Annotated in this window: 56 protein-coding genes (1 of these 56 running past the window's edge); 32 read left to right on the top strand and 24 right to left on the bottom strand. The window is 55.7% G+C overall.

The window, feature by feature from the left end:
- Positions 1-94: 94 nt before the first annotated feature.
- The 4 genes from aqpZ to CLV58_RS20155 all read right to left on the bottom strand — a co-directional run bounded on the left by aqpZ (position 95) and on the right by CLV58_RS20155 (position 5097).
- Positions 95-802, bottom strand: coding sequence for an aquaporin Z (gene aqpZ, locus CLV58_RS20140; RefSeq protein ID WP_106139636.1), 708 nt, complete (start codon positions 800-802; stop codon positions 95-97).
- A gap of 156 nt (positions 803-958) precedes the next feature.
- Positions 959-1972 carry a hypothetical protein gene (locus tag CLV58_RS20145; RefSeq protein WP_106139637.1) on the bottom strand — a complete coding sequence of 338 codons (1014 nt, stop codon included), beginning with the start codon at positions 1970-1972 and terminating at the stop codon, positions 959-961.
- A gap of 190 nt (positions 1973-2162) precedes the next feature.
- Positions 2163-2579, bottom strand: coding sequence for a YtxH domain-containing protein (locus tag CLV58_RS20150; protein ID WP_170108749.1), 417 nt, complete (start codon positions 2577-2579; stop codon positions 2163-2165).
- A 400-nt stretch (positions 2580-2979) separates the two neighbouring features.
- Positions 2980-5097, bottom strand: a complete 2118-nt coding sequence (locus CLV58_RS20155; RefSeq protein WP_106139639.1) for a S9 family peptidase — start codon at positions 5095-5097, stop codon at positions 2980-2982.
- A 55-nt stretch (positions 5098-5152) separates the two neighbouring features.
- On the opposite strand from CLV58_RS20155, the gene CLV58_RS20160 reads away from it, so the two are divergent.
- From CLV58_RS20160 to CLV58_RS20180, 5 genes are all read left to right on the top strand, one after another.
- Positions 5153-5878: a DUF3431 domain-containing protein gene (locus CLV58_RS20160; protein WP_106139640.1), complete on the top strand. Its 726-nt coding sequence runs from the start codon at positions 5153-5155 to the stop codon at positions 5876-5878.
- Between the two features lie 317 nt (positions 5879-6195).
- On the top strand, positions 6196-7689 hold the full coding sequence (locus tag CLV58_RS20165) for a M20/M25/M40 family metallo-hydrolase (RefSeq protein ID WP_106139641.1): 1494 nt from the start codon (positions 6196-6198) through the stop codon (positions 7687-7689).
- Between the two features lie 81 nt (positions 7690-7770).
- A complete protein-coding gene (locus CLV58_RS20170; RefSeq protein WP_106139642.1) occupies positions 7771-8166 on the top strand; it encodes an FtsL-like putative cell division protein in 396 nt (131 codons plus the stop codon).
- Entirely contained in the window at positions 8153-10330 is a 2178-nt protein-coding gene (locus tag CLV58_RS20175; RefSeq protein WP_106139643.1) for a penicillin-binding protein, read from the top strand. Before CLV58_RS20170 ends, CLV58_RS20175 begins: the two co-directional genes overlap by 14 nt.
- A 21-nt stretch (positions 10331-10351) precedes the next feature.
- Positions 10352-10885 carry a DUF2911 domain-containing protein gene (locus CLV58_RS20180; protein ID WP_106139644.1) on the top strand — a complete coding sequence of 178 codons (534 nt, stop codon included), beginning with the start codon at positions 10352-10354 and terminating at the stop codon, positions 10883-10885.
- Here the strand turns inward: CLV58_RS20180 and CLV58_RS20185 are convergent, their stop codons facing one another.
- Complete coding sequence (locus CLV58_RS20185) at positions 10886-11836, bottom strand: alpha/beta hydrolase (RefSeq protein WP_106139645.1); 951 nt, start codon at positions 11834-11836, stop codon at positions 10886-10888.
- Between the two features lie 366 nt (positions 11837-12202).
- Between CLV58_RS20185 and CLV58_RS20190 the strand changes: the two genes are divergently transcribed.
- Positions 12203-13354: a sigma-54-dependent transcriptional regulator gene (locus CLV58_RS20190; RefSeq protein ID WP_106139646.1), complete on the top strand. Its 1152-nt coding sequence runs from the start codon at positions 12203-12205 to the stop codon at positions 13352-13354.
- 86 nt (positions 13355-13440) lie between these two features.
- Here the strand turns inward: CLV58_RS20190 and CLV58_RS20195 are convergent, their stop codons facing one another.
- Complete coding sequence (locus CLV58_RS20195; RefSeq protein ID WP_245882394.1) at positions 13441-14511, bottom strand: acyl transferase; 1071 nt, start codon at positions 14509-14511, stop codon at positions 13441-13443.
- Positions 14512-14551: 40 nt separating this feature from the next.
- Between CLV58_RS20195 and CLV58_RS20200 the strand changes: the two genes are divergently transcribed.
- The gene (locus CLV58_RS20200; protein ID WP_106139647.1) at positions 14552-15097 is read left to right on the top strand and encodes a hypothetical protein; all 546 of its coding nucleotides are present in this window, start codon (positions 14552-14554) and stop codon (positions 15095-15097) included.
- 116 nt (positions 15098-15213) lie between these two features.
- On the opposite strand, the gene fcl is transcribed toward CLV58_RS20200, so the two are convergent.
- The gene (fcl, locus tag CLV58_RS20205) at positions 15214-16155 is read right to left on the bottom strand and encodes a GDP-L-fucose synthase (protein WP_106139719.1); all 942 of its coding nucleotides are present in this window, start codon (positions 16153-16155) and stop codon (positions 15214-15216) included.
- 116 nt (positions 16156-16271) lie between these two features.
- On the opposite strand from fcl, the gene CLV58_RS20210 reads away from it, so the two are divergent.
- Positions 16272-17255, top strand: a complete 984-nt coding sequence (locus CLV58_RS20210; protein ID WP_245882395.1) for a toxin-antitoxin system YwqK family antitoxin — start codon at positions 16272-16274, stop codon at positions 17253-17255.
- A gap of 209 nt (positions 17256-17464) precedes the next feature.
- Here CLV58_RS20210 and CLV58_RS20215 read toward each other — a convergent pair whose 3' ends face one another.
- The 3 genes from CLV58_RS20215 to CLV58_RS20225 all read right to left on the bottom strand — a co-directional run bounded on the left by CLV58_RS20215 (position 17465) and on the right by CLV58_RS20225 (position 20793).
- Positions 17465-18247 carry a tetratricopeptide repeat protein gene (locus tag CLV58_RS20215; RefSeq protein WP_106139648.1) on the bottom strand — a complete coding sequence of 261 codons (783 nt, stop codon included), beginning with the start codon at positions 18245-18247 and terminating at the stop codon, positions 17465-17467.
- Between the two features lie 183 nt (positions 18248-18430).
- Positions 18431-19822 (bottom strand): DEAD/DEAH box helicase, encoded by a 1392-nt coding sequence (locus CLV58_RS20220; protein WP_106139649.1) that lies wholly within the window; start codon positions 19820-19822, stop codon positions 18431-18433.
- Between the two features lie 86 nt (positions 19823-19908).
- Positions 19909-20793: a fructosamine kinase family protein gene (locus CLV58_RS20225; protein WP_106139650.1), complete on the bottom strand. Its 885-nt coding sequence runs from the start codon at positions 20791-20793 to the stop codon at positions 19909-19911.
- Positions 20794-20868: 75 nt separating this feature from the next.
- Here CLV58_RS20225 and CLV58_RS20230 point away from each other — a divergent pair, with 75 nt between their 5' ends.
- Both CLV58_RS20230 and CLV58_RS20235 read left to right on the top strand, forming a co-directional pair.
- Positions 20869-22065 carry an anhydro-N-acetylmuramic acid kinase gene (locus CLV58_RS20230; RefSeq protein ID WP_106139651.1) on the top strand — a complete coding sequence of 399 codons (1197 nt, stop codon included), beginning with the start codon at positions 20869-20871 and terminating at the stop codon, positions 22063-22065.
- Positions 22066-22201: 136 nt separating this feature from the next.
- Entirely contained in the window at positions 22202-23491 is a 1290-nt protein-coding gene (locus CLV58_RS20235; RefSeq protein WP_106139721.1) for an MFS transporter, read from the top strand.
- A gap of 48 nt (positions 23492-23539) precedes the next feature.
- On the opposite strand, the gene mog is transcribed toward CLV58_RS20235, so the two are convergent.
- The 3 genes from mog to CLV58_RS20250 all read right to left on the bottom strand — a co-directional run bounded on the left by mog (position 23540) and on the right by CLV58_RS20250 (position 27004).
- Entirely contained in the window at positions 23540-24064 is a 525-nt protein-coding gene (gene mog, locus CLV58_RS20240) for a molybdopterin adenylyltransferase (protein WP_106139652.1), read from the bottom strand.
- Between the two features lie 90 nt (positions 24065-24154).
- The gene (locus CLV58_RS20245) at positions 24155-25972 is read right to left on the bottom strand and encodes a glycosyltransferase (RefSeq protein ID WP_106139653.1); all 1818 of its coding nucleotides are present in this window, start codon (positions 25970-25972) and stop codon (positions 24155-24157) included.
- Positions 25973-26023: 51 nt separating this feature from the next.
- Positions 26024-27004 (bottom strand): glycosylasparaginase, encoded by a 981-nt coding sequence (locus tag CLV58_RS20250; RefSeq protein ID WP_106139654.1) that lies wholly within the window; start codon positions 27002-27004, stop codon positions 26024-26026.
- Between the two features lie 80 nt (positions 27005-27084).
- Here CLV58_RS20250 and purU point away from each other — a divergent pair, with 80 nt between their 5' ends.
- Together purU and CLV58_RS20260 are read left to right on the top strand one after the other, a co-directional pair.
- Positions 27085-27939, top strand: coding sequence for a formyltetrahydrofolate deformylase (gene purU, locus CLV58_RS20255; RefSeq protein ID WP_106139655.1), 855 nt, complete (start codon positions 27085-27087; stop codon positions 27937-27939).
- 128 nt (positions 27940-28067) lie between these two features.
- Positions 28068-29732 carry a sodium:solute symporter family transporter gene (locus tag CLV58_RS20260; protein WP_106139656.1) on the top strand — a complete coding sequence of 555 codons (1665 nt, stop codon included), beginning with the start codon at positions 28068-28070 and terminating at the stop codon, positions 29730-29732.
- Here the strand turns inward: CLV58_RS20260 and CLV58_RS20265 are convergent.
- Positions 29720-30457, bottom strand: coding sequence for a copper homeostasis protein CutC (locus tag CLV58_RS20265; protein WP_106139657.1), 738 nt, complete (start codon positions 30455-30457; stop codon positions 29720-29722). The two genes, CLV58_RS20260 and CLV58_RS20265, sit on opposite strands and share 13 nt — an antisense overlap.
- A 277-nt stretch (positions 30458-30734) precedes the next feature.
- Between CLV58_RS20265 and CLV58_RS20270 the strand changes: the two genes are divergently transcribed.
- A complete protein-coding gene (locus CLV58_RS20270) occupies positions 30735-30956 on the top strand; it encodes a DUF2795 domain-containing protein (RefSeq protein WP_009284883.1) in 222 nt (73 codons plus the stop codon).
- A 58-nt stretch (positions 30957-31014) separates the two neighbouring features.
- On the opposite strand, the gene CLV58_RS20275 is transcribed toward CLV58_RS20270, so the two are convergent.
- Both CLV58_RS20275 and gldG read right to left on the bottom strand, forming a co-directional pair.
- Positions 31015-32244 carry an MFS transporter gene (locus tag CLV58_RS20275; protein ID WP_106139658.1) on the bottom strand — a complete coding sequence of 410 codons (1230 nt, stop codon included), beginning with the start codon at positions 32242-32244 and terminating at the stop codon, positions 31015-31017.
- A gap of 52 nt (positions 32245-32296) precedes the next feature.
- A complete protein-coding gene (gene gldG, locus CLV58_RS20280; protein WP_106139659.1) occupies positions 32297-33964 on the bottom strand; it encodes a gliding motility-associated ABC transporter substrate-binding protein GldG in 1668 nt (555 codons plus the stop codon).
- Positions 33965-34189: 225 nt separating this feature from the next.
- Here gldG and CLV58_RS20285 point away from each other — a divergent pair, with 225 nt between their 5' ends.
- From CLV58_RS20285 to CLV58_RS20305, 5 genes are all read left to right on the top strand, one after another.
- Positions 34190-34768, top strand: a complete 579-nt coding sequence (locus CLV58_RS20285) for an RNA polymerase sigma factor (protein ID WP_106139660.1) — start codon at positions 34190-34192, stop codon at positions 34766-34768.
- On the top strand, positions 34749-36248 hold the full coding sequence (locus CLV58_RS20290) for a hypothetical protein (RefSeq protein ID WP_106139661.1): 1500 nt from the start codon (positions 34749-34751) through the stop codon (positions 36246-36248). Before CLV58_RS20285 ends, CLV58_RS20290 begins: the two co-directional genes overlap by 20 nt.
- A gap of 57 nt (positions 36249-36305) precedes the next feature.
- Complete coding sequence (locus tag CLV58_RS20295; RefSeq protein ID WP_106139662.1) at positions 36306-36776, top strand: QcrA and Rieske domain-containing protein; 471 nt, start codon at positions 36306-36308, stop codon at positions 36774-36776.
- A 16-nt stretch (positions 36777-36792) separates the two neighbouring features.
- Entirely contained in the window at positions 36793-37479 is a 687-nt protein-coding gene (locus CLV58_RS20300; RefSeq protein ID WP_106139663.1) for a hypothetical protein, read from the top strand.
- Between the two features lie 88 nt (positions 37480-37567).
- Positions 37568-38098: a YceI family protein gene (locus CLV58_RS20305; protein WP_106139664.1), complete on the top strand. Its 531-nt coding sequence runs from the start codon at positions 37568-37570 to the stop codon at positions 38096-38098.
- A 39-nt stretch (positions 38099-38137) separates the two neighbouring features.
- Here CLV58_RS20305 and CLV58_RS20310 read toward each other — a convergent pair whose 3' ends face one another.
- The 3 genes from CLV58_RS20310 to dnaN form a co-directional block, all read right to left on the bottom strand.
- The gene (locus CLV58_RS20310; protein WP_106139665.1) at positions 38138-39376 is read right to left on the bottom strand and encodes a TCR/Tet family MFS transporter; all 1239 of its coding nucleotides are present in this window, start codon (positions 39374-39376) and stop codon (positions 38138-38140) included.
- Positions 39377-39535: 159 nt separating this feature from the next.
- Positions 39536-39940, bottom strand: coding sequence for a cytidine deaminase (locus CLV58_RS20315; RefSeq protein ID WP_106139666.1), 405 nt, complete (start codon positions 39938-39940; stop codon positions 39536-39538).
- A 167-nt stretch (positions 39941-40107) separates the two neighbouring features.
- Positions 40108-41244 (bottom strand): DNA polymerase III subunit beta, encoded by a 1137-nt coding sequence (gene dnaN / locus CLV58_RS20320; protein ID WP_106139667.1) that lies wholly within the window; start codon positions 41242-41244, stop codon positions 40108-40110.
- A gap of 190 nt (positions 41245-41434) precedes the next feature.
- Here dnaN and CLV58_RS20325 point away from each other — a divergent pair, with 190 nt between their 5' ends.
- From CLV58_RS20325 to CLV58_RS20335, 3 genes are all read left to right on the top strand, one after another.
- Positions 41435-41944, top strand: coding sequence for a DUF2480 family protein (locus CLV58_RS20325; protein ID WP_106139668.1), 510 nt, complete (start codon positions 41435-41437; stop codon positions 41942-41944).
- Between the two features lie 147 nt (positions 41945-42091).
- Positions 42092-43636: a M28 family peptidase gene (locus CLV58_RS20330; RefSeq protein ID WP_106139669.1), complete on the top strand. Its 1545-nt coding sequence runs from the start codon at positions 42092-42094 to the stop codon at positions 43634-43636.
- Positions 43637-43723: 87 nt separating this feature from the next.
- Positions 43724-43951, top strand: coding sequence for a DUF4834 domain-containing protein (locus CLV58_RS20335; RefSeq protein WP_106139670.1), 228 nt, complete (start codon positions 43724-43726; stop codon positions 43949-43951).
- A gap of 65 nt (positions 43952-44016) precedes the next feature.
- Here the strand turns inward: CLV58_RS20335 and CLV58_RS20340 are convergent, their stop codons facing one another.
- Together CLV58_RS20340 and purN are read right to left on the bottom strand one after the other, a co-directional pair.
- Complete coding sequence (locus CLV58_RS20340; RefSeq protein WP_106139671.1) at positions 44017-44409, bottom strand: YbjQ family protein; 393 nt, start codon at positions 44407-44409, stop codon at positions 44017-44019.
- On the bottom strand, positions 44406-44990 hold the full coding sequence (gene purN, locus CLV58_RS20345) for a phosphoribosylglycinamide formyltransferase (RefSeq protein WP_106139672.1): 585 nt from the start codon (positions 44988-44990) through the stop codon (positions 44406-44408). Before purN ends, CLV58_RS20340 begins: the two co-directional genes overlap by 4 nt.
- Before the next feature lie 206 nt (positions 44991-45196).
- Between purN and CLV58_RS20350 the strand changes: the two genes are divergently transcribed.
- From CLV58_RS20350 to CLV58_RS20365, 4 genes are read left to right on the top strand one after another with little or no spacing between them, the layout of a single operon-like run.
- Entirely contained in the window at positions 45197-45823 is a 627-nt protein-coding gene (locus tag CLV58_RS20350; RefSeq protein WP_106139673.1) for an ATP-binding cassette domain-containing protein, read from the top strand.
- Positions 45823-46554, top strand: coding sequence for a peptidylprolyl isomerase (locus CLV58_RS20355; protein ID WP_106139722.1), 732 nt, complete (start codon positions 45823-45825; stop codon positions 46552-46554). The genes CLV58_RS20350 and CLV58_RS20355 overlap by 1 nt, the downstream gene beginning before the upstream one ends.
- A 45-nt stretch (positions 46555-46599) precedes the next feature.
- Positions 46600-47511, top strand: a complete 912-nt coding sequence (locus tag CLV58_RS20360; protein WP_106139674.1) for an SDR family oxidoreductase — start codon at positions 46600-46602, stop codon at positions 47509-47511.
- Entirely contained in the window at positions 47508-47792 is a 285-nt protein-coding gene (locus CLV58_RS20365; protein ID WP_106139675.1) for a DUF167 domain-containing protein, read from the top strand. Before CLV58_RS20360 ends, CLV58_RS20365 begins: the two co-directional genes overlap by 4 nt.
- 254 nt (positions 47793-48046) lie before the next feature.
- On the opposite strand, the gene CLV58_RS20370 is transcribed toward CLV58_RS20365, so the two are convergent.
- The 3 genes from CLV58_RS20370 to CLV58_RS20380 form a co-directional block, all read right to left on the bottom strand.
- The gene (locus tag CLV58_RS20370; RefSeq protein ID WP_106139676.1) at positions 48047-48820 is read right to left on the bottom strand and encodes a polyprenol monophosphomannose synthase; all 774 of its coding nucleotides are present in this window, start codon (positions 48818-48820) and stop codon (positions 48047-48049) included.
- A gap of 77 nt (positions 48821-48897) precedes the next feature.
- A complete protein-coding gene (gene hemG, locus CLV58_RS20375) occupies positions 48898-50244 on the bottom strand; it encodes a protoporphyrinogen oxidase (protein ID WP_106139677.1) in 1347 nt (448 codons plus the stop codon).
- Entirely contained in the window at positions 50241-50612 is a 372-nt protein-coding gene (locus tag CLV58_RS20380; RefSeq protein ID WP_245882396.1) for a DUF4296 domain-containing protein, read from the bottom strand. The genes hemG and CLV58_RS20380 overlap by 4 nt, the downstream gene beginning before the upstream one ends.
- Positions 50613-50707: 95 nt before the next feature.
- Between CLV58_RS20380 and CLV58_RS20385 the strand changes: the two genes are divergently transcribed.
- The 7 genes from CLV58_RS20385 to CLV58_RS20415 form a co-directional block, all read left to right on the top strand.
- Positions 50708-51574, top strand: coding sequence for a DUF58 domain-containing protein (locus CLV58_RS20385; protein WP_106139723.1), 867 nt, complete (start codon positions 50708-50710; stop codon positions 51572-51574).
- Positions 51575-52522, top strand: a complete 948-nt coding sequence (locus CLV58_RS20390; RefSeq protein ID WP_106139679.1) for a hypothetical protein — start codon at positions 51575-51577, stop codon at positions 52520-52522. It begins immediately after the preceding gene.
- 1 nt (position 52523) lies between these two features.
- Positions 52524-53612 carry a VWA domain-containing protein gene (locus tag CLV58_RS20395; RefSeq protein WP_106139680.1) on the top strand — a complete coding sequence of 363 codons (1089 nt, stop codon included), beginning with the start codon at positions 52524-52526 and terminating at the stop codon, positions 53610-53612.
- 171 nt (positions 53613-53783) lie between these two features.
- Positions 53784-54371, top strand: coding sequence for a ribonuclease HII (locus tag CLV58_RS20400; RefSeq protein WP_106139681.1), 588 nt, complete (start codon positions 53784-53786; stop codon positions 54369-54371).
- A gap of 118 nt (positions 54372-54489) precedes the next feature.
- Positions 54490-54924 carry a nucleoside deaminase gene (locus CLV58_RS20405; protein ID WP_106139682.1) on the top strand — a complete coding sequence of 145 codons (435 nt, stop codon included), beginning with the start codon at positions 54490-54492 and terminating at the stop codon, positions 54922-54924.
- 181 nt (positions 54925-55105) lie between these two features.
- Positions 55106-56752 (top strand): GAF domain-containing hybrid sensor histidine kinase/response regulator, encoded by a 1647-nt coding sequence (locus CLV58_RS20410; RefSeq protein WP_106139683.1) that lies wholly within the window; start codon positions 55106-55108, stop codon positions 56750-56752.
- 231 nt (positions 56753-56983) lie between these two features.
- Positions 56984-57671, top strand: partial view of a polyprenyl synthetase family protein gene (locus CLV58_RS20415; RefSeq protein WP_106139684.1) — the 5' portion only. It continues 284 nt past the right edge of the window; the window shows 688 of its 972 coding nt (coding positions 1-688); the start codon lies at positions 56984-56986; its stop codon lies beyond the right edge, outside the window.

Here is a 57671-nt window from a genome sequence, read left to right on the forward strand (position 1 = left end):
CGTAGCCGAAAGCCTGCATGGTGAGCAATATTGTGATGTGAGATACCACAAAATTGCTCAACTCGTCAGGCTTTCCCTATTTTCGGATAGACTCTTAGTCTGGGTCGATCTCCGAAGGGTCGATAAAGGTTTTGTAGAAGATGCCGGCCAGAGCCGCCCCCACGAGTGGTGCCAACCAAAACAACCACAGCTGACTCAGTGCCCACCCACCGACGAAAAGCGCCTGACTGGTACTGCGGGCCGGATTGACCGACGTATTGGTGACGGGGATACTAATCAGGTGAATCAACGTCAGGCCCAGACCAATGGCGATACCGGCCAGCTCGCGGGGCGACTTTTTGTGGGTCGAGCCCAGAATGATCAGGATAAACATAAAGGTCATGACCACTTCGGTCACCAGCGCCGACAGCATCGAATAGCCACCCGGTGAGTGCGCTCCGTACCCGTTGGCCGCAAACGTGCCCAGCTCGAAGCCCGGTTTTCCGCTGGCAATCAGGTAGAGCAGGCCCGCGCCGGTAAGGCCACCGATTACCTGGGCACCCATGTAAGGCAGGACCATCGCACGATCGAAATGGCCCCCGACCGTAAGGCCGACCGTTACGGCGGGGTTAAAATGCCCACCCGAAATGCGCCCCACGGCATAAGCCATGGTCATTACCGTTAAGCCGAAGGCGAGCGACACGCCGACAAAGCCGATACCCAGCTCAGGATAAGCCGCAGCCAGTACGGCGCTGCCGCATCCGCCCAGTACTAACCAAAGCGTGCCGATAAATTCGGCGGCTAATCTTTGACTTGTTGTCATGTGTATGAACGTGCGTGATGTTGGGAATGGGGAGTGGAGACGGGCACAAATGCTGGGGTATCTTCAGCCAGTTACGCCAATTAAAAAGCCGGGTAGCTATTCACGATGAACTAGCTACCCGGCAGTGTATGCAGACGGTGAGCGGCTGGGTAATGACTACTCTTTAGAATCTGTACCCATCTTGGCACCATAGCCCGCTGCTGCGACGCCGATCAGTAGACCAAAGAAGCCAAAGATGGCTGCCTTCGATGCGCCCGATGCCGTGGCGTCGGCGATCTCGCGTGCTTTTACCGAGGCTTCCTGCTTGGTCTGCTCGAATTTGGCAGCAGCCTGTTTGTAGGTGTTGATCCAGTTATCGACGATCTGTTCCGATTCGGCCCGGCTTTTGCCCGTCCGTTTCATTACGACGTTGACCGCGTCGTCCCGATCGACCTGGCTGATCGTTGACTGTCCCTGCTTGAAGAGCCGGTCAAACAGTCCCCCCGCCATGTCGTCGGCAGCCTGTGGATTTTCGGCGGCCTGCCCGGCGGTCGCTTTTGCCTGATCGCCCGCCTGCTTGGCTTTCCGTTCCAGTGCGTCCGGGTTCAGGGCCGGGTTGCCCGTCTGCCGCAAAACCGTGTTGACTTCTTTTTGCAGATCACGCAGGTCGATGTTTTCTACGTCGATGCCGTTTTTAGCCAGTTCACCTTTTACCGCCTGTCCCAGTTCAGGGCCGGCGGCTGAAGCAACCGAACCAGCGGCTGAACCGGCCGTTCTGACAAGACCACCGACCAGCCGACCAGCTCCACCGATCAGGCTACCGATGGTGGTAGTCAGAAAGTAGATGGTAATCAGCGTTACCAGGCTCCAGGTAAGTACACCGTGGATGATACCGTCGAACCGCTGAGGACTACCGGCCAGCCGACCAGCTACCCAACCACCGGCGAACAACGAGAGAAGGCTGCTGATCGCGTACCAGATGGCGCTGCCGATACCCAGACCAGCCGTTGGGTTCTGCTCCGTGACCGGATCGACCGTGCTTAGCCCAATACCCAGCCCCAGCAGCGTTAACAGTAATTGACTGACAATAGCTACCAGAACACCGGCAAAGACGGCACTCCAGGCAATTCGTTTCGTGAAAGCAGCGCGGGTTACTACCGCGTCGTCTGCGTATGTGTGAATACGTTCCATTGTATTTATCAGTGAGAAAACGTTTGGTAATGAAAAGTGAGCGAACTACCAGAATCCGTGATGAGATGAATTTACGACGGTTGTCCGGGCAGTTTTACTCAGAAGTGTAGAACCCGAATCAGGTCATGAATCGGGTTCTTTTCATGATCGTTGAATAAATCAGAACGCGCTGATGCGTGTCGGTCGCTCGTTAGCTGAGCTTGCCCGTATCTCTGAACTTATCGACTGCCGACTTCGCTTCGTCCGCCAACCGACCTGCTTCGTTCATGGCTTTGTGGCCAGCTTCCTCTGCTTTTTCGGCTTCCTTGGCGGCCTTATCAGCGTACGTATTAAACTCGTCTTCTACTTTGTCCGCAGCCAGACCAATGTTCGTCTTGATCGTATTGACCGTATCCTTGGCCTGCGCTTTGGTCTTGTCCCACTGATGTTTAACTTCCTTGGTTTGGTCGCCCACTGATTCTGCGATCTGTTTGCGCAACGCCTTACCCGATCGCGGAGCGAATAGAAAACCAACGGCCAGCCCGGCGACCAGTCCGGTCAGCAAGCCTGACAGATAAGGTTGATCATTGATGTAATCCTGTGGGTACTTACGTTTCTGTAAAAGCATGGTAGTTACTAGTTTGTGTAGTAATACCATTTTGTTGAAAATGCCGTGCCATCAAACTTTGGCTAATTAGTAGCGGCTGATTATCAACGATTTGTCTGTTTGTGTCTGAACAGTAGTTGTATCTACTTGATGGTAAATATACTCAGTGCTGGGGTTGCTGTTCCCCGCTACGCATGGGTAGGGATTGATTATATTTTATGGCTGGCTAAGCTATATAATATACTGATGTATAGGTTGTAAGTGTATGGTATGGCTGACTACAGGACAGCCGTTACCCTGGCTGCTAGAGGTCTTGTTTCGCAGTTTTGTCTTGGGTGACTATGTATTTATACTCGGTGCGTAAACAAAGAAGGCTCACCTGCGTTTGCCGGTGAGCCTTTTATACTACGGTAATCGACTACTACTGCTGAATACCAACCAGGTTCAGCATAAAGGCGTATTCCAGGGCGATTTCCTTCAGCGCCTGAAAGCGACCCGAGGCCCCGCCGTGACCCGCTTCCATGTTGGTGTGTAACAGAAGTTGGTTCGTTCCGGTCGTCATTGTCCGTAGCTTGGCGACCCACTTGGCGGGTTCCCAGTATTGTACCTGTGAGTCGTGCAGACCGGTCGTGACGAGCAGGTTCGGATAAGCCTGCTTCGTAACGTTGTCGTACGGCGAATACGACAGCATGTAGTCGTAATACGGTTTGTTCTTGGGGTTACCCCACTCTTCGAATTCGCCCGTCGTCAGCGGAATCGACTCATCGAGCATGGTCGTCACTACGTCGACGAACGGTACAGCGGCAACGACGCCCCGGTAGAGTTGCGGAGCCTGGTTGATGACCGCGCCCATCAGCAATCCACCCGCGCTGCCGCCCATGGCAAACAGCTTATCGGCGGATGTGTATTTGGTATCGATCAGGTACTTCGACACGTCGACAAAGTCGTTGAACGTGTTTTTCTTCTTCAGCATCTTGCCATCTTCGTACCACCGACGACCCATTTCCTGACCACCCCGGATGTGGGCGATGGCGAAGATGAAGCCCCGGTCGAGCAGGCTCAGGCGCGTCGAGCTGAAACCCGGATCGGTCGAGTAGCCGTACGACCCGTAAGCGTATTGCAGCAACGGAGCCGAGCCGTCTTTCTTTGTGCCTTTACGGTAGACCATAGACACCGGAACCTGCACCCCATCGCGCGATTTGACATAGATACGCTCCGACGCGTAGTTGTTCTTGTCGAAGCCGCCCAGCACTTCCTGTTGTTTGAGCAGCGTTTTGACCTTCGTATCCATGTTGTAATCGAAGGTCGACGACGGGGTCGTCAGCGAGGAGTAGCCAAAACGCAGGACGTTGGTGTTGAAATCGGGATTGTAGCCGATTCCAGCTACGTATGCCGGCTCGCCGAAGTCCAGGTATTCGTCGGCCTTTGTCTTCTGATTAATAACGCGGATATTGGTCAGACCTGCTTTACGTTCGCCCAGCACGAGGTGATTCACGAACACATCCATATTGCCGAGATACACGTCGGGGCGGTGTGGGATGACTTCTTTCCACGCAGCCATGTCCGCCGTTTTACCTTCGGGTACTTCCATCAGCCGGAAGTTTTCCGCTTTCCAGTTGGTGCGGACGTAGAACTTGTTCTGGTAGTGGACAATGTCGTACTCGTGGCCTTTCTGCCGGGGCAGGAACGTCTTGAAAGCCGCGTTTGGCTGACTTGCTTCCAACAACTGGTATTCCGTAGCTACACCGTTATGGTCGGATACGATTTCGACGTATTTCTTCGACTTCGAGCGGTGCAGGCCCATGTAGAACTGGTTGTCTTTCTCCTCGTACACCAGTACGTCGGCTTTCGGATCGGTACCGAGCACATGCCGGTAAACCTGATAGCCCAGCAGCGTCTGCGGGTCTTTTTTAACGTAAAACAGCGTCTTGTTATCAGCGGCCCACGCTACCGAGCCTCCTTCCGTATTCGCAATCGCTTCGGGATAGATCGTACCGGTTTTCAGGTTTTTTACCCGCAGCGTGTAGAGCCGGCGGCTGACGGTGTCTTCCGAGAAAATCGCCAGTTCTTCATTGTCCGAGATTTCGTAGCCGCCCAGCTGATAGTAGTTGTGTCCTTCGGCCATGGCGTTACCGTCGAACAGGATTTCTTCGGTACCCTGCATTGACCCCTTTCGGCGGCAGTAAATCGGGTATTCGCCCCCTGTTATGTAGCGGGAGTAGTAGAAAAAGTTGCCTTCCTTGTACGGAACCGATTCGTCCTGCTCTTTGATCCGACCCTTCAGCTCGGTAAACAGCTTATCCTGCAAGGTTTTGACCGGAGCCAGCATCTGATCGACGTATGCGTTTTCATCGTTGAGGTACTTGATGACCTCCGGGTTTTCGCGCTCGTTGAGGTAATAGTAATTGTCGACGCGGGTATGTCCGTTGGTAACGAGTTCCTTGGGCTTGACGGCCGCTTTCGGCGGCACGGGGGTTTGGGCTTGAGTCATGCTATGCAGCGTGAGCGTGGTGATGAGTGTAAAACAGAGGTGTTTCATCGAACGGTTCGATTATAGGCAGGTAAAAATACGGCTTTGCTGCATCTTTGCTGGTATGAATCAACCCGAACTGGTCGTTGCCCGTTACCAGGAGAATCTGAACTGGCTCTACAACCTGCCCGTCCAGCGAACGCCCGATGGCTGGTCGGCGGGGGTAACGATTACCGTTTACGACAAAAGCCCCGACCGGTCGGCGGGGGCGCGGGCCGTGACGCTGCCCAACATAGGCCGGGAAGCGCACACGTATTTGCAGCACATGGTGAATCAGTACGACCAGTTGGCCGAGTGGACGATTTTCTGTCAGGGCAAACCGTTCGATCATGCCTTCGATTTCAAGAAAACACTACGGTCGTACATCGAGCATACCGATCCGCTGATTGACCCCGCCGGTCGGCCGTTTCACTGGTTGGGTCACCTGATCGATACCGACGATAAGCAGGGGCAACGGCTGTTTCAACCCTGGAGCAAAAACGAAGATGGGCGTGGCCTCGACCTGCTTGGCTTCCACCGCGCGCTGTTTGGTACCGATGGTCCTGATCTGTACACCTTCGTGCTGGGGGCGCAGTTTGCCGTTCACCGTGACCTGATCCGGCAGCGCCCCATCGACTTTTACCGGCACGCGCTCGATGTATCCGTCTCATTTCCCGATGCGGCTCATTGCTATGAGCGAAGCTGGGACCGCGTCTTCGGCATCGTCGGTATCGACCCCGTCTGGCTGGCCGGTCGACAGACGGTTTACCTGAAACCAATCAAGCGATTAGATTATCCCCCCGCCCCCTGAAAGGCAGGGCTGTTAAGTTCTTGATTTGATACTATCAGGAACCAAATTTCCTTCGCTCCACCTACCCCCCGGCCCCCTAAAGGGGGAGCGGTTTATTCGCGGATTTCTCCCCCTTCAGGGGGCTGGGGGGTAGGTGGACTAGAACTTAACAACCTTGCCCTTAAGGGAGACTAGTTTAGTTGCGGAATCATCTCCATTCAGGGGGTGGGGGGGATTCCAGTAACACAGCAGAGAATTTGCGTCGGGTTTCAACCCGGCGACACCGAATCGCTTCCCGCTTTTCGCTATCTTTAGCCAGCTCAACATAACAGCCTCTTATGACACCAACGCGCTACCTGTCTTTCTCCCGGCTTGTGCTGCTCTCCCTCGGAACGGCCGGTCTTTTCGCCTTACGTTCGTTCGACGGGGCGCCACTCGACAAAACATTTGCCCGTATCAATACCGAGGTACTGGAGAATAGTCGGGCCTATGAAACGCTGTCCGATGCCTCACGACGCATTGGCCACCGGCTAACGGGTAGCGATAACGGAGCCAAAGCCGAAACCTACGCGCATGATCTGTTGCAATCGTATGGGTTCAAAGATGTACAGTACGAACCGTTCGAAGTAGAAGCCTGGAGCCGCGATACGGTTACACTGTCGGTCGTGCCGAATCGCAGCGATAATTTCCGCGAACTGAAAGTGGTCTCGCTGGCGCATTCGCCGGTAAAGGCGAAGGTAGAAGGGGAAATAATCGACGTTGGTAATGGGCTGGAAGGTGATTTTGCCGAGCTGAAACAACAAATAAAAGGCAAGGTCGTACTGGTCAATATTGGGCTGGCAGCACCCACGAAAGGGGCACGTAACCTGCACCGGTCGGAAAAAACCGCCCTCGCTATTCAGCACGGGGCCATCGGCGTCATTATGGTGAATCTGGTGCCGGGTAACGTGCTGTTGACGGGAACGGCGTCGGTGACGGGAAAGCTGATTCCGGTCCCGTCGGTCTGTATTTCGCTGGAAAGTGGACAGGCCCTGCGAAGCTGGATGGCCGAAGAACCCAGTCGGCTGCATGCGCAGATCAACATGACCAACAAGAGTCAGAAGATCCGGGCGCGGAATGTCATCGCGACACTGAAAGGTACCGACTTGCCCAACGAAAAAATCATCGTCGGCGGTCACCTCGATTCGTGGGATCTGGCAACGGGCGCAATCGACAACGGCATCGGTTCGTTTGCCGTTATGGACATTGCCCGTACGTTTAAAGCCCTGAAGCTGAAACCGAAACGTACCATTCAGTTCGTGCTGTTCATGGGGGAAGAACAGGGGCTGCTGGGCTCGCGGGCTATGGTGGCCAACCTGAAACGGCGGAAAGAGCTTGACCAACTGCGTTATGTGCTGAACCTCGACATGACCAACGACCCGAAAGGACTGAACGCGTTCGGCCGAAGCGACATGACCGCCATGCTGACCGAACTGGGAGAAACCATGAAGCGGACCGATCCGGCTTTCGCCAACCAGCTAAGCAATCAGGCCGGGCTGCACTCCGATCATCAGCCGTTTATGCTTGAAGGGGTACCCATCGTGGGCATGAACGGTCACCTCGACCGCAGTGTACTCGACTGCTACCATGCCGACTGCGACCGGCTCAATCTGGTCAATGCCGAGCAGTTGAAAAATACGGTGCGTTACTCGACCATGCTGCTCTATGCCCTCGCCAACGCCGAAACAATCCCGACCAGGCGGCAGACGGATACGCAGACGCGTGATTATCTGGTGACGCAGGGACTGCGGACACCGTTACAGATTGCCAACGAATGGCGCTGGAAAGAATAAGTGCATGTTGCCCGACCGGTTGCCAAAACGGGTCAGGTCTTTATAAATTAGGCCCCCGTTAGCCAGTTCTTCTGCATTGTCATGGCAAAAAATACGTTTGAACGACCGCCGAAGAAGCAACCCGGTGGTCGGAGAAGAGGAGGCCAGTCGCAGTTTTCGGCTTCGCTGGACCGCTTTACCCAATGGCTCGTCGGCGAAGATAATTCGTGGGCGTCGAACAACTTCTGGCGCATCGTCTGGGTGAGTCTGCTCATTGGCGTGTACATTTATTGCAACCTGCGCGCCGAAAGTCTGGTGCGCCGGCTCCAGTCGGCCCGGCTGCTGCTCGACGAAAAACGGTCGCAGGCTACCGTACTGCGGGCTGATTTCGACAAAAGTGGCCGTCAGTCGGAGATTATGAAACGCGTTTCTGAACTTGGCCTGACGAGTGGCGTAACCCCTCCCCATAAAATCATTATCGACCGTGGCGAACCATAAAGAACAGATTATCGGGCGCGCCAAACACGTGTCGTACCTCGTGTTTGCGCTGGCCTTCTGCATTGTCGGGCGGTTGATCTACGTGCAGTATTTCGATACCTATCAGGGCCGCAGCTGGGCGAGCTGGCAGGAGAAAGATTTTCCGACCATCACGATACCGGCGATGCGGGGCAACATCTACGCCGTCGACGGGAGCCTGATGGCAACGTCGCTGCCTTCCTACGAAGTGGGGCTGGACCCTACAGTTGCCAAAGAAGATTACTTTCGGTCCAAAGCCGATTCACTGGGGCTGCTGTTGTCGCGCATTTACGGCGACCGATCCCCGCGCGACTATACCGAACTGGTGCGCGATGCCCGTCGGAAAAAGCGGCAGTATGTACTGCTCAGTAATCGGTACGTAACCTTCGCCGAACGGCAGGAAATGCTGAAGTGGCCGTTCTTCCGGTCGAGCGGGAAAGTGTCGGCGCGGGGCGGGGTACTACGGGCGCATTACGAACGCTACCATCCGTTCGGTACGATGGCGGAACGGACCATCGGTAATCTCGATCCCGAAACCCACCGGGGGCAGCGTGGGCTGGAAGCCAGTTTCCAAACGGCACTGGCCGGGCGCGATGCCGTCGGGGAAGCCGAAAAGCTATCGGGGGGTGTCTACAAACCCGTTGTCGACGGACCGGATATGAAGCCCGAACCCGGTATGGATCTTCACACGACGATCGACGTCAACTATCAGGACATGGCCGAATCGGCATTACGGACGACGCTGGAAAAATATCAGGCGGCTAAAGGGTGCGTCGTGGTGATGGAAGTCAATACCGGCGAAATCCGGGCGATGGCGAACCTGAGCCGGGTCGATGGGAAAAACGGTCCCCGCTATATCGAAACGTTCAACCACGCGTTGGCGGGCGGCACCGATCCCGGTTCGACTTTCAAGCTGGCGACGATGATGGCGATGCTGGAACGGAAAGTCGTGTCGCTGAATCAGTCCGTTGCGACAGGCGATGGCATTGCCAAGTGGGGTACGCGTACCATCCGCGACGCCCACCGCGTTGGTTTTGGTACGATTACGGCGCGACAGGTGTTCGAGAAATCGTCGAACGTGGGTGTTCACCTACTCATGCGCAATTATTTCTACCGCCATCCCGACGACTTCTGTCGGTTGCTGCGTCAGTTTCATCTGGATAAAAAAACGGGTATTCACATGCTCGGTGAAGCGCAGCCGCTGCTGCCGAACCCGCAGATGAAAGGCTGGAGCGGTCAGTCGGCACCGTCGCTGGCGCTTGGCTACGAGATGCGGCAGACACCACTGCAAATGCTGACGCTGTACAATGCCATTGCGAACGATGGCTACTGGGTACGGCCCATGCTGGTGCGGCAGGTCAAACTGGCCGATGAAGTTAAGGTAGACAATAAGCCCTACGTATCGTCGGAACGGATTTGCTCGCTGTCGACGGTTCGTCAGGTGCAAAGCCTGCTGCGGGGGGTTGTCGAAAACGGAACGGCGAAAAAGATCGCGAGTCCGTACTACGCGATTGCCGGGAAAACCGGTACGGCCCAGAAAATCATCAATGGGAAATATCAGGTCGGTAAATACAGCGTTTCGTTCATTGGGTACTTCCCGGCTAATAAACCCAAATACAGCATGGTCGCGATGGTCGACAGCCCGCAGGGTGACAATATCGACCTGCTCTACGCCGGAGCCGTGGCCGCTCCGGTATTTAAGGAGGTTGCCGACCGGATCATGGCGTACGACGTGCAGATTCAGAAACCCGTGCGTGCCAAAAATCAGGTCGACGGTCCGGCCCTGATGGCCGGTTATGCCGACGATTTACACACCATCGATTCGGTGTTGGGTGTCAAGCAGCGTGTAGGTATCGAAGGCTGGGTCGAAGCCAGCAAAAAAGGGCACTGGGTCGAGCGGAGCACCCGTGCCGATCAAGTGCCCGACGTACGGGGGCTTAGTCTGCGCGATGCCTTGTTCCTGCTCGAAAACCGGGGTCTGCGGGTTGCCATACAGGGCCGGGGTAAAGTCACCGAACAATCGGTCGAGCCGGGTACAGTCATCAAACAAACCCCCGGCCGGCAGATCAGCCTGACGCTCAAAGAACCTGTGCTGGCGTCGAAAGCCGACAGTACGACCACCGCCACCAAACGGCATTCAACCTAACTCCCTCACGCGCGTAATTCCATGAAACGAATCCTGATTATCATCGGCGTCATCGCCGTCGTCCTGCTGGCGGGCTATCTGACCCTGCGTGGCATCACCAAGTCGAAAAGTCCCGAAGCTGTCGCCCAGGTCAACCAAAACGGCCTGTCGATCCGCGTCGACTATTGCCAACCGTATAAAAAAGGGCGGAAGATTTTCGGTGGTCTGGTTCCCTACGGACAGGTATGGCGAACGGGTGCCAACGAAGCGACGGTGATCGACTTCGATCAGGATGTATTCGTAGCTGGTCAACCGCTTGCCGAAGGTAAGTACTCGCTCTGGACCATCCCGTCGCAGGGGGGCTGGATTGCGATTTTCAACCGTGAAACCGGGCAGTGGGGCACAAATTACGATCAGACCAAAGATGCACTGCGCGTGCCGGTGCCGGTACGTACCCGGTCGCGGGTAGCCGAGCAGTTCTACATCAGCTTCGTGCCCGACAACGAAGGAACCGACATGGTGCTGGCCTGGGATAAAACCGAAGCCGTCGTGCCGATTCGTAAGCGGGACAAGTAATCAGCGGTGAAACTCCGTTGCGAAAAAGCGGAGTACGTCGGGCAAGCTGCTGCGCCAGTACGCCCAGTTGTGTGCGCCATTGCGAACGCGGTACTCGTGCGGAATCTGCCGTTTGGTCAGGGCAATGTGTAACACCGCGTTGCCTTCGCTAAGGGCATCATCGTCGCCACAGTCGATGTACCAGCGTACCTTCTGCAAATCAGCAACGGGAGCCGATTGGGCCAGCGTGATCGGACTGTTCCGTTTCCAGGTCAGTGTCAGCCGGTCGTTGCCATTGACGGGGCCACTCATGACGGGCCCCAGCGTCTGGTTGTAGCGCTCGGCTGGCATGGCGGCTATCATTTCGTCGGTGCGGGCGGCCGCACTCAGAGCCGCACAGGAACCGAACAGATTCGGGTGATGCATCGCCAGAACCAGCGAGCCAAAGCCCCCCATCGACAGACCTGAGATCGCCCGAAATTCACGCTGGGTACGTGTTCGAAACGTCGAGTCGATGTGCGGGATCAGTTCCTGCACGAACATATCCTCGTAACGGACCTGCTGACGAAAGTCGTTGATGAAATAACTGGTGCCACCGTTGGGCATCACCACGATGCAGGGGGCCAGTTCGCCCGACCGAACGCCCTCATCGATCGTACGGTCGGCCTCACCAAACTGCACCCAGCTCGTTTCGTTGTCACCGTAGCCGTGCAGCAGATACACGACGGGGTAGCGTCGGTTCGAGGTATAATAGTCGGGCGGCAGATAAATCGAGTAGCGCACCGCCTGATTCATGATCGAACTGCGCACGACCATACCTTCCAGCAGCCGGGCCTGTGGGGCTGCTACGACTGGCACGGGCGTATTGGTCGTAGCCGGATTGGTAAGCTGCGCCCGTCGGCGCGATTGGGCTGATGTCGGTCGTAGCGTGACGGCCAGCAGAAGACAGAGAAGCAAGCGGGCAGTAGGCATAGCGTAGGAAGATAGAAAGCAACGGAATGGGTATGTACTCGTTGCCGACAGGTCGGGTTGGTTACGAGGTCGTAAGCGCAGTACAGCCTGCTGGTTACGGGTTTGTTCAGGAGATAAACGCCCGGATGTCGTAAAATGCTTATCGCCTGAATGCTTTTTTCGTAGCTTTCAGTAGCTGAAGCCGGACAACTGGCAACCCGATTCAGGAGAATAGCGTCTGTCAGACACTAAGCGATACGTCCTTTTTCTGATTAGTGAACAAATTCAGTGGGAACGAAAACAAAATTTGCGGTTTGCATCTTGTCAATCCGTATTAAATATGCCTACTTTCGGGCAAGCTAATCCAAATGACAATCAGTATGATTTATGGCTAAACTGCTCATCGTTGACGACGAAAAAGCTATCCGGTCAGCTTTGCGTGACATTCTGGAATACGAAGGCTACGAAATTGACGAAGCCCGCGACGGAGAAGAGGGGTTGGGAATGTTACAACGCACGCAGTACGATGTAGCACTTTGTGACATTGCCATGCCGAAACTGAACGGGCTGGAGATGCTTCAAAAGGCGCGTGAAAGCAGCAAAGGCACCCAATTTGTGATGATATCGGCCTACGGCAACGTGGAAAATGCGGTCGAAGCGACGAAAAGTGGAGCCTTCGATTTCATTACCAAGCCACCTGATCTGAACCGGCTGCTGATTACCATTCGCAATGCCATCGAGCGGGCCAAGCTCGAACAGGAGACCAAGACGCTCAAGAAACGGATCTACAAACTCAACGAGATTGTGGGTGAGTCCGACCCGATCCGGCGTGTTAAAGAAACCATCAACCGCGTTGCGGCTACCGAAGCGCGCGTCCTGATTACGGGGCCCAACGGGTCGGGTAAAGAGATGGTTGCCAAGCAGATTCACGAAAAAGGCAGCCGTTCGGCTATGTCGCTCGTGGAGGTTAACTGTGCGGCTATTCCCAGCGAGCTGATCGAAAGCGAACTCTTCGGCCACGAGAAAGGAGCCTTCACCGGAGCTGCGGCCCGACGTGTGGGTAAGTTCGAACAGGCCGACGGCGGTACGCTCTTTCTCGATGAGATCGGGGACATGAGCCTGTCGGCACAGGCCAAAGTACTGCGCGCCCTACAGGAAAACAAAATTACCCGCGTCGGGGGCGACAAAGAAATCAAGGTAAACGTACGGGTAATCGCGGCTACGAATAAGGACTTACGGCAGGAGATCGCCAACGGTAACTTCCGTGAGGACTTGTTTCACCGGTTAAGCGTTATTGTCATTCACGTACCACCCCTCGCCGATCGTCGGGGTGATATTCCATTACTGACCGACAAATTTTTACAGGACATCGCTACCGAGTACGGCGCGACGGCCAAGGACCTCACATCCGACGCGATGACGTATCTGCAATCGTTGCCGTGGACGGGGAATGTTCGCGAGCTACGCAACGTTGTCGAGCGGCTTGTGATTATGTGTGGCGACGAAATCAACCTCGAAGACGTACGCGCGTATGCGTAATTGAATGAACGAGTGACGGAATGATTGAATGAGTCTATGCGCCAGCCCACTCAATCATTCTATCATTCCATCACTCATTCATTCAACTACTCAATCATTAAATTACATCCCCTGATGTCGGAATTGTCGAAACGGCCGATGACGCGGAAACTGCCGTCTGTACCGACGTATTGACCGAGGTCCTGCGTCTCGATAAAGGAGCAGGAGTCGAGGTTGGCGAGGTCGATGACGTTGATGCCTCCCGATCGGGTATGGCCGTCCGGGTATATTGCAAAGGGGTCGTTGATGTCGCGCAGCAGGATTTGCAGCGTTGGGCTGGGTCGAAAAACGCCCTCCCCTGTTGAGTAAGCCTGGGAGAGCAATTCGGTCATGCCGTACTCCGAATGAATACGCGGGATGTGCAACCGGTCGGTCAGCAGTTGGTGTACCTCATCGCGCAGTAGTTCTTTCCGACGTCCTTTCATACCGCCCGTTTCCATAACAATCAGATTCGGATTGTGGCGCAGGAACGACAGATCGACGCCGGATTCCGCCCAGTCGAGCAGGCCAAACGTGACCCCGATCAGGAGTACGCGCGGGGCGTCGGGTTGCTCGCTCAACTGCTTCAGCCGCGCGGTCAATTCGCTGTGATCGTTCAGAAAAAAGCCCGATAGCGGGTGGGCGGAACGGCTCATAAATTGGCGAACCATATACACCAGCGACGAGTTATTTCGTTCAAGATACGACGGTAACAGTGCCAGAATCGCCAGCTGATCGAGAGGCCCGTAGGTCTCCTCGAAAATGCGGATACTGACAGCGTCATACAGCGCCGGGTCGGCAACATAGTGTCGGCTGGTTTGGTCGCCGGTCGTACCGCTACTGGCAAACGTCAGCAGCGAATCTGTCGGGTCCGGAATCGCCTGTGCGCTCGCTAAAACAGGTTGCGTTTTAAAGAAGCCAATGGGCATGAACGGAATCTGACGCAGACTGGTAACGGTCTCGGACCGAACGTTCAGCAGGCCGAGGTAGCGGCTGTAGACCGGATTATACACGGCCTGATACCGGAACACGTCCAGCGCCAATGTATCAAAAGAGGCCGTGTCGACGTGTATGATGCGCGAACGGAGGGCCTGCCGCCGGGCCGTAACATCGATAGAAAGCGGAAACGGAAACGACAAAATAACGGATACGTTTATATTGCAACACGAGTACAACAGTATGCGCCGGAAACAAATTCAACCGTACGTGCTCACGATAGGCATGGCTTTGCTGATGATGGGCTGTTTCAACGAGCCCAATTATTCCAATACGCCCGCTATCGACTTCCGTAGTATCTTCCCGTATGAGATTGCGGCCGGTTCCGGCGTCGGACAGTCCCGGCGCGACTCAATCGTAATTACGGTTGGGTTTAAGGATGGTGACGGCGATCTGGGGGTTTCGCTGCCCGTGTCGAAAGCCGATTCTGCCTTGTACACCAGTAACGGCGGTTGGGGGAATTACCGAATTCGTACGTTCCGGCTCGTGCGGGGGCAGTATCAGGAAGTAATCATTCCGGTTAACACTACGCTGTACTTCCCCGACCTGACGGCGAACAAGCCGAAAGGCCCCATCGAAGGAACGCTGGATTTCAGCACGATTTTTCAGTATGGTACCAGTTATCAGCTTTACCCGGTCAAGTTCCAGATTCAGATTCGCGATCGCGCACTGAACGTTTCCAATACGATCGAAACCGATACGATTTCGGTACCATTCCCCCGAAACTAAAGCGATTACGCATACAGAAGCCGGGCCTGCGCCGAACGGATAGTACATCCATTCGGCGCAGGCCTGGCTTCTGTTAGTGGTTGGTAAAACAGTAGGCGCTACAAACCAGTGTTATGCTATTCTACGTACAGGACTTCGTTGGCCAGGAAATCCTGGTAGGTACGTTCGATACCGTCGCCGAGGTCGGTAGTGTGTTTCCAGCCCATTGCGTGCAGGCGCGACACGTCCATCAGTTTGCGGGGTGTACCGTCGGGCTTGCTGCTGTCCCAGCGTAATTCGCCCTCATAGCCGACCGCTTTCTGCACCATTTCAGCCAGCTCACGAATCGTGACGTCTTCACCCGTACCGATGTTAACGAACTGCTCACCATCGTACGAATTCATCAGGTAAACACAGGCATCGGCCAGATCGTCGGCGTGCAGGAACTCGCGCCGGGGCGATCCCGTACCCCATACTTCAACGGTTGGCTGATCGTTGATCTTCGCTTCGTGGAATTTGCGAATCAGCGCGGGTAGTACGTGCGAACCTTGCAGGTTGTAATTATCGTTAGGACCGTACAGGTTCGTCGGCATGGCCGAGATGAAATTGGCCCCGTACTGACTCCGGTAGGCTTCGCAAAGTTTGATCCCGGCAATCTTGGCGATGGCGTACGGCTCGTTGGTCGGTTCCAGAAAACCGCTGAGCAGGTATTCTTCCTTGAGTGGCTGCTCGGCCATTTTCGGGTAGATACACGATGAACCGAGGAACAGTAGTTTCGTGACACCCGATTTATAGGCACTATGGATGATGTTGGCTTCGATCATCAGGTTATCGTACAGAAACTCGGCACGATAGATGTTATTGGCCAGGATGCCACCTACTTTAGCGGCTGCCAGGAAAACGTAGTCGGGGCGCTCGGTGTCAAAAAACGAAGCGACGGCTTCCTGATTCCGAAGGTCCAGCTCTGATGATGTACGGGTAATTATAGTTTCATGGCCGTCGGCTTCCAGCTTACGAACGATGGCCGAACCAACCATGCCCCGATGACCGGCAACATAGATGCGCGCTTGTTTTTCCACAGCAGTTGTATTCTTATCTACACCGAATCCGTCGGCAAGGCGGTTGAACAAAATAATCGTGCTCCGGGGAGCGTTGCAAAATTAATAAACTTACTGTACTAATTGCCGCTGTAACCATGACCTCACTGGCACATAACTACTTACTGGTCGGCGTTTTACTAGGATTTACATTAACGGGTAAGGCGCAGACGACCGAACCCGCTTCGCTGACCACAGCCGCCAAACCCGTACTGGAGTCGTCTGGCACAACATCCATGCCCGCGTCGCTGACCACGCTGGGGCTGCCCAGTATGTCGTCGCTGAAAGAGCAAAAAGATGCGTACGTGGCCAGCGTAGCCGACCTGGGGTTGAAGCTGAAGCAGCTGAAAAAAATAAAGGAGAACCGGAAGTCGAAAGCCAAACTGTCGAAAACCGAATACGAAGGCCTTTCGATGATTAAAGCGTACACGAAAATCGGTAGTGGCGACCGGACCATCGTCGAAGAGTTTCACGTGCTCAAAGACAATAATGCTGCTAAGCCAGCGACGTTCGTCCGCGACGTGTACCGCTACTACCAGCGGACGGGACGGGTGTCGAGCGCGGTGGTGAAAGATGAAGGAAGCGGCTTACTGCTGCATGGTCCCTATAAGCGTTTCCAGAACGGCGACCTGATCGAAGAAGGAAATTACTATGCCGGGATGAAAGACGGACGCTGGGAACGCTACGATCCGCACTTCATGCTGATCGATAAAACCCACTGGCAACGGGGTGTCCCGGCTGGATCGATCGTGTCATTCTACGATTCGACGCGTACCAAAATCAGGGAAATCGTACCGATGGAATATGGCAAGGTAAAAGGTACGTACATGGCTTTTTACGAAAATGGGCTGCTGGCGGAAGAAGGCAAGTACGACAACGGCATCAAGATTGGCCGTTGGACGGAGTTTTACCCGATTAGCCCCAGTGGTCGCCGGATGCGCAAGAAAGTAATGCAATACGGTACCGATCAGTGGGATACGAATTTTGAACCCTATGTTATCTCGGAGTGGGATGAAAAGGGGAAAGCTACCTACGAACGCGGTAAAGAGAAAGTCGTTGAGGAGGAAGAAGCCAGCAATTAGTCTTGCAGCGTCGGGTTGAAGCCCGGCGCGATCGAAACAGATACAGGCACCTGGTTTCAACCCGGTGCTTTTTTTTGGGTCAGTGTACGTTAGGTACTACTTGCCAGACTATCACTGTAGTAAACGGCAACGCCGGATCGAAACCCGGCGTTGCATGAGATTGCCTATATGCACTCAACCCCGTGGTACCATTGCAAACCGTAAGCTGGCTACTTAAATACCCCCTTGGGGTCCGGACGTTTGGCGATCAGGTCGCTCAGAAAGCTCAGATCGAGTATCGACATGTCGAGCTGACGCGCTTGATGGAAATAATCCCAGGCCTTGTCGTAATCGGCTTTCAGGTAGCTGACCAGCGACAGCTTCTGGAAGGAAGCCGCGTGAGCCGGGTCCTGCGTGACGATACGCTGAAGTTGCTGTTCGGCGTCGTCAAGCGTAGGGCGGTGATGATCCTTCTGAAACTGCTTGATTTCGACCGTTGCCAGGTCGCCCATCAGTTCAACGTTTGTTCCGGCTGCATCGATGCCTTTGCGAAGCAGACGAACCGCTTCGGGTAAATTTTCTTTCTGGTACGATACGACACCCAGCCCCCAGTACGCATCGGCATTGCGGTCGTTGAGGAGCCATGCCAGATTGAAGCGGTGAGCTGCCGTGTCGAGCTGCCCGTCGGAAATGTAATCCCAGCCACGAGCCGCAAAAAATTCGCTGGCTTCGGTGCGGCTGGTGAAGTTCTGATCGCAGTCGTTCAGAAAATGAATTTCACGGTCGATCTGCTCGGCTGTTTTGGGGCGCTCACCAAACAACGGCATGATGCTAAGCGTCTCGATATCGATCGATTCCGAGCGGGTGTTATCTAATGTCGTACTAGTATGGCTGGCAACGTGGGCTGTGACCGGACGGGCCGACGACATCAACTGTCGTGGCTGGGCTGCAACCACCAGGGGCAGCAGGGCCAGAATCAGACTCCAGTGTCCCCGATTCCTACGAACATTCATACGGACAGTCAAGCAACGGATTGTCTGGTTAGAACGATACTCGTGTACTGGTTAGTACATTCGGTTTATGATTAGACGCGGTAGCTACGGTGGCACTGCTGCTGAAGCAATCGGCATGCCGGAAAGCCGGACCGGGTGCGTCAGCGAACGGGGTATAAGTATAGCCGATTTTTCATCGCCATCCTAACGCTTGCCACCCCGCGAACTGTTCCGTTTGGGGCCGGCTGATCGCGGTCCACCGGGCCGGGCGCTCTTGGGTCGACTGGCTGCGTTTTTGGCCGCTTTAACTTTTGCCTGCTGCGTGGCCCGGCCTGCTGCGGTATTCTTAAATTTTTTCTCGTGGAAAGCACCCAGGAAATTCGGGTCTTCTTTCCGGCGCTGTTCGTCAACTTCCCGGAGCATAGCCTGCTGCTCATCGAATGGAGTTTCGGTAATCTCTACCCCCGCAGGCATAGGCTGACGCGGTACGGTCATCCGAATAATGCGTTCGATTTTTTCGACGTGATAGTTCTCCGACAGTGTAACAAACGTAATCGCCTGTCCCGTTCGGTTGGCCCGCCCGGTCCGGCCGATTCGGTGCACATAGTCTTCGTAAATCAGCGGCACGTCGAAGTTGATAACGTGGCTGACCTCAGCTACGTCGATACCCCGCGCGGCTACGTCGGTCGCTACCAGTATCCGCACGTTGCCCTCTTTGAAGGCTTCCATCGAATTGATACGGGTATTCTGCCCTTTGTTGGCGTGAATCACCCGCACCTGACCGGGGTCGAACACCTTACGAGTCAAGAACTTGTAAATGTTCTCGGCCGAGGTTTTGGTCCGGGCAAACACGATGACGCGCTGAAAATCATCCTGCGTCAGCAGATGCTCAAGCAGATTGACTTTCGTGCGGAAGTTGGGAACGTCGTAGATCACCTGATCGACCATGTCGGCCGTCGATGCCTGCGGGGTCACTTCGATCTTTACCGGCGCTTCCAGAAATTCGGCCGACAGGCGTTCCACGCGACCGCCGAACGTAGCAGAGAACAGGAGGTTTTGCCGCTTTGTCGGAATGATTTCCAGGATGGACCGGATCTGGGGCATAAAACCCATGTCCATCATCTTGTCGGCTTCGTCGAGTACCAGCGTGCGAATGTCTTTCGTAATCAGTTCACCGGCCCGGTAAAGGTCCATAAACCGGCCCGGTGTCGCTACGACCAGATCGACGCCCTGCTGCAAGGTTTCGATCTGCGTTTTGGGCCCCAGCCCACCGTACGCAACCAGGTGCCGCAGGTCGGTATATTTGGCCAGGTCGGTAACGGACTTACTGATCTGAATGGCGAGTTCGCGGGTAGGGGCCAGAATGAGCGCCCGTGGGTTTTTACCCTGCGCGTATTTGATTTTCATCAGCAGCGGCAACAGGTAGGCCGCTGTCTTGCCCGTTCCGGTCTGCGCAATGCCCAGCACGTCGTGGTTGCCCAGACTGATCGGGATGGTTTTTTGCTGAATCGGTGTCGGTTCGGTATAACCCAGATCGGCAACGGCGTTGAGCAACTGCCGGTTTAACTCAAATTGGTCGAAAGACGTAATATCCATAGCGGAAGGGGTGGGGACGACCGACTGTTTGTGCCAGTCGGGTTTCTACTGTGCGACCCCATAAGCAAAGCTAACCCCATTTACCCCTAAAACGGTTTCAATATGCGCTCGACGCCACTCACATAGCCCGACCCGAACAGGTTGACATGCACCAGTAACGGATACAGATTATAGATTGGAACGCGCTCATCGAAACCGGCTTCAAGGGGGAACGCTTCGTTGTAGGCGTCGTAAAAGCGGGAGTCAAAGCCGCCGAACAAGCGCGTATGGGCCAGATCGGCTTCCCGAAAACCGTAGTAGACTGCCGGGTCGATCAGGGCGGGCGCGCCGTCTTCGGTGATCATGACATTGCCCGACCACAAGTCGCCGTGCAGTAGCGCGGGCCGTTCCGCCGGGAGTAAATCCGGCAGACGGTCGCGCAGGCGCAACAGGGCCTCGTACGTAGCTTTCGACAGTAACTCGTTGTAAAACGCCAGGCCCGCCTGCGGTAGCAGCCGTTGCTCGAAAAAGAAAGTGAAGCCGTTGGCGACGGGCTGATTATTCTGGGGGAGTGAACCGATGTAGTTATTGAACGACAAGCCAAACGTGGGCTGCGTGTGCGAGTGAATTTCGGCCAGCGACTGTCCCAGCAGGTCCCAGTAGTCGTCGGTCAGTTTACCGGAGTCGATATAACTCAGCACCAGGTACGATTTATCCTGGTAGCAGCCGTAGCCAATTACCTCAGGAATAACCGCCGTGTCGGTTTGCCGGAGTAAATTCAGGCCTTTGGCCTCCGTTTCGAACATGTTGATCGCCTGATCGGTATGGTTCCATTTGACGAAAAACACGCCTTCCGACGAAAAGACCTGTGCCGCCGTGTTTATATCGCCACCCGCTAAAAACTGCGTTTCGATGACCTCGACCGAATGGCCGAGGGCTGAAAACAGAACGCTTTCAAAAAACGAGAACTGCTCGTCACCCCAGAAATCCATATACTGTACATTCACCGGAAGCGACGTAGCCCCGGTCTGTTACTCGATTACTTACTTTTGCAAATTACCCCGCTTATGAACCCGCACCTGCAACGCCTGTACGAACTGGCACAAGCACCGACCCGGCGCATCGTGGGCCTGATGTCGGGTACGTCACTCGACGGCCTCGACATTGCGTTGTGCCGCGTTTCCGGTAGTGGTCCGGCCACCCAGGTAACGCTCGACGCTTTTACCACCATACCGTATGATGAGCCGATAAAAGCACATATCCGAACGATCTTCGCTAAAGACCAAATCGAATTCGAGACGCTTTGTTTGCTGAACCCCTACATCGGCCGGCTCCATGGGCAGCTTATTCTGGATAGTTTACGCAACTGGAATATCGCACCGGCTGACGTCGACCTGATCGCCAGTCATGGACAAACCGTGTACCACGCGCCGAAGCGACAGCATGGCCGTCCGGAATTTCCGAATGCGACACTACAAATCGGCGACGGCGACCACGTTGCCGTTACCACCGGCATCATCACGCTGAGCGACTTCCGGCAGAAACACATCGCTGCCGGTGGGGAAGGGGCTCCGTTGGCCGTCTATGGCGACTACTTCATGTTTTCGCAGGCGGGTGAAAACCGGATTCTGCTTAACATGGGGGGGATCGCCAATTTTACGTATCTCCCCGCCGACGAAGACGCCAGCGCCGTATTTACGACCGATACCGGACCGGGTAACACGCTACTCGATGCCTGCGCCCGGCAGTTTCTGGGTCAACCGTTCGACGCCGATGGTCAACTGGCGATGAACGGTCAGGTAAATAGGCCGTTACTGAACGCCCTGAAGAACAATCCGTTTTTCGACGCGCCTTTTCCAAAAACGACGGGCCCGGAAGTGTTCGGCGACGAGTATGTTCAGTCGGCTATCCAGCGCAGTCAGGCCGAGACAATTTCGCCGGCTGATCGTATGGCAACCCTCGTTCAGTTCAGTGCCGACACCATCACGGAAGCCATCCGGCGGGTGCTGCGGCCGGGTGAGCCGTACGTGGTTTACATGAGCGGAGGAGGTATGCACAACCCCGCCCTGACCCGGGCCATTCAGGCGCAACTACCCCAATGCCGATTTGGCCGTACTGATGCGTTAGGAATCAGTGGTGACGCCAAAGAAGCGGTTCTGTTTGCCGTGCTGGCTAATGAATGCGTTATGGGCAGTACTACTTCGTTTGGGAGTCGCGAAGGCGTACCCACCGTCAGTATGGGCAAGATCAGTCTGCCTGTCTGACTGTGCCTACTGCCATCAGGACCGGGCTGGCGCTGTACGACCGGCGTTGATACGTTCTACAAAATCTTTCTTGTGTTTTGCCGGGTAAACCACGGATTAGCCTAGTATTGGGAACAGAATGATTTTCCCGCAACGCATGAGCGATCGTAACGGAGCCATCTCGGCCACTACACTCAAATCAATTATTGGCGGTTCGATCGGTAATCTGGTCGAGTGGTACGATTGGTACGCTTACTCCGCATTTGCCCTGTATTTTTCCAGCTCGTTTTTTCCGCAGGACAATCCCACGGCGCAACTGCTGAATACGGCCGGCATATTCGCGCTGGGCTTTCTGATGCGCCCGCTGGGTGGCTGGCTATTCGGGCGAATCGCCGATAAGGTTGGCCGTAAGCAAAGCATGACCCTGTCGGTGCTGTTGATGTCGCTGGGGTCGCTGCTGATTGCGCTCACGCCGACCTACAAGACAATTGGTATTCTGGCACCAGTGCTGTTGCTGGTCGCGCGGCTGTTGCAGGGGCTTAGCGTTGGGGGTGAATACGGTGTGTCGGCGACCTACCTGAGCGAGATGGCCAGCCGGAATCGGCGGGGCTTCTACTCCAGTTTTCAATACGTCACGCTGATTGGTGGTCAGCTGATTGCGCTGGCTATCCAGCTCATTCTTCAAAAGCTGCTGCTAACGGAGGAGCAACTGCACGAATGGGGCTGGCGTATCCCGTTTGTCATTGGCGCTATACTCTCCGTTGTGGCGCTCTACCTGCGCCAGAACCTGCACGAAACAACCGCGTTTACGGCACAGCAGGCAAAAGGAGAAGCCCGGAAAGGAACGATACGGGAACTACTGAAGCATCCACGGGCCGTAGCGACGGTGGTTGGCCTCACCCTCGGCGGTACGTTGGCGTTCTACACCTACACCACGTACATGCAGAAGTTTCTGGTCAATACCGTTCACCTCTCGAAGAGCGAATCGACCTTGATCTCGTTTGTCAGTCTACTATTTTTCGCGCTGCTACAACCCGTTTTCGGTGCGCTTTCTGATCGCATTGGCCGGCGTCCGCTGCTGATCGGTTTTGGGGTGTTGGGCACGTTAGGCACCGTACCCCTGCTGACGCTGCTAAGCCACACGACCAATTTATACGGCGCTTTTTTTCTGCTGTTGATTGCGCTCATCATCGTCAGCGGCTACACAAGCATCAACGCTGTCGTTAAGGCTGAATTGTTTCCGGCGGAAATCCGGGCGCTTGGCGTCGGCTTACCCTATGCACTTACGGTTGCGCTATTCGGGGGGACCGCTGAATACGTGGCACTTTGGCTCAAAAATCAGGGCCACGAGACTTACTTCTACTGGTACATTACCGGTTGCATCTTTCTCTCGCTGCTGGTATATCTATTCATGAAAGATACCCGGAAACACTCGCAGATAGATTGACGTCCTGTCGACGAATGGGCGTCTACAAGTCGGGGCCAAAGGGCATCGTCAGCTCTTTGGACGAAACACCTTCATCTTCGCTTCATCCGTTGTGAGGAAGGGGCCGCCGATCAGGTCGATGCAGTAGGGGATGGCGGGGAATACAACCGACAGGCATTGTCCGATAGCGGTTGGCTTACCGGGTAGGTTCAGTAGTAACGTCTGGTTGCGGATACCCGCCGTCTGCCGGGAGAGGATGGCTGTCGGCACGTACTTCAAACTTTCCTGGCGCATCAGTTCACCAAAACCGGGGAGCATTTTCTGGCAAACGGCTTCGGTTGCTTCCGGGGTGACGTCGCGGAGCGCGGGGCCGGTACCTCCCGTCGTCACGACAAGGCAACAACCTTCCGTATCGGCCAGCTCGATCATCGTCGCTTCCAGCTGATCCTGCTCATCGGGGATAATGCGATAAACGGGCTCCCAGTCGCCGATAAGCCAGTCGGTCAGGTACGAAACGACGGCCTTGCCGGGAATGTCTTCATACACCCCGGCGCTGGCCCGGTCCGAAACGTTAATTATGCCAATGCGAATCATTTGGTCGGTAGTCGGTTTACGGTTTACAGTAGTCGGTTTACGGTCGTGCGGTAGCCACTGAAAACCGTAAACCGACTACTGTAAACGTCTCTACGGTTTTCTCCGCTTCAGCGCGAGGTCGTGGGCGGTGTCGTAGTAGGAACGGAGACTGTGCCAGTCGAAAATCTCGGCGATGTTTTCGACGCGGTTCCGTTGCTGAATCCGGTCGCGCTGACTCAGGCGGACAAATCGGTACAGCATGTCGGCAAGCTGATCGGCTGCTTCGTTGAACGAGTTGGTCCGCCGGTTGACGACGTAGATACCCCGGTTTTCGTAATCACGCATGATCTGCATGATAAAATCACCGAAGCCCGACTGATCGCTCGTCACGGTCGGGATGCCCCGGACCACGCATTCGAGCGGAGTATAGCCCCACGGTTCGTAGTAGCTCGGGAAAACGCCCAGGTGACAACCCCGTACGAACTGACTATAGTCGAGACCGAACAGCGGATTGGTCGATGCAATGAAGTCGGGGTGATAAACGATCTTGACCCGGTCCGCTTCGTTGTTGATCAGGTTAGCCCGTCGGATGAAGCGCGTCATGTCGTCTTCCTGCACCAGATTGTGCGTTACGAAAGGCGGCAAGGTCTTCGTTTTCCAGCTTTGAATGGTCCGACGGAGTCGTAGGCGCCAGTACTCGTCGATAAACGAGTTCAGATCGGGAATCTTGGCGTCGCTCTGTGAAGCCGACGCCAGGAAAAGCCGTTCGCCTATCTGCTTCTCGATGCTTTCGCAGGTCTCGTGAATTTCGTCGAGCAGCGCCCGCGAATGCAGTACGTCGGGGTTGATCGAGGTGTACGGCTGTCGCGTTACGAGGAACATGACCACCGTCATATCCATCTCCTCCTGCTGCATCCGGTAGTTAAGCCGGGCGAGGGCTTCCAGCGTCAGGTCGTAGCCTTTGTTGGAGAACTCGAACCGGCCCGACGTGAAGAAGTACAGCGTTTTGTCGAGGTCGAACGAATAACTCTGGAAGAAGTGACCCATGATAAACTCATGAATCTTATCCTTGTAGCGAACGTGCAGGTTCTGAAACTCGTGTGTCGCGGCAAAGCGCGTTACGTTGAGCCCATTGGGTAATACCAGATCGGGGTTTCTACCCAGAAAAACCTCACACTCCCGCGCCGTTACGTCGCTGACGGTCGTGAACACATGCGCCTGTTGAGCCGCCAGCCGTTCGATCGTCGCCTGCGTTTCGATACCGTAATGCTGGGCTTCGCGGAGCCAGTCGAAAAACGGGAGCTTGCCGTAGAAGCCCGCTTCGTTTTGGGCCAGATACCGACCCAGCATGGTGGCGTGGGTAGTGAATACCGTCGCTACCCGGACATTGTCCCGGCGCAGGTCGGGCAGGCCCGTGCTTGCCATCCACTCGTGGAAGTGAGCGACGAAGTCGACCCGGCGGGCGTGGTTTTCAGCCAGGATGGTGATGAATTGCCGGACCATCTCGCCGAACACGATCGTCTGGTTAACCAGGTCCTCGACGTTGAGTGTGGGTAACTGGTGATCGCGCCAAAGCTGCCCCTTGACCTGGTTGAGCTGATCGGTCGTCATGCTGAAGATATCGAACAGCACCACACGCGGTCGTCCCGTGATCAGCCAGTAACCGTACTCGACCCGATAGCCCAGCTGCCGCATCTTGCTGACGGTTTGTCCGATTTCAGTTTCGTCGGAATCCGTAATCGGCTCGAATTCGGCGGCTGCCCGCTGCGGGAAGTACGGCCCCAACGCAACGTAATTATCATCCCACTTTTCGACCATCGCCGGTACTTTTGACCGGATGACCGTATAAATACCGCCGACCTGATTACACACTTCCCAGGCTACTTCCAGCAGTAGTTTGCGCTTTGAGGTTGAAAAGATGGATTCCAAGGCTAGTTCAGTCGTTTAAAAAGCCGGGTGATAGGTTGACACCGGCTACGTTTACTTCTTCAGATAGGAACGGGCGTCTGTCACTTGTGTTTGCCCATTTTGCGTCAATGTATAATTAAATCCGGGTTGAATGCTATACGCGCCCGTTTCTCCCTGCTTATTTACGGCAATAAAGCCAACCTGTATGTCTTTATAATCCTGCTTCTTGACAATCCGTAGTGCCGCTTCTTCGCAGGCCTGCTGCGGTGTCCGTCCCTGCCGCATCAATTCGACAACCAGAAACGAGCCGCAGGTGCGCATAACCAGTTCCCCCAGCCCCGTTGCGCAGGCCCCACCGATCTCATTATCAACGAACAAACCCGCGCCGATAATGGGCGAGTCGCCAACCCGACCGTTCATCTTGAACGCCAGTCCGCTCGTGGTGCAGGCCCCCGAAATATTACCGGCTTTGTCGATGGCCAGCATCCCGATGGTGTCGTGTCGCTCGATGTTGATAACGGGTTTGTACTTCGCCGTCTTCAGCCAGTTCTGCCAGGCAGCCTTGGCCGCAGGCGTTAACAGGTTTTCTTTCTTGAAGCCGTTGGCCAGCGCAAATTTTTGCGCGCCTTCACCACTCAGCATGACGTGGGGCGTTTTTTCCATCACGGCCCGGGCTACCGAGATCGCGTGCATGATGTTTTCCAGGTACGTCACCGAACCGGCATTGCCATGCTCATCCATGATGCAGGCATCCAGCGTGACACGGCCGTCGCGGTCGGGCAGGCCACCGTAACCGACACTTGTATCGTTGGGATCGGCTTCGGGAACGCGTACACCCGCTTCGACGATGTCGATGGCGCGTTTGCCCTGCTCCAGTACGGCCTGTGCGGCTGCGTGAGCCTTGGGTTGTTTCCAGGTTGAAATAACCAATGGACCCGGTTGTGCTGTCGGTCCGGGCGTCGTTGTCGGTTGCGGTTGGGTCGAGCGGAAGGCCAGCGAAGGGAAAAGACCGATCAGCGGACCTAAACCTAAAAAGCGTCGTCTGTTTACCATGAAGTAAGGGTTACGGCCCAAAATAAAGGAATTAACAAGTGGCATTCACTACTTTTGGCCGACTTTCTTACTGGTCTGTCATGGCGGAATTGGATAAGCATATTTTACTAATGGATGGCCCGGATGCGAAGGGCCTGATTCACCATGTGACGGGCGTTCTGTTTCGGCACGGGCTCAATGTGATTCACAACGACGAATACGTCAGCCCGACGGGTCGGTTTTTTATGCGGACCGAGTTTGAAGGGGCATTCGACAGCAAAGCCTTGTTACAAGATCTGAACGAAACCCTGTCGACGCAGACCGATGCGCAGGGAATCACGTTCCGACTCAATCCCAAGCGCCGGAAGAATATTGTGGTGATGGTTACCAAAGAGCACCATTGCCTGGCCGAGTTGCTGATCCGCTACGCCTTTGACGAACTGGATGCCGATATTCTGGCCGTGGTCAGCAACTACAATTCGTTGCAGGGGCTGGTCAGCAAGTTTGGTATCCCGTTTCATTACGTATCGCACGAAGGCAAGAGCCGAGAGGAGCACGAAGAGGCTATTCTGCGAACGCTGGCGATCTATGAACCCGAGTACCTGGTGCTGGCCAAGTACATGCGCGTGCTGACGCCCGAGTTCGTGCGGCACTACCCCAACCGGATTATCAACATTCACCATTCGTTTCTGCCGGCCTTTGTCGGGGCTAATCCCTACCGGCAGGCGTATGAACGGGGCGTCAAGATTATCGGGGCAACGGCGCATTTCGTCAACAACGACCTGGACGAAGGGCCGATCATCGCGCAGGATGTCAAGGAAGTAAACCACCGGCAACTGGCGGGGGACATGGCGATGGAAGGGCGCGACGTCGAGAAAATTGTCCTGTCACAAGCGCTCAAACTAGTCTTCAACGACCGCGTCTTTATCGCTGGCAATCGGGCCATTGTTCTCTAATTTCAACCGATTGCATTGCAGTCTGAGCAAATAATCCGTCGAAATTTCACCAAATTCTTATCTTTCGACTCGGAATACGTCAACTCGTATAAAAATCAGTTTATAGCTACCTGCCTCTCAAACCCGCCATGCAAAAGCTTCAGGCACTGGATTACATTGTTTTCTTTTTCTACTTCATTATTGTTGCCTCGTACGGTGTCTGGATTTACCGGCGGAAACAAACGGAAAAAATGTCGACGACCGACTTTTTTCTGGCCGAAGGATCACTAACCTGGTGGGCCATCGGCTCATCGCTGATCGCGTCTAACATCTCAGCCGAGCAGTTTATCGGTGCATCGGGCGATGGATTCGCCATGGGATTGGCCATTGCAACCTACGAATGGATGGCAGCGGCTACGCTGATTGTGGTAGCGGTATTTTTTATGCCGATCTACCTCAAGAACCGCATCTTCACCATGCCGCAGTTCCTGACGCAGCGCTACAACAACACGGTGTCGATGATTATGGCCATTTTCTGGCTGTTCCTCTACGTGCTGGTGAATCTGACGTCGATTCTGTTTCTGGGCGCACTCGCCGTGTCGACCATCTCCGGTATCAACTTCACGCTGTGTATGATCGGGCTGGCCGTATTCGCGGTCATCATCACCATCGGCGGGATGAAAGTAATCGGCTTCACCGATGTGATTCAGGTGTTTTTCCTGATTCTGGGTGGTCTGGCAACGACTTATCTGGCGATCGATCTGGTATCGGCACAGAGCGGAACGTCGGGCGTTTCCAACGGGCTGGACATCATGCTGACGCAGTCGGCGGATCACTTCCAGATGATTTTCCCGAAAGGGCACCCCTTCTACGCGTCGCTGCCCGGCCTGACAGTGCTGATCGGCGGTATGTGGATCGTTAACCTGAACTACTGGGGTTGTAATCAGTACATTACGCAGCGGGCGCTGGGAGCTGATCTGAAGACAGCCAGGCAAGGCATTCTGTTTGCCGCCCTGCTGAAATTACTCATGCCGATCATCGTCGTTTTGCCGGGTATCGCGGCTTACACGCTGTACCAGAAAGGTTTGTTCCAGAAGGAGATGCTCGACGCGGCTGGTGAAGTCAACAAAGACCACGCCTATCCCGTGCTGCTGAACCTGCTGCCAACGGGTCTGAAAGGCTTGTCGTTTGCCGCCCTGACCGCTGCCGTCGTAGCCTCGCTGGCGGGTAAGGCCAACTCAATCTCGACCATCTTCACGCTCGACATCTACAAAAAATACATTGCTCCTGAAGCCGACGACTACAAACTGGTCAACATCGGTCGGATCACGATCGTCGTGGCCATGATTCTGGCGATTCTGATTTCGCCGTTTATGGGTATCGATAAAAAAGGCGGCTTCCAGTTTATTCAGGAAATGACCGGGCTGGTCTCGCCGGGCGTATTTGCCGCCTTTATCATGGGCTTCTTCTGGAAACGGACCAACTCGGCGGGCGCTCTGTTTGCTATCGTGGGTGGCTTCCTGCTGTCGCTGTTCTTCAAATACGTACTGCCGGGTGCCGTCGACCTGTCATTCCTGGCTCCGCTGGGCTTCGCCGTACAGGGTGCCGACGGCGTGTATACTATCCCGTTCCTCGACACGATGGGCTTCGTATTCCTGATCTGCGTAGCCGTTATGTTCGTACTGGGTATGCAAAAGCCGAGCACGAGAGGGCTGGAAATCGATTCCAGCATGTTCAAAGTTGCACCTAGCTTTGCCATTGGCGCAACGATGGTACTGCTGGTCGTGGCTGGTCTGTACGCTTATTTCTGGTAGTGGGCTAACGCTACCACGGGCGCAATGGCGTCGGCACTGGCTTCGATACGTTCGTATTCGCCCAGCACTGCCGACGCCATTGACAATTCCTGGCGACGGTATTCCATCGGACTGGCCTGCGACGACTTACCGCTCAGGTGCAGCGCATCGACACCGGCATTCAGCAATGCCTGCGCATTCCGAATCGATACGCCGACGCCGGCCATAATCTCGATACGTCCGGCGGCCTGCTCGACCAACTGCTGCAACACGGGGACTCCTGACTCAGCCGATGTCGCCTGACCGGATGTCAGAATACGGGCACAGCCGGTGCGAATAATCGCTTCGAGCGCTTCGGCCGGATCGCGGCTCATGTCGAACGCACGGTGAAAGGTGACAGGCAGCGGTTGCGCCAGGTCGACCAGCGTCTTTGTCGTTTCCTCGTCGACCGTGCCATCAGCCCGGAGCAGACCCAGCACGATGCCATCAGCTCCCACGTTTTTAGCGGCTTCAATGTCGGCCCGCATCACCGCGATTTCGGTATCGGAGTACAAAAAATCGCCCCCACGCGGCCGAATCATAACATATAGCGACAAATTCAGGTGACGGCGGGCTTCGGTAATGAGTCCAATGCTGGGTGTGGTACCGCCTTCGCTTAGGCTACCGCACAGCTCAACCCGGTCGGCACCGGCGGTTTGGGCGGTCAGGCACGATTGCAGGGAGTAGGCGCATACTTCGATCGTCATGGTCGTACGGAGTCGGGGGAAAACGTTGATCCCGACGGCGCAAAACTACGGCAGTCTGCTGGCACGAATGATGTATATTGGCCGAAGAAAAACAGGAACCGATTATAAATTGTGACCGACAGACGAAACAATGCGGATTACCGTTGGTTAATCGGCTAACTGCCTACACAGGTAATTTGGTGAATATTCTGCTGAACAGAGGCCTATCAGGATAATCACTTTTTTATAGTTTTGCACCCTCATTGAAAAAAACAGTCACGCCTTACCAAAATACACTATGTACTGGACTCTCGAACTTGCTTCTTATCTTGAAGATGCCCCCTGGCCAGCCACAAAAGACGAACTGATTGATTACTCGATTCGCTCCGGTGCGCCACTGGAAGTCGTAGAAAATTTACAGGAACTCGAGGACGATGGCCAGCCCTATGAAAGCATCGAAGAAATCTGGCCGGACTATCCGACAAAAGATGACTTCTTCTTTAACGAAGACGAATACTGACGGTATCGCTTCGACGCTAATCGGGGTCATTCCAACGCTGGAATGACCCCGATTTTCTTTATTCCTCACTGTAGTCCAGGTCGCGCCCAAACGTTTCGGGAAGCTTTAGCAGTGACAAAAACGCCAGGCTAAAACAAACCAGCCCGATGACGCCACCGGCAGCCAGCGTGCCGATGGCTGGTTTCATCGCCTGGAATGCGGGGATGCTCAACAGGGTTGTGGCCCGCACGTTGTTGGCGACGGATGTGGTTGCCGTTGCCCGGAGATTGGTGCCAAAGCTCTCGGCCGTAACGGTCAGGAACAGGGCAATGTAGCCGATGCCAAAGCCCATGCCGACACAGAGTGCGTAAAACACGTTGGTCGAGGAAATTCCGCCGAACAGATAAAGCAGCACAAATACCAGCGTCAGCCCCATCATCAGGCCAATAGCCTTGCGTCGCGACCGAAGCAACTGACTGAATGGTCCACTCAACAAATCACCAGCAACCATTCCGACGTAGGTAAACATCACGCTCCGGCCCGGCTGAATCGCGTCGGGTAAGTCGAGGGCTTTACCGAATTCGTTACCAAACGTGGCCAGAATACCGATCACGAAATAGGTGGGCAGCGAAATACCCATGCACCAGATATAGCGCATCAGCCGATCACGGTTCTGAAACAGCGCCCAGAAATTACCCCGTTTCACGTTTGTCTGCTGCGCCTGTCGATACAGAACCGATTCCAGCACCGTTACGCGGAGCAGCAGTAGTCCCAGCCCCAATCCGCCACCGATAAAGTAAGTCGTGCGCCAGTCGAACAGCGATACGGTGAAGTAAGCCACCACGGCTCCGAACAACCCGACGCCCGCCACCAGCGACGAGCCATAGCCGCGTAGCTGTCGGGGCAGGATTTCACTCACCAGCGTGATACCCGCGCCCAACTCGCCCGCCAGTCCCAGCCCGGCAATGAATCGGAGCACCGCGTACAGACCGGGATCATGCACAAAGCCGCAGGCAATATTCGCCAGTGAGTAGGTGATGATCGAGCCGAACAGTACCGACAGCCGCCCGCGCTTGTCGCCCAGTACACCCCACAGGATGCCGCCGAGTAGCAGACCTGCCTGCTGAATGTTCAGGATTCGGCCTCCTTCCAGCGAAATAGCCGCTTCCGACAGCCCCATGTCTTTCAGACTTGGTACCCGGACGATATTGAATAGCAACAGATCATACACGTCGACAAAATAGCCGAGGGCGGCCACGATGACGGGCAGCGAAAAGAGGGGACGAAATGAAGTAGAGCCGGACGACATAGCAGGGTAGGTTCAGGAATACGAAGAACGTCCCCGCCGTCGTAAAAGGCAACTACCGCGCGTAACGGCTTCGGCGCAGGGCCTGCCAGCCAACGCCAACCAGCCCGATCAGCAGCAGTGGTCCCAGCAGGTTGAGTGCCTGCCAGCCGGTACGATCTGTGTCGAGCCGAATCTTGTCGAGGGGGCGTAGCGTCACCGTCCGGGCGCGGGAGGCAATTACACCGTCCGGATCGACCAGATAATCGATGGCGTTCATGGCGAAATCCTTGTTGGCGTAGGTCGTGCGGGTGAACCGGTCGAAACCCAGCGGATACGGTTGATTTTGCCGGTAATTGACGTCGTTGATGACCAGATCCCCGTCGGAGCAGATCAACACGCGCGAGGGAACGCCTTCGGCCACGAAGCCAGCCGCCCGTGGGTCGCCGGGCAAAATCTGATTGGCGTAGAGCGAGGTAAACTTGCCCTCCAGCAGACAGGCAATCAGCTTAGAGCCGCCGGTATAGGTTTTCGGGTCGGGTTGTTTGCGGGCTTCCGTGTACGAAATCAGCACGGGTGCTTTCAGATCCTGCGTATAGGGCGACGTGAGCAGCAGCGGTATTTTCTGGATACCCCGCGACTGCACTGTATCGAGCGAGCTGGTGAATCGGGCCAGTACTACATCGAGGTTACGTACGATGGGGTTGCCCGAATTGCCGAAGTTGTTGAGCAGGGGATAGAACCGCCACGGCAACAACTGAATGTTGGGCTTGTCGCCCATGTTACCCACGTTGAGCGGAATGGGCGCGCAGTACATATCCTTCACGACATCGCGGTTGATGCGGACGCCCCAGCGGAAGAACAGGTTGTCGAGGTTCAGGTTCAGCGGCTGCGCGTAAGTGCCTTCGTTGCTGACCGAATCGACGCGTTGACCATCCACGAAAAACAACGCCCGCCCGCCCTTAATGACGTATTGATCGATCTTGAAAATGTCGTCGTCGGAAAATGGCTTGTCGGGTTTTGGAACGAGCAGCGCATCGATGCCCGTAATCGGACCGGGTTTGCTCATGTCGACAAAAAACAGGTCGTATTTTTCCTGCACCGATGCCAGTAGGTCGGCGAAGCGGGAGGGCGGTACCTGTGTGTTTCCGTACAGCAACCCTACGCGCCGGCGATTCTCCGCCGTTTGGGTCAGCTTCTGAATCGCCGATGCCAGTTGAAATTCCACCCCTTCGTACGACTGGTTCAACTGCTCTTCTTTCGACGCCGTTTTGTTACCCTTTAGCAATAGCACGGGAATTTCCTTGCCGGCATAGGATACGATAGCGCCGGGGAAAATTAGCTTCTCGGTTCGCTTACCGCCTTCGTTGGCAACCAGATTTGTCGGTAATAAACCCCGTTGCTGGAGTCGGTCGATCAGTTTGCCTTTTTCGTCGGCGTTGGTAATCGCGTCCGGATCGATGAATCGGTAAGTGAGGGTGGTACCGGTCTGTGCGTGAAACTCATCAAGCGTCTCGCGCACAGCGTTTTCCAGTCGTTTGAAGGCCGGTGGCAGGTCGCCTGTCAGGTACACGTCGATATGCACGTCGCCGGGTAACGTTTCCAGCATGGTGCGTGTGGCGTCCGAAAGCGTGTATCGCTTTTCCTGCGTCAGATCGATTCGAAAAAAAACAAAGGCCGACAGAACGTTGACGGCAATCAGCGCGAGTACAAAAGCAAGGGTGCGCAGCGAAGCAGCTTTCATGGTCTACAGTAAACGTACAGGACGGCCTAATCTGTCTATGCCCACAGCCTGCAATGAGTGTCCGACGGGTTGTGATACCGCGTCAGTTACAGGCAAGTTTACGGCAAAAGGGTTAAAAACAGGTTTATACACTTATTTTTTGCGCCCGACGCAACCCTCACCTGTGGTCTGTACGTACAGTGGTTAAAAGCGACTTAAACCGGTTCAGCCCATTGCGTCGATACGATGGCTAACGCGCCCCATAGTGCTGCCCTGCCCGATCTGCTGGCCGGTTGTCTCCGCAACCACCGACAGAGCCAGGAATTGCTGTACCGGCAGTTCTACGGATTTGCCATGAGCGTGTGCCTACGGTACGCACCCACCCGCGACAGTGCGCTGGAGGTGCTCAACGACGGATTTTTGAAGGTGTTTACCCGGCTCGATCAGTACGATCCGGCGCAACCGTTTACAGGCTGGCTTCGACGGATTATGATAAATACGGCTATCGATCAGTACCGGCAGGACGTTCGCCACGTGCAATCGAATGATATCGAACAGGCTGACCAATTGAGCGTTGCGCCTGAGCCGGATGCTTACACGCAACTGGCCCATGACGAGTTACTGGCGCTGGTGCAACGGCTGTCGCCCGCTTATCGACTGGTTTTTAACCTGTACGTTGTCGACGGCTACACGCATGATGAGATTGCCCAGAAACTGAGTATATCGGCGGGAGCGTCGAAATCGAATCTGGCCCGCGCCCGTGAGAAACTGCGGACGTTACTGAAACACCACCACCCGGATGAGTATGCAAGAGTTACCCGATGACCAATTGGACGGACTCTTCAGAAAATCGCTGGAAGAGTCTGCACCACCCTACGACCCGGTTGCGTGGCCGATGATGGCTGAGAAACTGGCCGTTCATGACCGGCAGCAGTTCTGGTACCGCTGGCTGCGCCGTGTCTTACCCGTTGCTGTACTGCTGGTGCTGCCCGTCAGCTTATGGTTGCTGACGCACGACAGGTCGTCTGTCGGGCAGAACGACAAGGCGCAGCCAATACAAGTGATTGCTGGTAGCCCAGCTACGCAATCAAACGCGCGCCCGTCAGGTAGATCGGTTGCCAGTGGAAGTGCTGTAGCGGACGAAATCGAATCGGCTGCACCAGGGACATACGAACAGGGGCAGTCAGTCGATCGACGGATGACTGATATCGTGCCGACGGTTAAACGTAAACGACTACAACCACCAGCGCCAGCATTGGCCGTGGGTTCATCGGAGCCTACCGATTCGGAGCAACCGGGAGAAGTTGTGTTAGTAGACGGTGTATTGTCAGAGCAGCCCGGATCGATAACACGAACGCCACTGGTATCTGCCAGCCGAACGACGCGAACGGTCCGGGCAAAACGAATGCGCGTAGGTAAGCCGTTAGCAGCCGGTTTACTCACTCCTGAACCCGGTTCACCAATGCGCGTTAGCCGAACACCGATGGGAAGCAAGTCAGAAGCCAACGGCATGGCTAGCGTTGTTGACCGGCAGGCTACGGCTGTAGAAGAGAGCCCGACCGACCGGTTTCAACTCGTCATCGAGCCGCTGCGGAGTTTGTCGTTCACAACCGCTGGTCAGTTGCCAACGATTGACCGGCCAATGGTAGCGCCCGTAGCCGACGTGCAACCTGCGCAGCTACCAGCAGTCGACCGGGATCGAACGACCGGGTTGAGTTTGCGGGCGATGGTATCACCTGACCTAAGCTCTGTTGGCCTGGCCAATTTTTCCCGGCCCGGTACGAACGTTGGCCTACTGCTGGAGTATCAGGTTCAGCGGTGGCACATGCAGGCCGGTGTGCTGCGTAGCGTCAAAGTATACCAGGCCAACGAGTCGGCGTATGAATATTCGGCTGTACGACAGTGGGCTGTGGTACCGAACAGTATCGACGGTCGGTGTAACATGCTGGACATACCGATCAATCTGCGGTATGACGTCGCGCTGATCCCTCGTCAGCGTGCGCTGCCACCCAGCCGTTGGTTCGTCAGTGCCGGTGCAACGACGTACTACATGCTGCGGGAAGACTACAGCTACAAATACGATAATCCGGCTGACCCCAAGATCAAGTACCGCGACTGGACGACGGAGACCGGACGGTATGGTTTTAGTCAACTGAATCTATCCGGTGGGTACGAACGAGCCGTCACGCAGCGTTTGTTCTGGCAGGTAGAGCCATTTTTAAAAGCCCCGCTGAAAGGTGTCGGCTATTACAAAGTCAATCTCCTGAGTACCGGCGTTTTTTTCTCGCTACGCTACCGACTGTAGTCGTCCGATTCGATTACCACCACTTTTTTTATAAAACAGCACATAAGCCAAAACCAGATGGAAACGCAAAAGACAGAACAACTGAATCGGGGTGAATTTCTTCGCTCGCTGGGTATGAGTAGTGCCGCGCTGATGGCCTTCTACTGCATGGGGACGCTGACGTCCTGCTCGAAAGGCAGTTCTGATCCAACACCATCGACGGGTACGGGTACGGGTACCGGAACCGGTACGCTTGATCTGACGGCATCGGGCAACAGCGCACTGAAAACCGAAGGGGGCTATGTTTACAATGGCAGCATGATTGTGGCCCGCGTGAAAGGAGGAAGCTATGTAGCTTTGTCGAAAGCCTGCACCCACCAGGGAACAAACGTACAGTACCGGCTGTCGCAGAATGACTTCTACTGCCCAAACCATGGCTCGGAGTTCAGCACTACCGGTGCCGTTGAGGTTGGCCCGGCTGGTACGCCCCTTACGGTGTACAAAACCACGCTCAGCAGCGACGGCAACACGCTTACCATCACGACCTAATCCTGACAACAACCTGATGCGATTCTTTCTGTTCGTTTGGCTAACCTGCCTGGCCGTTTGTTCCGCACGGGCGCAGGACTCGACTACCGTTCGGCCGGTGGCTTCGGCTGATACGGTTCCGGCTGTCGATCAGTCGGCGACCGACCTGCTGGCTGGCCTGTCCGATTCGACCACTACCGAACCGTTGCTGCCCCGTAAGATGATCTTTACGCAACGGATATTCTGGGGACCGAAAGGGCTGTTACGTACGATGAACCTTGCCCCACTAACGCCGGAAGGTCGGGCCAAAGAGCTAAAAATCCGGCGGACGATGCTTGTCGCGCACCAGATTGGCGGGTTTGTCACGCTGGCGGGATTCGTGGCGCAGGGCATTCTGGGTGGTAAACTGTACAATGCGAAAGGGCAGGAGTACGTCGACCTGAAGCGCTGGCACGAACGGACGGCCGGGATCATCAACGTAACGTACGGTACGACGCTGGCCTTATCGCTGACAACCCCACCGCCGATCGTGGGTGCTCGTCGCGGCTTCACGACCATCAAGTTGCATAAGTACCTGGCCGTGCTGCACCTGACGGGGATGATCGCCACTAACGTGCTGGCCGGTATGATCGATCAGCATCCCGACCTGAAGCCCATTCACCGGGCGGCTGCTTACACGACTTTCGGGGCCTACGCGGTCTCCATCGCTGCCCTGACGTTTTAACTACGGTATACGGTTTTCGGTGATTGGTTTACGGTAATACCGCCCTGAAACGCTCACCGAGAACCGTATACCGAAAACCGTATACCTTATGAAATTCCTGCTCGTACTCCTTTGCCTCGCCATGCCGATGGCAAAGCGAAAAATCATGGCCGACAAAAGTACGTCGACAGTGACCTACTCGGCCAAACACCCGCTGCACAAGTGGGATGGCGTCAGCCACGACGTGAACTGCGCCATGATCTACAACGACGAAACGAAGCTACCGGAAAGCGTAGCGGTATCGATCAAAGTAGCGTCGTTCGACAGTGACAACAACAACCGGGATTCACACGCGATGGAAGTGCTCGACGGGATTAAATACCCGAACGTTACGTTCGTCAGCTCCGACATCAAGCCGGGTTCCGACGGTCAGTTGGTGGCGAAAGGAACGCTTACGTTCCACGGAATCGCCAAGGCTATCACGGTCCCGGTTACGCGAAAGGAGGCCGGTAACACGATGACGCTGACCGGCGAGTTTCCGGTTAGCCTGACTGACTACAAAATTGAGCGCCCATCGTTGATGGGTATGAAAACGGAAGATGATCTGTTGCTGAAAATCAACGCTGTATTCAAACTGTAATAATTGTTAGACCTGACAGGTTTTGGAAACCTGTCAGGTCTATTGCTGCACGGCTGGCTCAGCTTTCTTGCTGGTGCGGGCAAAGTTCCGGCGGGCCAGGGCGGCACTGATTAGAATCAGTACTGCACCCAGGGCAAACGGCGCACCGGGGAAGTACGTGGGAGCTGCCGAGCCGGTGAAATAAGCGAACAGGTTGGTCATAATCAGTGGCCCAACAATCGATGTCACGCTGGTTAGGCTGGTCAGCGCACCTTGTATCTCCCCCTGTTCGCTGGGCAGTACCTGGTTGGAAATGACGCCCTGCACCGACGGTCCGGCAATGCCTCCCAACGCGTAGACGCCCAGAAACGCGAACATCATCCAGCTTTGCGATGCGAAGGCAAATAGTACAAAGCCCAGCGCACTAAACAGCAGTCCGACGTAAATCGAACGCTCCTGACCAAGCTTCGGAATAATCACGCGGCTGAGACCGCCCTGCACAATGGCGAACGACAGGCCGATGGCTGCCAGCGACAGTCCTACCGTCTTCTGATCCCAGTTGAATTTTTTTATCGTGTAATACGTCCAGGTGCCCTGCACGGCAAAGCCGGCGATGTAAATCAGTACCAGCGACGCAACCAGTCCCAGGATAACCGGGTAGCGGGTCAGGTTTAGCAATGAGCCGATGGGGTTAGCCCGCTTCCAGTTGAACGGTCGCCGGTTCTCGGGGGCTAGCGATTCAGGCAGGACAAACAGGCCATAGACGAAATTGAGCAGTGTCAGGCCCGCCGACACGAAGAAGGGGATGCGTGGACCGTATTGCCCCAGAAAACCGCCCAGGGCTGGCCCCAGAATGAAGCCCACACCGAATGCTGCTCCGACCAGACCGAAGTTTTGCGCCCGCTTCCCCGGGGTACTGATGTCGGCGATGTAGGCGTTCGCTGTCGTGAAGCTGGCTCCCGTGATGCCCGCTAGTATTCGTCCAACGAACAGCCATTCAATCGTCGGAGCAAACCCCTGAAACAGGTAGTCGATACCGAAGCCAAACAGCGAGAAGAGTAATACGGGCCGCCGTCCATAGCGGTCACTCAATCCGCCAAGGACCGGCGAGAAGATAAACTGCATGAGCGCATAAGCAGCCCCCAAAAAACCACCGTATCGAGCGGCCTGACTAATAGTGCCATGAATAAGCTGTTCGATCAGCGTTGGGAAAATCGGGATGATGATACCGATGCCCGTAACGTCGAGCAGCAGGGTGATGAAGATAAACGCCAGTGCCGGAGCCGTACGTTTGGGCATGGGGGGAGGAGTTAGGAAGTTGTAAGGTCGTAAAGTTATACGTTGTAGCGTTGCTACCGACAGACGGACTGACGCGTCAGCACGCTACGACGCCATAACAACTAGCCAAATGCGATGCTGGTGACGTAGCCGGGGTTCAGACAGGCTCTGGCAGTAGGCCTACGATAACGCATTACGCCAGTAATATGGCTGTAGTTCACCTAATCGTTTAGCTACCCACTGCGTCGGATCGTGGCTAGCTGGAACGCCGACCATAACATCGGGTCCATACAGGAAAAGCCGTTCCTGACACACGCCACAGGGCGTTAAAATGATAAAACGACCTGGCGATTCCCGGTACATGCAGACACTACTGACAATGGGTTCATTCAGCGTATACGCCTGACATAAACAACCCGTTTCATGGCACAGAGATACCGTATCGTTCAGGGTGTCGGGAGCTGTGCTGATAAGAAGCTTACCTGTTGCGGTATACATACCGGCGGCACCCTCCGGCTGATTACCGGGAAAACGTGTATCGATGAAGTGGATAACTGCATCTATCAAACGTTGATCAATACCCATGTTCAAAGAGTTTGCAAGGGTGGCTAGTATCGGGGCATGAAAAAAGCCCCAGTCTGGCTTCGGTCTGACCAGACTGGGACTGATTCTTTCGAGGGCTTCAAGCCATCTCAGTGCGTGGATTTGCCTGCCCTGATGAGTTACTCCTCAGAGCCCGGTTCCGTCACTTTTTACGCGTAGGTATTCAGCATGACGGGCATAACCAGCATCAGAATGTCTTCGTTTTCTTCCTTGTCGGCCGGAATCAGCAGACCCGCGCGGTTAGGCGCTGACAGCTCAAGCGAAATCATCCGGGCGCTGATGTTACTCAGCATTTCAGCCATCAGCTTCGCGTTGAAGCCGATTTCCATCGCGTCGCCGTCGTAATCACAGAGTAGCTTCTCGTTGGCTTCGTTCGAATAATCGAGGTCTTCAGCCGAAATCGTCAACGAGTTGGCTTTCAGCGACAGCCGAATCTGATGCGTAGTCCGGTTGGCGTAGATCATGATCCGCTTCAGCGAGTTCAGCAGATCCGTCCGGCCGATGGTCATCACGTTCGGATTGTTCGTCGGTATGGCGTTTTCGTAATCGGGGAAGCGCTCGTCGATCAGGCGACAGATCAGCTGCGTGGTCGGGCGACCATTACCGCCGAAGGTAAACGATGCATTGGCCTGACTGAACTCCGCCGTAACGGGAACCCCTTCCGGCAACGACGCTTTCAGCAGTTGCAGGGCCTTGCGAGGCACGATGATCGAACTGCTGGCTGGCGTACCGAGGTCGGTCCGGCGGTAGCGAATCAGCCGGTGGCCGTCGGTGGCGACGAAGGTGGTATTGTCGCTGCTCAGTTGCAGGAATACCCCCGTCATGGCCGGGCGCAGATCGTCGGTACTGGTGGCGAATACCGTGTTGTTGATGGCGCTCAGCAGGACGTCCGAGGTCATTTCAACCGACTGCGTTTTGGTCACTGTCGGCAGTTTGGGGAAGTCGATCGGATTTTCACCCGACAGCTTGTAACGGCCGTTGTCGGTCAGGATTTCAGTGCCGAATGTGTCCGTATCGATATTGATCGTAACGGGCTGTTCGGGCAGGCTACGCAGCGTATCGAGCAGCAGCTTGGCCGGAATGGCAATCGAGCCGTTTTCGCTGGCTTCGACTTCAATCTGCGTGGTCATGGTCGTTTGCAGATCCGACGCCGTAATCGTCAGCGTACCCGCATCGATACGAAACAGGAAATTTTCAAGGATCGGCACAATCGGGTTGGTTGCCACGACGCCGTTGATATTCTGAAGGTTCTTTAGCAGTACCGACGAGGAGACGATAAATTTCATAGGCCGAATTAGTTGGCTGATTGCTACTTTATATAAAACAAAAGTAGCAAAAAAAACTGAGCCTGTGGTGTCTTGTCAGCCGGAAAGAAACCAATCGACAGACTGCCCTTGTTGACGGAGAAAGTGGCTTCCTCAACCGGCAGGAAGCGCTCATGCCAGCCGTTGGAATCAGCGGTTTATCTGAATCTGTATGGAAACCGAAATCATAAACCGCGTCGCTACCAGCGGCCTTGTCTCGCTCGATCTGGAGGAACTGTACCATCCCGGCGAACGGGTGCTTTACGACCTGAAAGACAATTTATACATGGGGCTGATGCTGCGGGAAAAAGACTTTCGCGCGTTTCTGAAAGAGCACGACTGGCGTCAGTATGCAGGTAAGAACGTCGCAATCACCTGCACGGAAGACGCCATCGTACCGACGTGGGCGTATATGCTCCTGACGCTGCACCTGCAACCCCATGCCAACACGATTGTCTTTGGCGCACTGACCGACCTGGAAGAAAAGCTTTACTTCGACGCCATCGCCCGCATCGACCCCGAGCAGTACCGCGATGCGCGTGTGGTGGTGAAAGGCTGTAGCAAGGTGCCTGTACCGATAGCGGCCTACGTCGAACTGACCCGTGTGCTGAAGCCCGTCGTGCAGAGCCTGCTGTTCGGCGAACCCTGTAGCACCGTACCGCTCTACAAACGGCCGAAATAGAATTGTAAAAAAAGCTATAGAGTTGTAGGGTTATAAAGTTGTAAAGTTGCTGGCGCATGTGGCAATCGGCCGGATGGACTGACGCGTCAGCAACTTTACATCCCTACGACTTTATAACTTTACAACCCTACAACTCCAAAACTCCGAATGAATTATCTTCTTACGGCGGCATTGGCTACGTTGACGGTAGCTGGCGCGTGGGCGCAGCCGCAACCAAAAACGACCAAACCCCGCACTAAAATCGGCACCACCGTACTGCCATTACCCGGTCGGCCTGAACCCGCTGTCACAAAGGGTGAAATCGAGGCACAGATGCGCTTTCTGGCATCCGATGAGCTGATGGGCCGACGCACGGGTGAACCCGGCAATGCCGTAGCTGCCCGATACATTGCCGAACAGTACCGCATGCTGGGCCTGAAACCGGCTGGCGATCAGGGCGATTACCTACAGCGGTTTTCGCTCGATAAAATCGGGGCTGCTCAGTCGGCGACGCTGCTGATCGGTACCGATACGCTACGGCTGGGCAAAGAACTCGTCGTCATGGCGGGTGGACCTGCTACCGTATCCGGCGGTATCGTCTACGCTGGTTATGGCCTGACCGACGGTGAGGAGGGCTACAAGGGGCAGGATGTGAAAGGCAAGATTGTCGTGGTGCAGGGTGGTTCGCCGGATGCTAAAAGCCCGCGTGAAATTTTTCGGGCGGCTAACGAAAAGCGGAAACTGGCTACGCAGAAAGGGGCCGCTGCCTTGCTGGAACTGTACAGCGAATCGATTCCGTGGGGCTTCGTTAATCAGTATTTTAGTCGTGAGCAGGTGAATTTACCCGTTGCCGAAACCAGCGAAGCACCGGTCACGCACCTGTGGATCAACAACGCCAACAACAAGTATAAGCAGCTCAAGGAAAACGGGCAGGCGGTGACGCTGAAAACGTCGGGCCGGTCGCAGCTATCCGTGTCGACGGCGAACGTAGCCGGTATCATCGAAGGCACCGACCCCGCGCTGAAAAACGAATACGTCATCCTGTCGGCGCACTTCGACCATGTGGGCGTTGGGAAGCAGGGGGGCAGCCCGTACCAGCCTAGCGATAGCATTTTCAACGGCGCGCGGGACAATGCGTTCGGAACGGTATCGATTCTGGCGGCTGCTAAAGCGTTGAGTCAGCAACGGCCCAAACGATCGGTGCTGGTGCTGGCCCTGACGGGTGAAGAAGTTGGGTTGCTGGGAAGCACCTACTACGCCGATCATCCGCTGGTACCGCTGAAGCAAACTATATTCGACCTGAACACCGATGGAGCTGGTTATAACGACACGACGCTGGTATCGGTCATCGGTCTGGAACGGACTGGGGCAAAAGCGGAAATAGAAGCCGCTGCCAAAGCTGCCGGTCTCAGTGTATTCGCTGAACCGGCTCCTGAGCAGGGTTTGTTCGACCGGTCTGATAATGTCGCGTTTGCCGCCAAAGGTATTCCGGCCCCAACCTTCTCACCGGGTTTCAAAGCCTTCGACGAAGCGATCGGCAAATATTATCACCAGGCCATCGACAACCCGGAATCGCTGGACATGAACTACGTTTACCGGTTTTGCGAAGCCTACGCCCACGCGGCCCGTCTGATCGCTAACCGCACTACCCGGCCACAGTGGTCGGCGGGCGATAAGTATGAAGCCGCTGGAAAAGCCTTGTACGGGAAATAAGCGGGGGCCTGTGAATAGGCAGGCTCTTGACACCAACAAACTAATCCGGGAAACCCTGCGTTTATACCCTATCAACACGATTCGATCATGCTGCTCAAATATCTGTTCATCATCACGCTTATCATTTTGTTTGTTCCCCCTGTCCGCCGGTTTGTTTTTTACCTGCTGGTCGGTCGGCAACTGGTGAAGCAACAGCGGCAGGCGAACGGATTTGAGCGCCGTCAGGAGGGTGAGATTCGGGTAGACAATAAGCCACCGAAAGGCGATGCGCCATTCAAAGGGGGCGACTATGTCGACTATGAGGAAGTAAAGTAAGTAGCCCTACTGGGGACACATCCATAAAAAGCGACGGGCAGCTACTGATAGCTGCCCGTCGCTTTTTAGTTGCCGCTCGGTTCTTCGTTCCGGTAGCGAACGGCTAACCCGCGCATGCTGTAGCCGTTATCGGTCGCGCTGGTGTAATAGGTGTATTTGACGCCGACCAAGGCGTTGGCTCCCAGTTTCTTCGCCTGTAGTGTCAGCCGGGCCAGCAGCAGTTCTTTCTCCTGCATATCGTTGCCGCGTTTCAGCAGCCGCTTGTTGACCAGTTGACCAGCCCGCACCGGTGTTTCCTCGCTAACTTCCAGATCGCGGATCGGCTCGAACGGTCGTTCGGGGCGCTGGTTTTCGTAAAACACGTCGACGGGGAAGTTCGGCTTGTTTTTGAGGTAGAGCCGGGCGGGGAAGCAGCCCGACAGGCAGGCGGTCAGTAACAGCAGGTAGCCGATTTTCATGGGTGTCGAGGAGGTAAGGTAGCGAGAACTTCGGCTACGACGCGTGGATAATGATCGTGTTCCAGGGCCTGTACCTTTCGGGCTACGTCGTCGGGTGTATCGGTCGGCGTAACCGGGCAATGGGCCTGAAAAATAGGAGCGCCTTCGTCGTAGTGTTCGTTGACGAAGTGAATCGTGATGCCGGATTCGGTTTCCTGAGCGGCCACGACGGCTTCGTGCACAAAATGCCCGTACATACCCTTACCACCGAATTTGGGCAGTAGCGCCGGGTGAATGTTGACGATCCGGTCCGGAAACGCCTGCACGAGTCCGGCGGGCATCAACCACATGAATCCGGCCAGTACGATCAGGTCGATCCTCTGTTGCTGAAGCAGGTGCGTGATGCGGTCGGTCTGGTAGAACGTTGTCCGGTCGAACAGGAGTACCGGAATATGAAGCCGTCGTGCCCGGTCGATAACGCCCGCTTTCGGATTGTTCGACACAATCAGTTCAATCGACACGTCGGTTGAACTGGCAAAATAGTCCGCAATCTTCTCGGCGTTAGACCCCGAACCTGAGGCAAAAATGGCAATGCGTTTCACTGGAAAAAGGGGTTATTGACAGGATTACAGGATTAGCAGGATTTCAGTATTACAAGTGGTTCCGATGGTATCATAGCAATGGACCCGATACGACTACGATGAGTTGTCTGATAATCCTGTCAATCCCGTAATCCTGTCGAAAAAACTCTGACGGGGGCAAATTACAACTTTTGCCTATTTTTGTCCGTAGTCAACCCAAGCGGCCGATGCTGGCAACCAACCAACTTACGTTTGCGTACACCCCCGATAAGCAGTTCGCGTTTCCCGACGTGCGCTGCGCCAACCGCGAAGCCCTGCTGATTCTGGGCCGGTCGGGAACGGGGAAAACGACCTTTCTGCACCTGTTGGCCCTGTTGCTGACACCCAAAAGCGGTTCGGTGACCATCGACAACACCGATCTGACCACGCTTAGCCCCGCACAGACGGCGGCTTTCCGCGCCCGGCACCTGGGAATCGTTTACCAGAAGCCGCACTTCGTCAGCTCCCTGTCCGTGCTCGACAATCTGCTCATGGCCAACTACCTGGCCGGTAAGCCACAGGATAAAAATCGGGCGAAAGAACTGGCGGGTCAACTGGGGTTCAGCGAACACCTGAACAAGAAAACGAATCAGATGAGTCAGGGTGAGCAGCAGCGCGTCAGCATTGCCCGCGCCATGATGAATCAGCCTGACGTGATTCTGGCCGACGAACCGACGTCCAGCCTCGACGACGACAATACCGACCGGGTGGTCCGGTTACTGCGCGAACAATCGGAACAGATCGGGGCCAGCCTGATTGTCGTAACGCACGATCAGCGGCTGAAAGATGTGTTCCCTAATCGGGTTGCACTATGATGCCAGGACCACCGTATCGCTTCCGCGCGTTTTTGCTGTTGCTCATCTGCCTGATTCCGCTGGTAACCACTGCGCAAAACCGGAAAAAGAAAGATTACGTTGTATCGGTCACGACCGACTACGGCCCAATGACCCTGGTGCTCTACGATCAGACACCGAAGCACAAGGATAACTTTATCAAGCTGGTCGATCAGAAGTTCTACGACGGCCTGCTTTTTCACCGCATCATCGAATCGTTCATGATTCAGGGGGGCGACCCTGAGTCGCGTACGGCCGTGGCTGGCGCTGCACTGGGGAACGGCGATGTCGGCTACACAGTACCGGCCGAGTTCGTACCCACGCTGTTCCACAAGAAAGGTGCGCTGGGGGCGGCCCGCGACAACAATCCGGCAAAAGCCTCAAGCGGTTGTCAGTTTTACATCGTTCAGGGACGCGTCTGGGACGAGGCCGGTTTACAGAAGCAGATTGACCGGATCAAAAGCATGAACGGGCATGTGCCGACACCTGAGCAGCAACAAGTGTACAAGACGCTGGGCGGTAGTCCGCACCTCGATGGTAACTACACGGTTTTCGGACAGGTTATCGACGGCCTGGCGGTAGTCGATAGCATCGCCAAACAAGCCCGCGACGAGCGCAATCGACCCCAAAAAGATATCCACATGCGGATGACGGGAAAATGGGTCAAAAAGAAAAAAATTAGCAAGCAATACGGATACGCTTATCCGCAATAAGTCGGAAGCGGCTCAATCACCAACGCAACCGCCTACCAGCACACAATGAAAAAACGGATTCTTTTAACCGGCTCGAATGGGCTACTCGGTCAGAAATTGGTCGATCTGCTAACGCAAACGACTGACGTAGAGCTTATTGCTACTGCTCGGGGTGACAATCGCCTGCCGTACGCTGAGGGCTACTCATATCAGCCGATGGATATTACCGACCGGCAACAGGTGATGAACGTCATTTGTTCGACCCGCCCGGACGTAGTTATCCACACTGCGGCCATGACGGATGTGGATAAGTGTGAATTGCAGAAAGACGACTGCTGGGCACAGAACGTGACCGCCACCGAATCGCTGGTCGAAGCCTGCCGCGAAACGGGCGCTTTTCTGGTCCATGTCTCGACCGATTTTATCTTCGACGGTACGGCTGGCCCCTACGACGAAACAGCTGAAGGTAACCCGATTAGCTTCTACGGCTGGAGTAAACTGGCGGCCGAGAGTGTCGTGCGGCACTCGGGTATCAGCTGGGCTATCGCCCGCACGGTGCTGGTCTACGGTATCGCGCACGACATGAGCCGCAGCAACATCATTCTGTGGGTGAAGAAGTCGCTCGAAGACGGAAAAAATATCAAGGTCGTGACCGATCAGTGGCGGAGCCCGACGCTGGCCGAAGACCTGGCGAAGGGTTGCTACCTGATCGCCGATCAGCGGGCCGAGGGTATCTTCAACATTTCCGGTAAGGAAGTGCTGACGCCCTATGAGATGGCCATCAAAACGGCTGACTATTTCGGACTCGACAAATCGCTGATTGCCCAGGCCGATGGATCGACGTTCAAACAGACCGCCCGTCGGCCCCCGCGTACAGGCTTCGTACTCGACAAGGCCCGGACGGTACTTGGCTACGATCCCCACAGCTTCGAAGAAGGCATTGCCGTACTGGCCAGCCAACTACAACAGCCCGCGTGACGATTTCCGTAAAAGCGAAGCCCGGCAGCAAAGTCGATCTGTTTGCGATCGATGCTGCCGGGCAACTAACGGTCAAACTCAAAGCCCCGGCGCAGGAGGGGCGGGCCAATGCCTACCTGACCGAACTGTTCGCGCGTGAGCTGGGTATTCCCAAGTCTGCCGTAACCATCGTCGCTGGATTCACTAATCCGCACAAGCGGCTGGACATTGCTGTGTCAGAAGCCGACTACGCGCGGTTTCTGGACCGAGTAAAGACGGTTTCCGCTTCAGGTGGTTCGTAGACAGTCCGAGTTTTGCCCGTCAGCTTGGCCGTTTCGACCAGTAGCGAACTTGCCGTGGGTGCGTGATCGGTATGGCAGCGGCAGCAAATCCGGTTATCCTCCTGAATGCAGATCAGGACACCAGTACACGCCGGGCAGGTGAGCGGAGATAACTCACCCACGTCCAGAATCTCCGTCTTGAAGGCTGTTGTGTAGGACGGATCAGAACAAAAAAGCGCCTTCGTTACGGGCGCTTCTTCACAGGATAGTCTGTATTACAGAACGTCGACCGGTTCGGCGACAGTGACACTTGGCTTTCGAGGGACGTAGTGGCGAAAAAAGCTGCTTATCTTCATCTGAATCACGCCAAAAACGGCTTCTTTGAAAATGCGCGACGACATCTTGGACACGCCCTTCGTCCGATCGGTGAAGATAATCGGTACTTCGACCAGCCGGAAGCCGTACTTCCAGCAGGTAAACTTCATCTCGATCTGAAACGCGTAACCAACGAATTTTATGGGGTTATGCAGGATGATTTCCAACACCTCGCGCCGGTAGCAGATAAAGCCCGCCGTGGGGTCCATGATGCTCATTCCGGTGATGAACCGCACGTATACGCCGGCAAAGTACGACATCAGTACCCGACCCATCGGCCAGTTGACGACATTGACGCCCCGAATGTACCGCGATCCAACGGCTACGTCGGCTCCCCCTTCCGCGCAGGCCCGGTAGAGGTTGACCAGATCGTCGGGGTTATGGGAGAAGTCGGCGTCCATCTCGAACAGGTAGTTGTAGCCCCGCGAGAGTGCCCATTTGAACCCGTCGATGTAGGCGGTTCCCAGGCCCAGTTTGCCCCGCCGTTCGAGCATGTACAGCCGCCCCGCAAATTCGTCCTGCAAGTCGCGAACCCGCTGCGCCGTCCCGTCGGGCGAGCCGTCGTCGACGATGAGTAGATCGAACGGCACGGATAGGCTAAACACCTTACGGATAATGGCTTCGATGTTCTCGATTTCGTTATAAGTGGGAATAACAACCAGGCGATCTTTCACGGGATTGGGAGTAATTAGGGAACAAGCGGTTCTGTAAGTTAAACAATGACCGTCCTGTTTTCCGTACAAGTTAATCGTTAAAATTTCTTAATCAGCGTAGTCGCGGCCAGTTTATCGGCCAGCGTACGGGCTTTTCCGATGCAGTCGGCCAGCGATACACCACCGTACCAGTTCGCGCACACAGCCAGGTTCGGCAGCGGCAGCGTGTCGACTTGCTGCCGAAGCGCGGCCAGCCGGGCGTCGTACTGGGGAATGGCCCGCTCCCACCGGAATACCGACTGCCAGATGGGTGCCTGCGCCCGTACGCCGAAGCCGTCGACCAGCTCCTGATGCACGCGCTGCCGGATGATCGCGTCGTCCAGCCGGGCATTATCAGCCGATTGCTGACCGCCCACGAAGGTCGTCAGCAGTACTTCATCGTCGGGGCAGCGACCGGTAAATACCGAACTACTCCAGATGTGCCCCGCAGCAAACCGACCCTCCACCTTCGGATTCAAGCCACCGAAGCCGTCGAGCGGATGACTGACGTCGGCCCGTTTGTAGACCGTGTGGACCGCTGTCATCGGCGGGTAGTTGATCTGCCGCAGTGCGTCGGCCACGGTAGGGACAAGCGTACCCAGCAAGCGGGCTGCCGCCCCGGTATTCGTTGCGATGACCAGCTGGTCGACCTGCACTGTACCCGACGAAGCCGTAACCCGCCAGCCGTCAGCAAGTGGCTCGATTTGACCGACCGGGTCTGCCAGCGACAATCCTGTCAGCGATTTTGCCAGCGTATCAGTCAGCGTCTGCATGCCATTGCGAAAGCTGAACGACTTTTTTCGCTCGGTCTTTCCCTGATTTTTAATCAGTCCCCGCACCACCGAACCGTACTCCCGTTCATACGCCAGCAGCGACGGAAACGTTTCAGCGACGAGCAACTGCTCCGGGTCGCCTGCGTAGATACCCGCGACAAAAGGGCCGAGTGCGTAGTCGACAACTTCCGGGCTGAACCGACGCCGGAAAAACTGGCCGAGCGTTTCGCCGGGGGGCGAGGTCGTTTTGTTCCACAACTCGCGCAGGGCTGCCAGCTTGGTTCGCAGACTGAAAAACGATCCCAGCAGCAGGGCCGGGGGTGTGCCGGGTAGTTCGCGGTACTGCCTGTTGCGGTAGATGTAGCGGTGCTTGCTGACGTCGTTGCTAAAGACAATCTCGGGTGTCAGGTCCAGGCTGTCCAGCCAGTTGAGAAGCGCGGTGTCGCCCAGCAGTGAGTTCGGGCCCAGTTCGCGCAGATAGGCCTGGCCATCGGGCCCCTGTTCCCAGGTCGAGCCGATGTATCCGCCAGCCCGATCGTTGGCTTCCCAGAGGTGATAGGCGATACCCTGCTGCTGTAGCGCGTGGGCCAGCGTCAGCCCCGAAATGCCCGCGCCGATGATGCCGATACTCATGATTTGCGCAGCGTATCGACCTGACCTATCTTTTTCTTCAACTGATCGACCACGTTCTGGTAAATGCGCTCCAGGTACTTCGGATGCGACGAATAGAAGATAAAACTGCGCGAATAAGCCGCTGTGTCGACCTTCATCTTCTGGAACAACTTGGTTTCGATGTGCTTGTAGGCTACCCGTGCCGAGTCGGTCGACGCTAAGCTCAGGCGGCTCGTCTGCGCTTCAGCCAGATGGACCTCCGTCAGAATATCGGCCATCCGGTCTTCCGAAATCAGGTCGTCGGGCTTTTGGTCTTCCGGTGCCTGACAGCCCAGCAGCAACAGCAGGCTGAGCAGGTACCAGCCGTGCCGGACGGTTTGTGTGTTCAAGAGTCTGTACATGGATTTTACCCTTACTTTTGTAAGCTAATCCTACCGGGCAAAGTTCGGACGTGCCCGTTAAAAAAGCCTAACACCGAATGCAGATCGATGAGTTTCTGGCCCGAATCCGCTACTTCGATATTCAGATTCGAAAGGCGGTAAATTCGCAGATGCGCGGTACGTTTCGCTCGGTCTTTAAAGGCACGGGACTTGAGTTCAGCGATCTGCGTACCTACCAGTATGGCGACGATGTGCGGGCCATCGACTGGAACGTATCGTCGAAGGGGCACGGCACGTTCGTGAAGGTGTTTCGGGAGGAAAAAGACCAGACCGTTTTCTTCGTCGTCGACGTGAGTGCATCGCAGCAGGTGGGCCCCCGGCAACGGCTCAAACTGGATACGACGCGCGACGTAACGGGCGTGTTGGCCATGTCGGCCATTCGTGAAGCCAGCCACGTCGGGATGTACTGTTTTTCCGACCAGAAAGAGTGCTACATCAAACCGGCCAGTACGATGAAAACCGGCTATCAGTTGCTCACGAGTCTGCTGGCGCTGGAGCCGCAATCGACGCGTACCAACATTGCCGATGCGTTGCTGTTCACGCTCAATATTCTGAAACGGCGCAGCGTTGTGATTCTGCTGTCTGATTTTATCGATACTGGCTACGAGCATAACCTGAAAGCACTGGCCCGCAAACACGATCTGGTTGTGGTTCACCTCTACGACCGACGGGAAGTAAACCTGCCCCGGCTGGGCATTATCCCGGTTCACGATGCCGAAACGGGCCGGGTCAGCTGGGTCAACACGTCGTCGATGGCGTTTCGGAATCAGCTGCGGGAGTCGTTTCAGACCAATCAGCGGCAGCTCGAGCGGCTGTGTCGGCAGTACAACGCCAATTACCTGGCGCTCGAATCGCAGGAAGATTTTATTCCCCGGCTGGTCGACTTATTTCGGGTGCGTAAATACCAATAGATGAACCGACTCGTACTGCTGTTGCTTGCCATTGGCCTGACGGGCGGGGCGCTGTGGGCGCAACCCCAGCCGGCGGGGTTGCCCGTGGGTCGTTTCCTGACCGACAGTATCGAGATTGGCCGCCCGTTTCAGTACACGTTTTCGTACCACCACGCGGCTGGCGTCGATGTGCTGTTCCCCGATACTGCCACGCAGTTTCGCCCGTTTCGCGTGACGCAGGTGACCGTTACGCCAACGGTGACGACGGGCTCGATCAGCCGCGACAGTGCCGTCTACACGCTGGTGTCGTTCAGCGTCGACCCACTACAAACAATAAAACCACCCGTCCGGCTCATCAACGCTGCTGACTGCACGACGATCGAATCTCGGCCCGACACGGTGTTTCTACGGTCGCGCCTGACAACCCGCCCCGGCCAGCCAATGGCAACGACGCTGGCTTCCGATACACGGCTGGCTCCGTTGCGGCAACAGTTCAACTATCCCCGGCTGCTTCAGGTCGTGGGGCTGCTTTGTCTCAGTCTGCTGGTGTTGCTGCTGCTGTTCGGTAAGTGGCTGCGGCAGCAGGGGCGGCTGTATCAACTGAGCCGGCGGCATAACCGCTTTCTGGCCGAGCACGACCGGCTGACGACCAATCTGTCCAGCGAAACGATTGCCGACACGGCCAATCAGGTAACGGTAAGCTGGAAAGCGTACATGGGACAGCTGTCGGGACAGGCGTATGCTGCGCTGACGACATCGGAAATTGCCGACCTTACCGGCGACGACCGGGTAGCCGATGCGCTGCGCACCACCGATCGGATGATCTACGGTGGGGCGTTCTCGGAGCAATCGGTGGGGGCGTTGCGCGTACTGCGTGACGTTGCTGAACAAACCTACGTCCGATGTCGGCAGCAGATTCTGCAGCCGACATCGAACCCGCCTGAACCACAAACCGACGAACCGAACTGATATGGACGCCTGGTATTCGCTTCACTGGTTCAGCCCTGCTGTCTGGCAGTCGTTTCGCTTCGCGCATCCGCTGGCGCTCTACCTGATTCCGGCTACGCTGCTGCTGTTTCTGCTGCGGCAATACCTGTATCGAGCCACCCGGCAGCGGCTGGTTCTGTCGGGGAACGACAGGCGAGGTGGCAGCGGGCCGGTGCCGATGTCGTTGTTACAACGGCTTGTCAGCGGACTACGCTATCTGTTGCCGCTGTCGATGTTTCTGGCCATGAGCCTGCTGCTGATCGCCCTGGCCCGGCCACAACTGGTACGGGAGAAACGGGAAGAAGAATCGCTGGGTATCGACATTATGCTGGCGATGGACGTGTCGGCGTCGATGGCCGATACCGATCTGCCACCCAATCGGCTGGCGGTAGCGCGCAAGCTGGCGCAGCAGTTTATCAATGGCCGCCGGAGCGACCGTATCGGGCTGGTCGCCTTTGCCGGCGAAGCCTTCACACTTTGCCCGCTTACAACGGACTATGTCGTGCTGAAACAATACGTCGGCGAGCTGAACGATCAATTGATTCGTACGTCGGGTACGGCGATTGGCGACGCCCTGGCTCGTTGTATCAACCGCCTGCGGGAGTCGCCACTCCGGGAGTCGCCAGGCCGCGATCCGGGGGCACCCTCTGCTGATTCGGTGCAAACGACCAACACACGCAGTAAAGTTATTATCCTGCTGAGCGACGGCGACAATACGGCCGGTAACCTGGACCCGCTGACGGCGGCCCGGCTGGCGCGGGCGTTCGGTATTCGCATCTATACCATTGCGGTTGGGCGGTTGGCGGGACAGAACAGTGAGGCCACCGTTGACGAAGGCATCCTGAAAACCGTCGCGACGACGGGAGCGGGCAGCTACTTCCGCGCTGCCGACGCCCGACGCCTGCGGGCCGTCTTCGCGCAGATCGACCGGCTCGAAAAGGCACCTGTCCAGATTCGGGTCTATGAAGACGTGCGTGATTATTACCGAATTTATCTCTACTGGGGCATTTCGTTTCTGCTGTTCGTGATGCTCCTGAAACTAACCATCTTCGGCAATGTGCTTGAGGATTAGGGTTTGAAGCTGGTGGTTTGTGTAGCCTGGACGTCCACGTCCGGGTGCCCGTTAGGGCAACAACGCCATGCGGTAGCTAATTGGTCGCTCCGCGCCCACCCGGACGTGGACGTCCAGGCTACACAAACAGCGGTATACTGAATACTGAAAACCGTAAACGACAAACCCAACATGCTCAAACCCCACTATAACGCGACACTGATTGAAGCCGGGCTTGATGAGGTCGGGCGGGGCTGTCTGGCCGGGCCGGTCGTGGCGGCTGCGGTTATTCTGCCCCCCGATTATCAGCACCCGATACTGACCGATTCCAAGCAGCTATCCCGGCGGCAGCGCGAGCGGGTCCGGCTCGACATTGAACGCGACGCGCTGAACTGGGCGATTGCCGAGGTGTCGCCCGCCGAGATCGATCGAATCAACATTCTGAAGGCGTCGTTTCTGGCCATGCACCAGGCCGTCGATCAACTCGTCAGCCGACCGGCGTTACCGCACCCCCAGCACCTGCTGGTCGACGGTAACCGTTTCGTACCGTACCCGTTGCTGCCTCACACCTGCATCGTAAAGGGCGACAGTCTCTACCTGTCGATCGCTGCGGCTTCCGTGCTGGCTAAAACCTACCGCGACGAGCTGATGACCCAGCTAGGAACTGACTATCCGGCCTACGGCTGGGCGCAGAATGCGGGCTACCCAACCCCCCTTCACCGCGATGCCATCCGGCAATTCGGTCAGACACCGCACCACCGATTGAGTTTTCGCTTTTGAGCTGGTTTTCGGTTTACCGTATACAGTTTACGGTGCGTAGTTCGTAGTTTTCGTACTTCCCAGGTAAAACCGGACAGAAAAACCGAAAACCGTATACCGAAAACTGATTACCGAAACCATGGACGAATTTATGGAAGAGGCTATCCGGCAGGCCCGGAAAAGCCTGAGTGAGGGAGGGATACCCATCGGCTCGGCGCTGGTGAAGAAGGGTGAACTCGTGGCCGCAGGCCATAACAAGCGGGTGCAGGAGGATAACCCCATCCTGCACGGCGAGATGGATTGCCTGAACAATGCCGGTCGGGTCGGGTCATTCCGCGATACGGTTATCTATTCTACGCTGATGCCCTGCTATATGTGCGCGGGGACCATCGTGCAGTTTAAAATTCCGAAAGTGATCGTTGGCGAATCGCGGACGTTTGCCGGGGCGCGGGCCTTTATGGAACAGCACGGCGTTGAAGTCATCGACCTCGATTTGCCGGAATGTGTCGAGATGATGGAGCAGTTTATTGCCGACAGACCGACGCTCTGGAACGAAGACATCGGCGAACTATAAATCACTCGTATATACTTCAGGGGGTAACTGATGAATTAGCGTGTAATTAATTGTATGATTCGCTCTTTTCCGTCGGTTAGTACGCTTTTTGTACGGAGCGTTCTGACGAACGTGGCGAGACTGGTGTGCGATGACGAGCAAAAGACAGTCGGCCCCTTGACCAACGCTATCTTTTCGACTAATGCAGAAAGCGCCTATTCCGGCTGATGAAGTACAACGGCTTGCGTCACTTCATCAGTACAGACTGCTTGATACGCCCCGAGAGCTTGAGTACGACCGCGTATCCCACATTGCTTCGCAACTTTGCCTGACCCCATTTGCGCTGGTGAGCCTGATCGATGAGGACAGGCAATGGGTGAAATCGAGCCACGGCATCGACGTCGACTATATTCCGCGCGATCTGTCATTTTGCGCACACACGATCAATCAGCAAGGGCCGCTGATCATCGAGAATATGCGGACGGATACCCGGTTCTGGGACCATCCGTCGGTTATTGGTAACCCAAACGTTAGCTTCTACGCCGGTGTGCCCCTGCGTTCGTCGGAGGGCTATGCCATCGGCTCGCTGTGCGTGATCGACCAGAAACCGCGTCAGCTGACGTCTGAGCAACACACGGCGCTGAAAGCCCTGGCCGATCAGGTGGCACTGCTGATGGAACTACACCGCACAAACAACAATCTACGTGTAGCCCAGGCTGAAGCGGAAGCCCTGGCGCATCAGAAAGCGCAGCTGCTGGCCACGCTGAGCCACGAGATTCGGACGCCCCTGCACGCGCTGGAAGGCTACACGCAACTGCTGCTTGAACAGCCCACGCACCCCGATCAGCAAAGCAGCCTGCAACGCATTCAGACGACGGGCCGAACGCTGGTTAGTCTGGTGAATAATATTCTGGATTACAGCAAACTACAGGCGGGAAAGCTACTGCTGGAAGCCATTCCATTCTCGGTTGCCGAGCTGATTCAGCAGGCTGTCGACATGCAGGCGTGGCAGGCCCGGCAGAAAAAACTGCAACTCACCACCAAACTCGACGCGACGATTCCGCAGCAGCTGCGGGGCGATGCCACCCGACTCTTGCAGGTGCTTATCAACCTGATTAGCAACGCGCTTAAGTTCACCAAAGAAGGGGGCGTCAGCGTGGAAGCCACCGTTGTCGAACGGACCGATGCCGACGTAACTGTCTTAATCAACGTGATCGATACGGGGATCGGTATTCCGGCGGAGTCGCTGGCAACGCTGTTCAACGAATATACGCAGGTATCGGCCGCGACGACCCGGCAATATGGGGGAACCGGGCTGGGGCTGGCCATCACCCGGCAACTGATCGACCTCATGAATAGCCGGATGGAGGTAACGAGCGAAGTCGGCAAAGGGTCCTGCTTCGGTTTCCGGCTTACGTTGCCCACAGTCGACCTGACACCCCCTACCGTGGACTGGCGAACGGCGGGCAAGCTGCTGGCCGTCGATGATAGTCCGTTCAACACCAAGATGCTGGTACACGCCATTTTGCAACAGGGTGGACAGGTTGACGCGTTCAACGACCCGGTGGTGGCCCTCGACGCAGCCCGGCAGACGCCCTACCTGAGTATGCTGCTGGATCTGCATATGCCCGAACTGGATGGCTACGAACTGGCCGGAGAACTACGGTCTATCCAACCCGATACCCCGATTATCGCGCTCTCCGCCGACGATAGCATCGAAACGCTGGAAAAGGTACGGACGTCCGGCTTCGACGGGTTTTTACGGAAGCCGTTTTTACCGCAGCAACTGATGCACCTGCTCGACGAATTAATAAAACCAGCACAGGGCATGGCTCGCGGAAGCGCCTGACGCCACTGGCTGCTGCGCTCAGGGACCGTAAACGTGAATCGTTGCTATGACCCAACAAACCGGCTGACAATCGGGGTAACCCCGGAAAAAACGAGGTGTGCTTTATTTTGTCGGGTCGGCTGATCGATATGCCGGTGCATCGCTGGTACCGACTCTATTGCCGGGGTTAGGGTTTTCGGCGGTATTTGCCTTATTTTTGAGCCACAACCTACGTGGCCGCTGGCCCTACCCATGCGTATAGACTCCTTCGTCGACGTCCTTCAAACCGAACTGACTACTACCCAATACGGGCAGCACCCGCCCGAACTATACGACCCCATTCGGTACATTATGAGCCTGGGTGGCAAGCGACTGCGGCCGCTGCTGACACTGATGGGGACTTACCTGTTCACCGACGACTGGGAGAAGGCAGTACGCCCGGCACTGGCTGTCGAGGTGTTCCACAACTTCACCCTCATGCATGACGACATCATGGATCAGGCACCATTGCGCCGGGGCCATCTGACCGTGCACGAGAAGTGGAACCCCAACACCGCCATCCTGTCAGGCGACGTGATGCTGGTTAATGCATTCGAACTGATGCTGAACGTAGAGGCTGGCGCGCTGAAAACGGTCATGACGCGTTTCAGTCGGACGGCTGCCGAAGTATGCGAAGGGCAGCAACTGGACATGAATTTCGAAACCCGCTGGGACGTTACCGAGACGGAGTACATCGACATGATTCGGCTGAAAACATCGGTGCTGCTGGGCTTTGCCCTTGAACTGGGGGGGCTGATTGCCGGTGCCGATGCGGAAACGACCCAACTGCTCTACGACGCAGGCGTCAACGTCGGGATTGGGTTTCAACTGAAAGATGATCTGCTCGACGTCTACGGTGATCCGGCTAAGTTCGGCAAACAGGTGGGCGGGGATATTATCG

This window comes from Spirosoma oryzae, assembly GCF_003002825.1.
Lineage (GTDB): Bacteria > Bacteroidota > Bacteroidia > Cytophagales > Spirosomataceae > Spirosoma > Spirosoma oryzae.

What these genes read in the sequence shown, in the direction of transcription:
- CLV58_RS20290 (WP_106139661.1), top strand. Translation starts at nt 34,749, where the DNA reads ATGCAAGAGTTACCCGATGACCAATTGGACGGACTCTTCAGAAAATCG.
- CLV58_RS20230 (WP_106139651.1), top strand. Translation starts at nt 20,869, where the DNA reads ATGAACCCGCACCTGCAACGCCTGTACGAACTGGCACAAGCACCGACC.
- mog (WP_106139652.1), bottom strand. Translation starts at nt 24,064, where the DNA reads ATGATTCGCATTGGCATAATTAACGTTTCGGACCGGGCCAGCGCCGGG.
- CLV58_RS20310 (WP_106139665.1), bottom strand. Translation starts at nt 39,376, where the DNA reads ATGCCCAAACGTACGGCTCCGGCACTGGCGTTTATCTTCATCACCCTG.
- CLV58_RS20215 (WP_106139648.1), bottom strand. Translation starts at nt 18,247, where the DNA reads ATGAATGTTCGTAGGAATCGGGGACACTGGAGTCTGATTCTGGCCCTG.
- CLV58_RS20200 (WP_106139647.1), top strand. Translation starts at nt 14,552, where the DNA reads ATGCGCCGGAAACAAATTCAACCGTACGTGCTCACGATAGGCATGGCT.
- CLV58_RS20285 (WP_106139660.1), top strand. Translation starts at nt 34,190, where the DNA reads ATGGCTAACGCGCCCCATAGTGCTGCCCTGCCCGATCTGCTGGCCGGT.
- hemG (WP_106139677.1), bottom strand. Translation starts at nt 50,244, where the DNA reads ATGAGTATCGGCATCATCGGCGCGGGCATTTCGGGGCTGACGCTGGCC.
- CLV58_RS20360 (WP_106139674.1), top strand. Translation starts at nt 46,600, where the DNA reads ATGAAAAAACGGATTCTTTTAACCGGCTCGAATGGGCTACTCGGTCAG.
- CLV58_RS20315 (WP_106139666.1), bottom strand. Translation starts at nt 39,940, where the DNA reads ATGGGTATTGATCAACGTTTGATAGATGCAGTTATCCACTTCATCGAT.
- CLV58_RS20185 (WP_106139645.1), bottom strand. Translation starts at nt 11,836, where the DNA reads ATGCCTACTGCCCGCTTGCTTCTCTGTCTTCTGCTGGCCGTCACGCTA.
- CLV58_RS20235 (WP_106139721.1), top strand. Translation starts at nt 22,202, where the DNA reads ATGAGCGATCGTAACGGAGCCATCTCGGCCACTACACTCAAATCAATT.
- CLV58_RS20265 (WP_106139657.1), bottom strand. Translation starts at nt 30,457, where the DNA reads ATGACGATCGAAGTATGCGCCTACTCCCTGCAATCGTGCCTGACCGCC.
- CLV58_RS20350 (WP_106139673.1), top strand. Translation starts at nt 45,197, where the DNA reads ATGCTGGCAACCAACCAACTTACGTTTGCGTACACCCCCGATAAGCAG.
- dnaN (WP_106139667.1), bottom strand. Translation starts at nt 41,244, where the DNA reads ATGAAATTTATCGTCTCCTCGTCGGTACTGCTAAAGAACCTTCAGAAT.
- CLV58_RS20330 (WP_106139669.1), top strand. Translation starts at nt 42,092, where the DNA reads ATGAATTATCTTCTTACGGCGGCATTGGCTACGTTGACGGTAGCTGGC.
- CLV58_RS20220 (WP_106139649.1), bottom strand. Translation starts at nt 19,822, where the DNA reads ATGGATATTACGTCTTTCGACCAATTTGAGTTAAACCGGCAGTTGCTC.
- CLV58_RS20160 (WP_106139640.1), top strand. Translation starts at nt 5,153, where the DNA reads ATGAATCAACCCGAACTGGTCGTTGCCCGTTACCAGGAGAATCTGAAC.
- CLV58_RS20165 (WP_106139641.1), top strand. Translation starts at nt 6,196, where the DNA reads ATGACACCAACGCGCTACCTGTCTTTCTCCCGGCTTGTGCTGCTCTCC.
- CLV58_RS20145 (WP_106139637.1), bottom strand. Translation starts at nt 1,972, where the DNA reads ATGGAACGTATTCACACATACGCAGACGACGCGGTAGTAACCCGCGCT.
- CLV58_RS20410 (WP_106139683.1), top strand. Translation starts at nt 55,106, where the DNA reads ATGCAGAAAGCGCCTATTCCGGCTGATGAAGTACAACGGCTTGCGTCA.
- CLV58_RS20405 (WP_106139682.1), top strand. Translation starts at nt 54,490, where the DNA reads ATGGACGAATTTATGGAAGAGGCTATCCGGCAGGCCCGGAAAAGCCTG.
- CLV58_RS20190 (WP_106139646.1), top strand. Translation starts at nt 12,203, where the DNA reads ATGGCTAAACTGCTCATCGTTGACGACGAAAAAGCTATCCGGTCAGCT.
- gldG (WP_106139659.1), bottom strand. Translation starts at nt 33,964, where the DNA reads ATGAAAGCTGCTTCGCTGCGCACCCTTGCTTTTGTACTCGCGCTGATT.
- CLV58_RS20355 (WP_106139722.1), top strand. Translation starts at nt 45,823, where the DNA reads ATGCCAGGACCACCGTATCGCTTCCGCGCGTTTTTGCTGTTGCTCATC.
- CLV58_RS20400 (WP_106139681.1), top strand. Translation starts at nt 53,784, where the DNA reads ATGCTCAAACCCCACTATAACGCGACACTGATTGAAGCCGGGCTTGAT.
- CLV58_RS20390 (WP_106139679.1), top strand. Translation starts at nt 51,575, where the DNA reads ATGAACCGACTCGTACTGCTGTTGCTTGCCATTGGCCTGACGGGCGGG.
- CLV58_RS20155 (WP_106139639.1), bottom strand. Translation starts at nt 5,097, where the DNA reads ATGAAACACCTCTGTTTTACACTCATCACCACGCTCACGCTGCATAGC.
- CLV58_RS20260 (WP_106139656.1), top strand. Translation starts at nt 28,068, where the DNA reads ATGCAAAAGCTTCAGGCACTGGATTACATTGTTTTCTTTTTCTACTTC.
- CLV58_RS20170 (WP_106139642.1), top strand. Translation starts at nt 7,771, where the DNA reads ATGGCAAAAAATACGTTTGAACGACCGCCGAAGAAGCAACCCGGTGGT.
- CLV58_RS20395 (WP_106139680.1), top strand. Translation starts at nt 52,524, where the DNA reads ATGGACGCCTGGTATTCGCTTCACTGGTTCAGCCCTGCTGTCTGGCAG.
- CLV58_RS20225 (WP_106139650.1), bottom strand. Translation starts at nt 20,793, where the DNA reads ATGGATTTCTGGGGTGACGAGCAGTTCTCGTTTTTTGAAAGCGTTCTG.
- CLV58_RS20295 (WP_106139662.1), top strand. Translation starts at nt 36,306, where the DNA reads ATGGAAACGCAAAAGACAGAACAACTGAATCGGGGTGAATTTCTTCGC.
- CLV58_RS20300 (WP_106139663.1), top strand. Translation starts at nt 36,793, where the DNA reads ATGCGATTCTTTCTGTTCGTTTGGCTAACCTGCCTGGCCGTTTGTTCC.
- CLV58_RS20340 (WP_106139671.1), bottom strand. Translation starts at nt 44,409, where the DNA reads ATGAAAATCGGCTACCTGCTGTTACTGACCGCCTGCCTGTCGGGCTGC.
- purU (WP_106139655.1), top strand. Translation starts at nt 27,085, where the DNA reads ATGGCGGAATTGGATAAGCATATTTTACTAATGGATGGCCCGGATGCG.
- CLV58_RS20180 (WP_106139644.1), top strand. Translation starts at nt 10,352, where the DNA reads ATGAAACGAATCCTGATTATCATCGGCGTCATCGCCGTCGTCCTGCTG.
- CLV58_RS20250 (WP_106139654.1), bottom strand. Translation starts at nt 27,004, where the DNA reads ATGGTAAACAGACGACGCTTTTTAGGTTTAGGTCCGCTGATCGGTCTT.
- aqpZ (WP_106139636.1), bottom strand. Translation starts at nt 802, where the DNA reads ATGACAACAAGTCAAAGATTAGCCGCCGAATTTATCGGCACGCTTTGG.
- CLV58_RS20275 (WP_106139658.1), bottom strand. Translation starts at nt 32,244, where the DNA reads ATGTCGTCCGGCTCTACTTCATTTCGTCCCCTCTTTTCGCTGCCCGTC.
- CLV58_RS20335 (WP_106139670.1), top strand. Translation starts at nt 43,724, where the DNA reads ATGCTGCTCAAATATCTGTTCATCATCACGCTTATCATTTTGTTTGTT.
- CLV58_RS20270 (WP_009284883.1), top strand. Translation starts at nt 30,735, where the DNA reads ATGTACTGGACTCTCGAACTTGCTTCTTATCTTGAAGATGCCCCCTGG.
- CLV58_RS20210 (WP_245882395.1), top strand. Translation starts at nt 16,272, where the DNA reads ATGACCTCACTGGCACATAACTACTTACTGGTCGGCGTTTTACTAGGA.
- CLV58_RS20150 (WP_170108749.1), bottom strand. Translation starts at nt 2,579, where the DNA reads ATGCTTTTACAGAAACGTAAGTACCCACAGGATTACATCAATGATCAA.
- CLV58_RS20305 (WP_106139664.1), top strand. Translation starts at nt 37,568, where the DNA reads ATGAAATTCCTGCTCGTACTCCTTTGCCTCGCCATGCCGATGGCAAAG.
- CLV58_RS20325 (WP_106139668.1), top strand. Translation starts at nt 41,435, where the DNA reads ATGGAAACCGAAATCATAAACCGCGTCGCTACCAGCGGCCTTGTCTCG.